Origin of the sequence: Virgisporangium ochraceum (assembly GCF_016863655.1) — a bacterium.
Lineage (GTDB): Bacteria > Actinomycetota > Actinomycetes > Mycobacteriales > Micromonosporaceae > Virgisporangium > Virgisporangium ochraceum.
Window position 1 is genome coordinate 1 of record NZ_BOPH01000115.1, and the last position, 45,910, is coordinate 45,910.

At 73.4% G+C, this 45,910-nt stretch carries 50 protein-coding genes; 21 read left to right on the forward strand and 29 right to left on the reverse strand.

The window, feature by feature from the left end; all coding sequences use genetic code 11:
- Positions 1-39: 39 nt before the first annotated feature.
- The 3 genes from Voc01_RS41735 to Voc01_RS41745 are packed head-to-tail and all read right to left on the reverse strand — an operon-like array spanning position 40 to position 3,843.
- The gene (locus tag Voc01_RS41735) at positions 40-1,230 is read right to left on the reverse strand and encodes an amidohydrolase family protein (RefSeq protein WP_203933258.1); all 1,191 of its coding nucleotides are present in this window, start codon (positions 1,228-1,230) and stop codon (positions 40-42) included.
- Between the two features lie 19 nt (positions 1,231-1,249).
- A complete protein-coding gene (locus Voc01_RS41740) occupies positions 1,250-1,888 on the reverse strand; it encodes a response regulator (RefSeq protein ID WP_203933259.1) in 639 nt (212 codons plus the stop codon).
- Positions 1,876-3,843, reverse strand: a complete 1,968-nt coding sequence (locus Voc01_RS41745) for a sensor histidine kinase (RefSeq protein ID WP_203933260.1) — start codon at positions 3,841-3,843, stop codon at positions 1,876-1,878. Before Voc01_RS41745 ends, Voc01_RS41740 begins: the two co-directional genes overlap by 13 nt.
- Positions 3,844-3,978: 135 nt before the next feature.
- On the opposite strand from Voc01_RS41745, the gene Voc01_RS41750 reads away from it, so the two are divergent.
- A complete protein-coding gene (locus tag Voc01_RS41750; protein ID WP_203933261.1) occupies positions 3,979-4,629 on the forward strand; it encodes a hypothetical protein in 651 nt (216 codons plus the stop codon).
- Positions 4,630-4,677: 48 nt separating this feature from the next.
- Here the strand turns inward: Voc01_RS41750 and Voc01_RS41755 are convergent, their stop codons facing one another.
- The 9 genes from Voc01_RS41755 to Voc01_RS41795 form a co-directional block, all read right to left on the reverse strand.
- Positions 4,678-7,089, reverse strand: coding sequence for a phosphoketolase family protein (locus Voc01_RS41755; RefSeq protein ID WP_203933262.1), 2,412 nt, complete (start codon positions 7,087-7,089; stop codon positions 4,678-4,680).
- Between the two features lie 115 nt (positions 7,090-7,204).
- Positions 7,205-7,870: a response regulator gene (locus tag Voc01_RS41760; protein ID WP_203933263.1), complete on the reverse strand. Its 666-nt coding sequence runs from the start codon at positions 7,868-7,870 to the stop codon at positions 7,205-7,207.
- Positions 7,870-9,900 carry a GAF domain-containing sensor histidine kinase gene (locus Voc01_RS41765; RefSeq protein ID WP_239160886.1) on the reverse strand — a complete coding sequence of 677 codons (2,031 nt, stop codon included), beginning with the start codon at positions 9,898-9,900 and terminating at the stop codon, positions 7,870-7,872. The genes Voc01_RS41760 and Voc01_RS41765 overlap by 1 nt, the downstream gene beginning before the upstream one ends.
- An 89-nt stretch (positions 9,901-9,989) precedes the next feature.
- Complete coding sequence (locus tag Voc01_RS41770) at positions 9,990-10,562, reverse strand: hypothetical protein (RefSeq protein ID WP_203933265.1); 573 nt, start codon at positions 10,560-10,562, stop codon at positions 9,990-9,992.
- A 176-nt stretch (positions 10,563-10,738) separates the two neighbouring features.
- Complete coding sequence (locus Voc01_RS41775; RefSeq protein WP_203933266.1) at positions 10,739-10,987, reverse strand: hypothetical protein; 249 nt, start codon at positions 10,985-10,987, stop codon at positions 10,739-10,741.
- Between the two features lie 138 nt (positions 10,988-11,125).
- Entirely contained in the window at positions 11,126-12,379 is a 1,254-nt protein-coding gene (gene efeB / locus Voc01_RS41780; RefSeq protein WP_203933267.1) for an iron uptake transporter deferrochelatase/peroxidase subunit, read from the reverse strand.
- Positions 12,379-13,494 (reverse strand): iron uptake system protein EfeO, encoded by a 1,116-nt coding sequence (gene efeO, locus Voc01_RS41785; RefSeq protein WP_203933268.1) that lies wholly within the window; start codon positions 13,492-13,494, stop codon positions 12,379-12,381. The genes efeB and efeO overlap by 1 nt, the downstream gene beginning before the upstream one ends.
- 7 nt (positions 13,495-13,501) lie before the next feature.
- The gene (gene efeU / locus Voc01_RS41790; RefSeq protein ID WP_203933269.1) at positions 13,502-14,362 is read right to left on the reverse strand and encodes an iron uptake transporter permease EfeU; all 861 of its coding nucleotides are present in this window, start codon (positions 14,360-14,362) and stop codon (positions 13,502-13,504) included.
- Between the two features lie 97 nt (positions 14,363-14,459).
- On the reverse strand, positions 14,460-15,356 hold the full coding sequence (locus tag Voc01_RS41795; RefSeq protein WP_203933270.1) for a M48 family metalloprotease: 897 nt from the start codon (positions 15,354-15,356) through the stop codon (positions 14,460-14,462).
- A gap of 29 nt (positions 15,357-15,385) precedes the next feature.
- On the opposite strand from Voc01_RS41795, the gene Voc01_RS41800 reads away from it, so the two are divergent.
- On the forward strand, positions 15,386-15,781 hold the full coding sequence (locus Voc01_RS41800) for a BlaI/MecI/CopY family transcriptional regulator (RefSeq protein WP_203933271.1): 396 nt from the start codon (positions 15,386-15,388) through the stop codon (positions 15,779-15,781).
- A gap of 94 nt (positions 15,782-15,875) precedes the next feature.
- Here Voc01_RS41800 and Voc01_RS41805 read toward each other — a convergent pair whose 3' ends face one another.
- Together Voc01_RS41805 and Voc01_RS41810 are read right to left on the reverse strand one after the other, a co-directional pair.
- Entirely contained in the window at positions 15,876-16,292 is a 417-nt protein-coding gene (locus Voc01_RS41805; protein WP_203933272.1) for a hypothetical protein, read from the reverse strand.
- A gap of 4 nt (positions 16,293-16,296) precedes the next feature.
- On the reverse strand, positions 16,297-17,646 hold the full coding sequence (locus Voc01_RS41810; RefSeq protein WP_203933273.1) for a carbohydrate-binding protein: 1,350 nt from the start codon (positions 17,644-17,646) through the stop codon (positions 16,297-16,299).
- Positions 17,647-17,734: 88 nt separating this feature from the next.
- Between Voc01_RS41810 and Voc01_RS41815 the strand changes: the two genes are divergently transcribed.
- Positions 17,735-18,049: a hypothetical protein gene (locus Voc01_RS41815; RefSeq protein ID WP_203933274.1), complete on the forward strand. Its 315-nt coding sequence runs from the start codon at positions 17,735-17,737 to the stop codon at positions 18,047-18,049.
- Positions 18,049-18,603, forward strand: coding sequence for a histidine phosphatase family protein (locus Voc01_RS41820; RefSeq protein ID WP_203933275.1), 555 nt, complete (start codon positions 18,049-18,051; stop codon positions 18,601-18,603). Before Voc01_RS41815 ends, Voc01_RS41820 begins: the two co-directional genes overlap by 1 nt.
- Here Voc01_RS41820 and Voc01_RS41825 read toward each other — a convergent pair.
- From Voc01_RS41825 to Voc01_RS41840, 4 genes are all read right to left on the reverse strand, one after another.
- Positions 18,591-19,184, reverse strand: coding sequence for a dihydrofolate reductase family protein (locus Voc01_RS41825; protein WP_203933276.1), 594 nt, complete (start codon positions 19,182-19,184; stop codon positions 18,591-18,593). The genes Voc01_RS41820 and Voc01_RS41825 overlap by 13 nt on opposite strands.
- 93 nt (positions 19,185-19,277) lie before the next feature.
- Positions 19,278-19,847, reverse strand: a complete 570-nt coding sequence (locus tag Voc01_RS41830) for a dihydrofolate reductase family protein (RefSeq protein WP_203933277.1) — start codon at positions 19,845-19,847, stop codon at positions 19,278-19,280.
- A gap of 66 nt (positions 19,848-19,913) precedes the next feature.
- Positions 19,914-20,720, reverse strand: coding sequence for a nucleotidyltransferase domain-containing protein (locus Voc01_RS41835; protein WP_203933278.1), 807 nt, complete (start codon positions 20,718-20,720; stop codon positions 19,914-19,916).
- Between the two features lie 29 nt (positions 20,721-20,749).
- Positions 20,750-21,208 carry a nitroreductase family deazaflavin-dependent oxidoreductase gene (locus Voc01_RS41840; RefSeq protein WP_239160881.1) on the reverse strand — a complete coding sequence of 153 codons (459 nt, stop codon included), beginning with the start codon at positions 21,206-21,208 and terminating at the stop codon, positions 20,750-20,752.
- Between the two features lie 101 nt (positions 21,209-21,309).
- Between Voc01_RS41840 and Voc01_RS41845 the strand changes: the two genes are divergently transcribed.
- The gene (locus Voc01_RS41845; RefSeq protein ID WP_275423810.1) at positions 21,310-22,176 is read left to right on the forward strand and encodes an NAD(P)-binding domain-containing protein; all 867 of its coding nucleotides are present in this window, start codon (positions 21,310-21,312) and stop codon (positions 22,174-22,176) included.
- An 83-nt stretch (positions 22,177-22,259) separates the two neighbouring features.
- Here the strand turns inward: Voc01_RS41845 and Voc01_RS41850 are convergent, their stop codons facing one another.
- A complete protein-coding gene (locus Voc01_RS41850) occupies positions 22,260-22,664 on the reverse strand; it encodes an alpha-L-rhamnosidase C-terminal domain-containing protein (RefSeq protein WP_203933280.1) in 405 nt (134 codons plus the stop codon).
- A complete protein-coding gene (locus Voc01_RS53640) occupies positions 22,630-23,820 on the reverse strand; it encodes a family 78 glycoside hydrolase catalytic domain (RefSeq protein WP_239160882.1) in 1,191 nt (396 codons plus the stop codon). The genes Voc01_RS41850 and Voc01_RS53640 overlap by 35 nt, the downstream gene beginning before the upstream one ends.
- A 63-nt stretch (positions 23,821-23,883) precedes the next feature.
- Here Voc01_RS53640 and Voc01_RS53645 point away from each other — a divergent pair, with 63 nt between their 5' ends.
- Entirely contained in the window at positions 23,884-24,030 is a 147-nt protein-coding gene (locus Voc01_RS53645; protein ID WP_239160883.1) for a substrate-binding domain-containing protein, read from the forward strand.
- A 123-nt stretch (positions 24,031-24,153) separates the two neighbouring features.
- Here Voc01_RS53645 and Voc01_RS41860 read toward each other — a convergent pair whose 3' ends face one another.
- On the reverse strand, positions 24,154-25,176 hold the full coding sequence (locus Voc01_RS41860) for a zinc-dependent alcohol dehydrogenase family protein (protein WP_203933281.1): 1,023 nt from the start codon (positions 25,174-25,176) through the stop codon (positions 24,154-24,156).
- Between the two features lie 209 nt (positions 25,177-25,385).
- On the opposite strand from Voc01_RS41860, the gene Voc01_RS41865 reads away from it, so the two are divergent.
- Positions 25,386-27,326, forward strand: coding sequence for a glycoside hydrolase family 99 protein (locus Voc01_RS41865; protein ID WP_203933282.1), 1,941 nt, complete (start codon positions 25,386-25,388; stop codon positions 27,324-27,326).
- 9 nt (positions 27,327-27,335) lie between these two features.
- Positions 27,336-28,271 carry a GIY-YIG nuclease family protein gene (locus Voc01_RS41870; protein ID WP_203933283.1) on the forward strand — a complete coding sequence of 312 codons (936 nt, stop codon included), beginning with the start codon at positions 27,336-27,338 and terminating at the stop codon, positions 28,269-28,271.
- Between the two features lie 144 nt (positions 28,272-28,415).
- Here the strand turns inward: Voc01_RS41870 and Voc01_RS41875 are convergent, their stop codons facing one another.
- Together Voc01_RS41875 and Voc01_RS41880 are read right to left on the reverse strand one after the other, a co-directional pair.
- The gene (locus Voc01_RS41875; RefSeq protein WP_203933284.1) at positions 28,416-28,712 is read right to left on the reverse strand and encodes a hypothetical protein; all 297 of its coding nucleotides are present in this window, start codon (positions 28,710-28,712) and stop codon (positions 28,416-28,418) included.
- A gap of 137 nt (positions 28,713-28,849) precedes the next feature.
- Positions 28,850-29,482 (reverse strand): DUF6928 family protein, encoded by a 633-nt coding sequence (locus tag Voc01_RS41880; RefSeq protein ID WP_203933285.1) that lies wholly within the window; start codon positions 29,480-29,482, stop codon positions 28,850-28,852.
- A 42-nt stretch (positions 29,483-29,524) separates the two neighbouring features.
- On the opposite strand from Voc01_RS41880, the gene Voc01_RS41885 reads away from it, so the two are divergent.
- Both Voc01_RS41885 and Voc01_RS41890 read left to right on the forward strand, forming a co-directional pair.
- Positions 29,525-29,938 carry a hypothetical protein gene (locus Voc01_RS41885; protein WP_203933286.1) on the forward strand — a complete coding sequence of 138 codons (414 nt, stop codon included), beginning with the start codon at positions 29,525-29,527 and terminating at the stop codon, positions 29,936-29,938.
- Between the two features lie 7 nt (positions 29,939-29,945).
- The gene (locus Voc01_RS41890) at positions 29,946-30,464 is read left to right on the forward strand and encodes a hypothetical protein (protein WP_203933287.1); all 519 of its coding nucleotides are present in this window, start codon (positions 29,946-29,948) and stop codon (positions 30,462-30,464) included.
- On the opposite strand, the gene Voc01_RS41895 is transcribed toward Voc01_RS41890, so the two are convergent.
- A complete protein-coding gene (locus Voc01_RS41895; RefSeq protein WP_203933288.1) occupies positions 30,461-30,841 on the reverse strand; it encodes a DUF1877 family protein in 381 nt (126 codons plus the stop codon). The genes Voc01_RS41890 and Voc01_RS41895 overlap by 4 nt on opposite strands.
- Before the next feature lie 36 nt (positions 30,842-30,877).
- Here Voc01_RS41895 and Voc01_RS41900 point away from each other — a divergent pair, with 36 nt between their 5' ends.
- The gene (locus Voc01_RS41900; RefSeq protein WP_203933289.1) at positions 30,878-31,981 is read left to right on the forward strand and encodes a DNA glycosylase AlkZ-like family protein; all 1,104 of its coding nucleotides are present in this window, start codon (positions 30,878-30,880) and stop codon (positions 31,979-31,981) included.
- Here Voc01_RS41900 and Voc01_RS41905 read toward each other — a convergent pair.
- Positions 31,968-34,433, reverse strand: a complete 2,466-nt coding sequence (locus Voc01_RS41905) for an ABC transporter permease (RefSeq protein ID WP_203933290.1) — start codon at positions 34,431-34,433, stop codon at positions 31,968-31,970. The two genes, Voc01_RS41900 and Voc01_RS41905, sit on opposite strands and share 14 nt — an antisense overlap.
- 131 nt (positions 34,434-34,564) lie before the next feature.
- Here Voc01_RS41905 and Voc01_RS41910 point away from each other — a divergent pair, with 131 nt between their 5' ends.
- The 4 genes from Voc01_RS41910 to Voc01_RS41925 are packed head-to-tail and all read left to right on the forward strand — an operon-like array spanning position 34,565 to position 36,952.
- The gene (locus Voc01_RS41910) at positions 34,565-34,981 is read left to right on the forward strand and encodes a MarR family winged helix-turn-helix transcriptional regulator (protein ID WP_203933291.1); all 417 of its coding nucleotides are present in this window, start codon (positions 34,565-34,567) and stop codon (positions 34,979-34,981) included.
- Complete coding sequence (locus Voc01_RS41915) at positions 34,978-35,391, forward strand: hypothetical protein (protein WP_239160884.1); 414 nt, start codon at positions 34,978-34,980, stop codon at positions 35,389-35,391. The genes Voc01_RS41910 and Voc01_RS41915 overlap by 4 nt, the downstream gene beginning before the upstream one ends.
- Positions 35,392-35,411: 20 nt before the next feature.
- A complete protein-coding gene (locus Voc01_RS41920) occupies positions 35,412-36,221 on the forward strand; it encodes a metallophosphoesterase family protein (protein WP_203933292.1) in 810 nt (269 codons plus the stop codon).
- Complete coding sequence (locus Voc01_RS41925) at positions 36,218-36,952, forward strand: hypothetical protein (protein WP_239160885.1); 735 nt, start codon at positions 36,218-36,220, stop codon at positions 36,950-36,952. Before Voc01_RS41920 ends, Voc01_RS41925 begins: the two co-directional genes overlap by 4 nt.
- Here the strand turns inward: Voc01_RS41925 and Voc01_RS41930 are convergent.
- Together Voc01_RS41930 and Voc01_RS41935 are read right to left on the reverse strand one after the other, a co-directional pair.
- Positions 36,949-37,941 carry an ABC-2 membrane transporter-related protein gene (locus Voc01_RS41930; protein ID WP_203933293.1) on the reverse strand — a complete coding sequence of 331 codons (993 nt, stop codon included), beginning with the start codon at positions 37,939-37,941 and terminating at the stop codon, positions 36,949-36,951. The genes Voc01_RS41925 and Voc01_RS41930 overlap by 4 nt on opposite strands.
- Positions 37,938-38,810 carry an ABC transporter ATP-binding protein gene (locus tag Voc01_RS41935; protein WP_203933294.1) on the reverse strand — a complete coding sequence of 291 codons (873 nt, stop codon included), beginning with the start codon at positions 38,808-38,810 and terminating at the stop codon, positions 37,938-37,940. The genes Voc01_RS41930 and Voc01_RS41935 overlap by 4 nt, the downstream gene beginning before the upstream one ends.
- 107 nt (positions 38,811-38,917) lie before the next feature.
- Here Voc01_RS41935 and Voc01_RS41940 point away from each other — a divergent pair, with 107 nt between their 5' ends.
- Complete coding sequence (locus Voc01_RS41940) at positions 38,918-39,571, forward strand: response regulator transcription factor (protein WP_203933295.1); 654 nt, start codon at positions 38,918-38,920, stop codon at positions 39,569-39,571.
- A 1-nt stretch (position 39,572) separates the two neighbouring features.
- Complete coding sequence (locus Voc01_RS41945; protein ID WP_203933296.1) at positions 39,573-40,721, forward strand: sensor histidine kinase; 1,149 nt, start codon at positions 39,573-39,575, stop codon at positions 40,719-40,721.
- A gap of 84 nt (positions 40,722-40,805) precedes the next feature.
- Here the strand turns inward: Voc01_RS41945 and Voc01_RS41950 are convergent, their stop codons facing one another.
- A complete protein-coding gene (locus tag Voc01_RS41950; RefSeq protein ID WP_203933297.1) occupies positions 40,806-41,255 on the reverse strand; it encodes a MarR family transcriptional regulator in 450 nt (149 codons plus the stop codon).
- 58 nt (positions 41,256-41,313) lie between these two features.
- On the opposite strand from Voc01_RS41950, the gene Voc01_RS41955 reads away from it, so the two are divergent.
- Together Voc01_RS41955 and Voc01_RS41960 are read left to right on the forward strand one after the other, a co-directional pair.
- On the forward strand, positions 41,314-42,825 hold the full coding sequence (locus Voc01_RS41955; RefSeq protein WP_203933298.1) for a DHA2 family efflux MFS transporter permease subunit: 1,512 nt from the start codon (positions 41,314-41,316) through the stop codon (positions 42,823-42,825).
- Positions 42,812-43,507, forward strand: coding sequence for a TspO-related membrane protein (locus Voc01_RS41960; protein WP_203933299.1), 696 nt, complete (start codon positions 42,812-42,814; stop codon positions 43,505-43,507). The genes Voc01_RS41955 and Voc01_RS41960 overlap by 14 nt, the downstream gene beginning before the upstream one ends.
- Here the strand turns inward: Voc01_RS41960 and Voc01_RS41965 are convergent.
- The gene (locus tag Voc01_RS41965) at positions 43,494-44,042 is read right to left on the reverse strand and encodes a tetratricopeptide repeat protein (RefSeq protein ID WP_203933300.1); all 549 of its coding nucleotides are present in this window, start codon (positions 44,040-44,042) and stop codon (positions 43,494-43,496) included. The two genes, Voc01_RS41960 and Voc01_RS41965, sit on opposite strands and share 14 nt — an antisense overlap.
- 196 nt (positions 44,043-44,238) lie before the next feature.
- Here Voc01_RS41965 and Voc01_RS41970 point away from each other — a divergent pair, with 196 nt between their 5' ends.
- On the forward strand, positions 44,239-44,832 hold the full coding sequence (locus Voc01_RS41970) for a GrpB family protein (protein ID WP_203933301.1): 594 nt from the start codon (positions 44,239-44,241) through the stop codon (positions 44,830-44,832).
- Positions 44,833-44,851: 19 nt separating this feature from the next.
- Complete coding sequence (locus Voc01_RS41975) at positions 44,852-45,793, forward strand: hypothetical protein (protein ID WP_203933302.1); 942 nt, start codon at positions 44,852-44,854, stop codon at positions 45,791-45,793.
- Positions 45,794-45,910: the final 117 nt, after the last annotated feature.

Below are 45,910 nucleotides of genomic sequence, written 5' to 3' on the forward strand. Positions count from 1 at the left end.
CCGCCAATCGATGCACTACCGTCCAAGATCGCCGCGCGCCTACCGGGGTAGGGGCACCCGGACACCGGCCCGGAACACCGCGGTCACGGCGGTCAGCGCCGCCGGGTCCGCCAGCGGGTCGCCGTCGACGGCGACCACGTCGGCGTCGAACCCGGCGGCGAGGCGGCCCTTGCGGTCGCCGAGCCCGCAGGCGTCCGCGGCCAGCGAGGTGACCGCCCGCAGCGCGTCGGCCGGCGCGTCGCCGAGGAACGTCACCAGCTGGGTCGGGCCGTACGGCAGGCAGTCCGGTTCCTTCAGCGGCCCGATGCCGAAGTCGCTGCTGCACACGATCGGGATCCCGGCCGCGCGGAACTCGCGGAACAGCCCGACGATCAGCGGCAGCAGCTTGAGGATGCGCGGCGGCGGCGTGACCCCGGGCTTCGGCTTCTGCGCCACGGTCGCGCCGATCGGGATGCCGGCCTCGGCGATCGCCGCGATCAGCGCCGGGTCGGGCTCGATGCTGTCGGCGGTCATGAACGTGCCGTGCTCGATCATGTCGACGCCGGCGGCGACCGCGTTGGCGATGCCGGTCGCGCCGTGGGCGTGCGCGGTGGTCGGCAGGCCCAGCCGGTGCGCCTCGTCGACCGCGGCCGCCAGCTCGTCGACGGCGAACTGGGCCAGGTGCGACGACGTGCCCGGGGTCAGCTCGCCGCCGGTCGCCATCAGCTTGACCACGTCGACGCCGCGCGCGGCGCGCTCGCGCACCGCGGCCCGGACCGCGTCGGGTCCGCCGGTGGTCTCGCCGCCGAGGAACCAGCAGTGCCCCCGGCCGGTGGTGATCGGCGGGCCGGCGGCGAGCACCTGCGGGCCGGCGGTCGGGTCGGCGGCCAGCTCGTCGCGCAGGCGCAGGCTCAGGTACCCGCGGTCGCCGAGGTCGCGGACCGTGGTGATGCCGGCCGCCAACGCCTGGCGGGCCCGCGCCCGCATCTCGTCGAGCAGCAGGTCGTCGTCGAGGTCGGAGAGCCTGCTGACGGGGTCCGTCGACGCGTCGAAGACCAGGTGGACGTGCGAGTCGACGAAGCCGGGCACCAGGGTGGCCGCGCCGAGGTCGACCACCTCCGCCTCCGCCGGTGGCTCGGTACCGGACCCGACGGCGACGATGCGTCCACCGTCGACCAGCACGACAGGGTGCTCGACCGGCTCGGCGGCGACGCCGTCGAAGAGCCGACCGGCCCGGATTGCCAGCTTCATGCGGACCCCTTTCGGAGAGTCATCGCGGACCCAGATACGCCAGCACCGCCAGCACGCGGCGGTTGTCCTCGTCACTGTCAACGAGGCCGAGCTTGGTCATGATGCTGCCGACGTGGGTCTCCACCGTGCGGTCGGTCAGCCACAGCCGCCGCGCGATCGCCCGGTTGGTGCGGCCCTCCGCGATCAGTGCGAGCACCTCGCGTTCGCGGGCCGTCAGCGCCGCGAGCGGGTCGTCGCGGCGCGGACGCAGCAGGCCGGTGACCACCTCCGGATCGAGCGCCGAGCCGCCGGCGGCCACGCGCCGCAGCGCGTCGAGGAAGTCGTCGACGTCGAACACGCGGTCCTTGAGCAGGTAGCCGAAGTGGCCGTGGGTGGCGAGGTCGACCGAGTACCGCGTCTCCAGGTGCTGCGACAGCAGCACGATGCCCAGGCGCGCGTCGTGCGCGCGCAGGTGCCGGGCGGCGCGGGCGCCGTCGTCGGTACGGTCGGGCGGCATGCGGATGTCGATGATGGCCAGGTCCGGGCGGTGTTCGAGAACGGACGCGACGAGCGACGGCGCGTCGTCGGCCCTGGCGACGATCTCGTGACCGGCGTCGGTGAGCAGCTTCGCGAGCCCTTCCCGGAACAGCGCCGAGTCCTCGCCGATCACGATGCGCACGGCAGCTCCGCCTCCACGGTGGTCCCCCGGCCGTGCGGGCTGTGGACCCGCAGCGTTCCCCCGAGCGCCGCCACCCGGTCGGCGATGGTCGAGCGGGTCGACAGGCTCGCGCCGCCGCACCCGTCGTCGCTGACGCTCACCAGCAGCCGGCCGTCGTCGCGGCTGACCCGCAGCCCGATCCGGCCGGCGTCGGCGTGCTTGACCGCGTTGGTCACCGCCTCGCTCACCACGTAGTAGGCGGTGGTGGCGATGTCGTCGGGTAGCGCATCCCCTCTGGAGAACGCGCACACGTCGAGGTCGATCGCGAGGGGAACCGTGCGTACCAGTTCGGCGAGCGCGGCGTCGAGGCCGTCGTCGAGGCGTCCGGGACGCAGGCCGTAGGCGATCCGGCGCAGCTCGGCCAGCGCCGTACCCAGCTCGGCGACGCCCTGGTCGAGGAGGCCGTTCACGTCGACGGTGCCGTCGTCGAGGTGCCGCTGCGCGAGCCGGAACGCCATGCCGAGCGACACCAGCCGCTGCTGCGCGCCGTCGTGCAGGTCCCGTTCCAGCTTGCGCCGTTCGGCGTCCCCCGCCTGCACCAACCGCGCGCGGCTCGACTCGACCTCGCGCAGCGCCCGCGCGACCTCCAGCCGCAGCCGGACCACCTCGACCAGCGTCGCCGCCGACCCGGCCAGCTGGCGCAGCAGCTCGGGACGCACGTGCGCCGACGCCCGGAGCACCCCGATCGGCTCGCCGCCAAGCTCGACGCCGACGGCCCCGTGGGCGGGAACCGGCGCGCCGTCGATGTCGACGTACCCGGTGTCGCCCGGCACCCGGTAGCCGACCCGCAGGTCCGGGTCGCGCACCGCGTCGCGCAGCACGGCCTCCAGCCGTTCCGGCCGCGACCGGCCGGCGCGGGTGTCGCGGCCGAGCGCCTCGACGGCGGCCAACGCGGCCAGCCGCACCGGGTACAGCCGCCGGTCGACGGCGCGCTGCAGCCGGGTACGCAACGGGGTCAACGCGACCGCGCACACCGCGGTGGCCACGGCCGCGGCGACGGCCGAGTCGCGGCCGAGCACGACCCCGCCGACCACCGAGCTCACCGCGTAGATCAGGACGAGCGTCGTGGACACCAGCCCGTAGGTCACGGTCGCGGCGAGCGCCCGGTCGACGTCGTACAGGTCGTGCCGCAGCATCGCGACGGCGGTCGCCACCGGGATACCGACCAGGCCGGCGAACCCGATCGCGGCGCTCATCCACAGTGGACGGCCCCACAGCAGGATCTCCAGCAGGCATCCCACCGGGTAGAGCGGGATCGCCATGCCGGCCAGCGCCAGCCACTTGATCTGCGCGCGGCGCACCGCGTCGGACCGCCGGAACCGCACCACCAGCGACGCCGCGCACGCCAGGACCAGCACCAGCTGGAGCACGAACACGGCCAGCGCCGGCACCTGGAGCGCCAGCGGCAGTGGCGGCCACGGACGCGGCACGTCCTCCATCGGTGCCCGGAACGGGAACGTGTCGAACGCCGTGGCGACCTGGTCGAGCACCGCGCACGCGACGAGCGTCGGCGGGATCCACCGCCACCGCGGACCGGGCAGCCGCCCGTCCGGGAAGTACAGCAGCAGGAGCCCGACGGCGATGAAGATCCAGACGGCGCTCTGGTCGACCGCGGCGGCGAGCCAATCGAGCGACGGCAGCGTGTCCGGCCGGGTCTCGGCGACGTACCACCACGCCACGTCCCGGCCGCCGTTGAGCGCGACCGTGAGTCCGACGAGCGTCAGCAGGAGGCCGACCACGTTGCCGGGCCGGCGCCGCGCGATGACCACGCCGAGCACCGCCGAGGCGGGCGCGACGGCCACCACGAGGCCGAGGTAGATCCAGACCGCCGGTACCGGCGCACGGGCGGCGAGCACGCCGGTCACGCCGAGCACGGCACCCGTGAGCAGCGCGGTCGCGAGGGCGACGCGTCTCATGACGGCACTGTAAGGCCGCGCCGCCCGGAAAGGATCCGTACTGGTACGGAGCCGACCTCCCGGGTCGGCACCGATGGCCGGCCGCCGCCGCGTCCCTACGGTTCGGACATCCGCACCCATCCGCAGGAGGAACCGATGTCCACCGAGACCCTCACCCCCGTCACCACCGGCCGCGGCCGTGTGGCCCTACTGTCGGCGCTGCTCGCGCTGGGCGCGGTCGTGGTGGCCGCCATGGTGCTCTGGCAGCCGTGGGGTGAACGCGACGCGTTCTCGTACTCCGACCTGGCGCCGAACCGCGACGCCGGCTGGCTCGGCAGCGTCCTCGACGGCCTGGCGCTCGGCGTCGTCGGTGTGACGGCCGGTCTCGTGGTGTGCCTGCTCGTTCCGGCCCGCGGGGCGGCGTGGGCGACCGTCGGCGCGCTCCTCACCGGGCTGGGCGGCGTGGCGTTCGCGGCCGGCATCGTCGCGGCCGGCACGGTCTTCTGGTACGCCACCGAGCCGGCGGCGATCCCGGCCGACGCCGGCACCGCGCTGCTCTCGTTCGCCGAGGACAACCCCGGCCACCTGATGGGCCTGCAGATGGCCGGGTTCCTGCTCTTCACGATCGGGTCGCTGGTGCTGATGGCCGCGCTGTGGCGGGCCCGGTCGGTGCCGCGCTGGCTGCCGGTGGCGTTCCTCGTGCTGACCGTCGGCGTGTTCGCGCTGGGCGGCGTCGCGCTCGACGTGGTGCAGGCGGCGCAGATGCTCGTGCTGGCGGCGCCGGCCTGGTACCTGCTCAAGGCATGACGCGGACGTGGTCGACCACCCGCGAACGGGTGGTCGACCCACCTCCGTTCAGCCGCGCTCGGCCCAGTCGCCGAGCGACCAGTCGCGGACCTCGGGCATGTCCTCCAGATGCTCGACGACGTACTCCTGGTGCCGGGTCAGCTGGGCCTCGCACCACTCCTTGAGCGCGGTCGCGCCGCGGGGCAGCCGCTTGGCGTTGTTGATCGCGTCCATCACCAGGTGGTAGCGCGAGGCGCGGTTGCGCACGGTCATGTCGAAGGGCGTCGTGGTGGTGCCTTCCTCGATGAAGCCGCGCACGCGGAACCGGTCGGCGTCGGGCCGGCCGTGCACGAGCTGGTGGATCGCGCCCGGGTAGCCGTGGAACGCGAACACCACGTCGACGGTGTCGGTGAACAGCTCGGTGAACTGGGTTTCGCTCATGCCGTGCGGGTGGTCCTTGGGCCGGGTGAGCGTCATGAGGTTCACGACGTTGACCACGCGCACCTTGAACCCGGGCAGCTTCTCCTTGAGGATCTGCGCCGCGGCGACGGTCTCCATCGTCACCACGTCACCGGCGCAGGCGAGCACGATGTCAGGATCGCTGTCGCCGGCGTCGGTGCCGGCCCAGTCCCAGATGCCGGCGCCGCGCGCGGTGTGCTCGATCGCCTCGTCCATCGTGAGCCACTGCAGCTGCGGCTGCTTGTCGATGACGATCAGGTTGACGTACGACCGCGACCGGAAGCAGTGGTTGGCCACCGACAGCAGGGTGTTGGCGTCCGGCGGCAGGTAGACCCGCGACACGGTGCCGCGCTGGTTGAGCACCACCTGGATGAGCCCGGGACCCTGGTGCGAGAAGCCGTTGTGGTCGTTGCGCCACGCGGTCGACGTGAGCAGGATGTTCAGGCTCGGCACCTTGGCGCGCCAGGGCAGGTGCGCGGCCTCCTGCAGCCACTTGCCGTGCTGAACGGTCTGCGACGCCGACACCATCGCGAACGCCTCGTAGGTGGCGAACATGCCGTGCCGGCCGGTGAGGTTGTACCCCTCCAGCCACCCGTGGCAGTTGTGCTCCGAGAGCACCTCCATCACCCGGCCGTCGCGGCCGATGGCCGTGTCGTCCGCGGTCACGTGCTCCATGAACCCCCGGTCGGAGACCTCGAACACGGCGCCGAGCCGGTTGCTGTTGGTCTCGTCGGGGCAGAACAGGCGGAACCGGTCGGGGTTGCGGGTGTAGATGTCGCGCATCAGCTCGCCGAGCTTGCGCGTCGACTCGGCGCGTACGGTCGCCGGCGTGGGCACGTCGATGGCGTAGTCGCGGTAGTCGGGAAGGTCCAGATCCCTGGTCAGGCGTCCGCCGTTGGCGTGCGGGCTCGCGCTCATGCGCAGGTCGCCGTCGGGCGCGAACTCTCTGATGGACCGGGACGGAGCGCCCGACTCGTCGAACAGCTCCTCGGGCCTGTACGACCGCAGCCATTCTTCGAGGACGCGCAGGTGGTCGGGGTTCTCCCGCACGCCCGACAGCGGTACCTGGTGCGAGCGCCACGTGCCGCTGACGGTGATCCCGTCGACCTTCTCCGGCCCGGTCCAGCCCTTCGGCGACCGCAGGACGATCAGGGGCCAGGTCGGTCGCGTGCCGTCCCAGTCACCGTCGCGCGCGCTCCGCTGAATGGCGCGGATGCGCCCGTACGCCTCGGCCAGGGCGGCGGCGAACCGGTGGTGCATGCCGGGCAGGTCGGAGCCCTCGACCTCGATGACGTCGTAGCCGTGCCCGGCCAGCAGCGAGCGGACCTCGTCGCGGCTCTTGCGGCCGAGCACCGTCGGTCCCGCGATCTTCGCGTCGTTGAGGTGCAGGATCGGCAGCACGGCGCCGTCGCGCGCCGGGTTGATGAACGAGACGCCCTTCCAGGACCCTTCGAGGGGACCGGTCTCCGCCTCGCCGTCACCGACGACGGCCACCGCCAGCAGGTCGGGGTTGTCCATCACGGCGCCGTAGGCGTGCACCAGCACGTAGCCGAGCTCGCCGCCCTCGTGGATCGACCCGGGCGTCGTCACCGACACGTGGCTCGGGATGCCGCCGGGGCTGGAGAACTGGCGGAACAGCCGCAGCAGGCCCGGCTCGTCGAGCGTCACGTCGGGGTAGATCTCGCTGTAGGTGCCTTCCAGGTACCCGGCGGCGACCAGCGCCGGCCCGCCGTGGCCCGGCCCGGCCAGGTAGATCGCCTCCTGCCCGGTGAGCCGGATGAGCCGCGAGACGTGCGCGTAGATCAGCGACAGGCCGGGGCTGGTGCCCCAGTGCCCGAGGAGGCGCGGCTTGATGTGCTCCGCTGTCAGCGGCTCCTTCAGCAGCGGGTTGCCCCGCAGGTAGATCTGGCCGACCGTGAGGTAGTTGTTGGCACGCCACCACGCGTCGAGCTGGGCGACCTCCTCGTCACCGGGTGCGGCGAGCGCTTTCAGCGTCGGGTGCTGGTGCGTAACAGCGGTCATGCGTCTCGTCTCCTCCTGAAGGATCTTCGCGAGCCCTCCCCAGTTCTACCGGACCGCGCGCGGCGCGGCACCCATCCTCGGCGGGTTAGAGCACCCCTACCCCCGGGATCGGGACCTAAGGCCCGTCGTCGCGGTGGAGGGCCGCCCGGCGGCCGCGGATCACGGCCTGCGCCCGATCGGCGATCTGCAGCTTGCGGAAGATGCTGGTGATGTGGTTGCCGACGGTGCGTTCGCTGATGAACAGGCGGGTGGCGATGTCGTGGTTGCGCAGCCCGGCGGCGATGAGGCCGAGGACCTCCTGCTCCCGCGGCGTCAACCGGTCGATGTCCGGATCGACGGCGGCCGACGGCGGACCGGCCGCGAGCTGGTCGAGGACGCGCTTGGCCACCGCCTCGCCGAGCAGCGCCTCGCCGCGCGCGACCGCTCGCACCGCCCGCAGCAGCGAACCCCGTTCCGCGCCCTTCAGCACGTAGCCGCGGGCGCCGGCGCGGATCGCGGCGAGCACGGACCCGTCGTCGTCGAGCATCGTGAGCACGATGACCTTCGTGTCGGGGTGGGCCGCGGTGATCGACCGCGTGGCGGCGATGCCGTCGAGGTCGGGCATGTGCAGGTCCATGAGCACGATGTCGGGGGCGAGGTCGCGCACGAGCCGCACCGCGTCGTGACCGGTGGCGCCCTGCCCGACGAGCACGAGGTCGTCGGTGCGGGCGACGAGGCTCTCCACCCCTTCGCGGAAGAGCGGGTGGTCGTCGACGACGACGAGCCGCACGGACGCGTCCATCACGGCTCCGCGGCGTTCGGGACCGTGAGCGTCAGCCGGGTGCCGCCGCCCGGCCGGCGGTCCAGGGTCAGGGTTCCGCCGACGGACGCGGCGCGGTCACGCATGCCGCCGAGGCCGGCGCCGCCGCCGGCGCCCGGGCGCAGCCCGGCTCCGTCGTCGTCGACGCGCAGGTGCAGGTGGCTGTCGTGGTGCCAGAGGGCGACGTCGACCGAGGCCGCGCCGGAGTGCTTGGCCACGTTGGTCAGCGCCTCCTGGGTCACCCGGTAGACGGTGATCCCGACGGCCGCCGGGGTGTCGCCGACGGCCTCGCCGGTGAACCGGGTGGTCATGCCGGTGTCGCGGCCGAACTGGGTCACCTGCCGGTCGAGCGCGGCCACCAGGCCGAGCTGGTCGAGCGTCGGCGGGTGCAGCCCGTGCACGAGCCGCCGCACGTCGGAGCCGGCCTGCCCGACGAGCTCGTCTATGCGCTCGAGCTCGCGGCGCAGCCACTCGGGTGCGGCGGTGCCGGCGTCGAGGCACGTCTCCACGTGCAGCCGGATCGCGGCGAGGGTCGGGCCGAGTCCGTCGTGGAGGTCGCGCTGGATGCGCCGTCGCTCCCCGTCCCGCGAGCGGGTGAGGTCACCGAGGCTGCGCCGCAGGGCGGCGGTGAGCCGGTCTGCGTGCACGACGGCGCCGGCGTGGCGGGCCAGTTGCGTGAGGGCGCGCCGGTCCGGGTCCGACCAGTCCTCGCCGCGCCGGCGGGGTGCGGCGCAGAGCACGCCGACGAGGTCGCCGGCGTGCCGGAGCGGGAGGACCAGCGTCACGCCGGCCGCGTCCAGCGCGGCGCCGAGGTCGCCGCCGATCCGCGGCAGGGGTTCCGTCGCGGCCCGGATGAGGTCGGCGGCGGCCGCGTCGACGACCCCGGTCTCCGGTCCCGCGGTGCCGCCGGTGGTGGCGGCCGGCCGCAGGACGTCGCCGTCGACCTGCCAGATCGACACGTGCGGCAGGCGCAGCGCCTGCGCGGTCGTGTCGACGACGGTCGGGAGCATCGCCGCCGGCTCCGGGGTGGTGGCGAGGCGGTCCGCGAGCCGGGCGACGACCTCGTGGGGCTCGTCGCGGTCGCCGTACAGCAGCCGGTTCACGGCGCGCTGCAGCCGTTCCCGGGCCGGCTGGAACGCCACGGCCACGAGGCCGGTCGCCACCACCGCGACCGGCCACCGCGCGCGTCCCTGCAGCAGTGCCGACAGCGTGCCGACCACCGTGACGTACCCGGCGACGACCGCGGCGGTCAGCAGCCCGTAGACCACCGTGCGCCGGATGATGACGTCGATGTCGTACAGCCGGTGACGCAGCACCGCGACGGCCACCGCGGCGCAGGTCGCGAGCATCGGCACGGCCAGCAGCAGCGCGCCCCAGACGCCGGGGACGGCCACGTTCGCCAGCCCCAGGACGGCGAAGGGCACCCCCAGCGACAGCGCCGCGAACGCCACCCACGTGATCTGCAGGCGCACCGGCGTCGACCCGGACCGGTACCGCACCACCAGCGAGGCGATCGCGGCGAGGACGGCCACCAGCAGCACCAGCACCGAGGCGAACAGCAGCGGTTCACCGACCGGGCCGAGCCGGCCACCCAACACGGTCCACCGGTCGACCGGCCCGGTGCCCGCCGGTCCCGGCGTCATGAGCGTCCCGACGCAGGCCGCCGCGCCGGCGGCCAGCACCACCGGCGGCAGCACCCGCCAGCGCGGGGCGGGCACCCGGCCGTCCGGGAACAGCAGCAACAGGAACGGCGTCGACGTCACCGCGACGCACCACCCGAGGTCGCCGAGCGTGCCCAGCAGCGGCAGGGCCGGCCCCGCGCCGGCGACCATCACCACGGACCAGCCCAGCGCCGCCGTGCTCCACGGGACGGCGTAGCGCGGGTCGGCCCGGCGGGCGGTGAGCAGCACGGCCATGGCGGGGAAGCCGGCGAACCCGAGTGCCTGGACCAGCTCCGCCGCGGGTACCGGCCCGGGCCGGCGCAGCGCGGTGAGCGCGAGGGCCGCGACCATCAGGGTCACGGCGCCCGCGCACAGCACACCGCTCGTTCGACGCCATCCGCAACGGTCCATGTCGCCGTCCCGCGTGTCCAGGGCTTCCGTCAATGTACCCGCGGCTCGACGCGTCGCCGCGCGGTCCGCAGCCGCTCGACCGCGAGCAGCCCGGTTCCGAGGTACACCGGGATCTCCGCGAGCGCCGCGTGCACGGGGAACCAGCCGAGGGCGTCCAGCGCCACGACCACCAGGATCATCGGGGACCCGGCGCCCAGCAGGGCGGCGCCCACGCGGTCACATCGGGTCTTCCGCCACAACGCGACGGCGGCCCACGTCCCCGTGCCGAACATGCCGAGAAAACACAGCCCCGCCACGGGTTCCAGGACGTCCAACCGGTCGGCGAGGCCGGGTACCGACAGCACCGCGAACACCGCGAGCAGCGTCGTGAACGTCGTCAGCGCCACCCGTCCCGACCGGCTCGACGCGGCCCGGTACCGGCCGAGCACGGCCAGGGCGCCCACCGCCATGAGCGCGAAGCCGACCGCGTGCGCCGCGTCGGCCAGGGTCCCGTGGTGCGCCACCAGGTCGCCGCCTGTCGCGTAGTCGACACCGGCCACCACCGACACCAGCACGCCGCCGACGGCTCCGGCCACCGCCGCGGCGGAACTGTCCACCGTCATCGCAGCACTCCTCCCGTACGGGCCGGGTCCACCCCGGAACCGACGGAAGCCAGTGGGCCACGACGACCGGTCGTGCGTCATGAGTGCACGCACGCATCTGCGCCCCTACCTCGACCCGTGCGTCGCCACCCGACGACGAAGCCACCGCCGGGACCGGCGGTGGCTTCGCACGTCAATCAGTAGGTGAACGTCCAGAGGAAGTAGAAGCCCGGGTTGTTCGGGTTGTACACGCGGTACTCGCAGTAGTACCAGCTCCACTGGCCGGTCTGTACCCCTTCACTGCCGTAGCTGTTGCAGAACTGGCCGTCGTAGTAGACGCCGCGCAGGGTGCCGCCCGGCGGGTCGGCCGCGGCCGGGGTCGCGGTGGTTCCGAGCAGCCCGACCACGGCCAGGGCGACCGCCGCCGCCCATCTGCGTGCGCGCATGAGAGCTCCCTCCGTTCACCGTCCACAGTGCACGGACTCCCCGTCGAGCCGGGACACCGGAACGCGAAAGACATCGAAGAACGTGGAAGAATGGTCACATCGATCCGGCGGCCGGGGATCGACTGAACGGCCCACCGTTCACTCGAAAAGTTTCCGGCCCCAGTAGTCGTCGGCGGCGGTCACGCCGGGTGGCACGGCGAACAGCCCGCTCGAGACGTGCCGGATGTACTCGTTCATCACGTCCTGGCGGGCCAGCGCCTGCTGCACGGGCACGAACTGGCGGCGCGGGTCGCGCTGGTAGGAGATGAAGAACAGGCCCGCGTTGAGCCGGCCGAAGCCGTCGGACCCGTCGACGAAGTTGTACCCGCGCCGCAGCATCCGCGCGCCGTTGTGGTTGGTGTGGTGGGCCAGCCGCGCGTGCGCCACCTCGGGGATCATCGGCTCACCGTCGTCGCCGCGGATGGTGAAGTCGGGTTCGTCGTGCTCGTTCGGCAATCCGAGCGGCGCGCCGACGCCCTTCGACCGGCCGACGATCGCCTCCTGCTCGGCCAGCGGCGTGCGGTCCCAGGTCTCGATCAGCATCCGGATCTTCCGCGACACCAGGTAGCTGCCGCCGGCCATCCACTCGGGACCGTCGCCGGGAGCCACCCACAGCTGCTCGTCGAGCAGCGGGCCGTCCTCCTCCTTGAGGTTGGCCGTGCCGTCCTTGAACCCGAACAGGTTGCGTGGCGTGGTCTGCGTCGTCGAGGTCACCGACGTGCGTCCGAACCCCAGCTGTGACCAGCGGACGCTGACCACCCCCATGCCCAGGCGGGCCAGGTTGCGCACGGCGTGCACGGCCACCTGCGGGTCGTTGGCGCACGCCTGCACGCACAGGTCGCCACCCGAGATCGCCGGGTCGAGCTGGTCACCGGGGAACTTCGGAAGCTCGGCCAGCGCCGCGGGCGTGCGTCCCGCGAGCCCGAACCGGTCGCGGCCCTGCGCGTCACGGAACAGGCCCGCGCCGAACCCGACGGTGACCGTCAACCCGGCCGCCGGCAGGTCGAGCGCCTCGCCGGTGTCCTCCGGCGGCGCCCACGCCGGGCCGCGGACCGCGCCGAGCGCACCGGCTTCGAGGCCGGCGGTCATGCGCGCGGTCGCGGCGGTCCAGTTCTGCAGCAGCTCGACGAGCTTCGCCCGGTCGGTCGTGACCACGTCGAACGCCACGAAGTGCAGGTGGTCCTGCATCGCGGTGGTGATGCCGGCCTGGTGCGGGCCGTAGAACGCGACCGGGTCGGCCGGGCCGGCGGACGCGGCGGGCCGGTCGTCGTCGCGGGACAGGGCGACGGCGCCGAGGGCGGCCGCACCCAGTGCGCCCGCCCCGGCGAGGCCGATGGCCTTCCGACGGTCCATTACTTTTGCGCCACCACCGCGGCGACCTTGCTGATCGGCTCGCTCAACGCGTTGATCGTGTCGGTCAGCTCCTTGAGGTCGGCCTCGGTCAGCTCGGTGTAGAGCTTCCAACCCTCGCCCTTGCGGTGCTTGTCGAGCGCGGCCTCGGCGGCGGCGAACTTCTCGTCGAGCGTCTTCGCGAGGGCCGGGTCGCGGTCGTCGAGCACCGGGCGCAGCGCCGCGACGGCGGCCTTGGAGCCTTCCAGGTTGGCGCGGAAGTCCCACAGGTCGGTGTGCGAGAAGATGTCCTCCTCGCCGGTGATCTTCCCGCTGGCGACCTCGTCGAGCAGCTCCTTGGCGCCGTTGGCCAGCTGCAGCGGGGAGAGCTTCTCGCTGTTGGCGAGGTCGACGATCTTCTGCACGTCGGCGAGGAGCTTGTCGGCGACCGGGCCGCTCTGCGACACGTCGTTGGTGACCCAGAGGTCCTTCTCCAGCTTGTGGAAGCCGGTGAACTCGGTGCCCGGCTCCAGGTCGGCCTCGCGTCCGTCGATCAGCGGGTCGAGGTCACCGAAGATCTCGGCGACCGGCTCGATCCGCTCCCAGTACGTGCGGGCGACCGGGAACAGCGCCTTGGCCTTCTCCTTGTCGCCGGCCTTGACCGCGTCGACGAACTCCTTCGTCTTGACGATCAGCGTCGCGGTCTGGCTCTTGACGTACCGCTGGTAGTTCTCGGCGGCGGCGGCCAGCTTGGCGTCGTCGGTGAGCGGCTTCGCCTCGCCGGTGACCGTGAACGCGCCCCGGATGCCCTTGCCGCTCATGCCCGGCTTGCACGCGGTCTCGTAGGTGCCGGCCGGCAGTTCGACGATCAGGTCGCGGCTGAGGCCGGGCACGATGTTCTCGACCTCGCTCATCACCCGGTCGCCGGCGGCGTACACGTAGAACTCGGTGACCTTCGAGCCCTTGTTGCTGACGGCGAACGTCACCGTGCCTGCGGCCGCCTCGGTGCGGCCGACCTTGCACTCGGTGTCGGTGGCGGTCACCTCGATCTTGCCGCCGGCCTCGGGTTCGTCGTCGCCGCCGCAGGCGACGAGGCCCGCCGCCAGCACCACGACCGCGCCGATGGTCAGTGTTCGCATGATGCTCCTATTCCGGGGTCGGCGCGGCGGGCGCCGGGGTCGCTGTGGTCGCTGTTGTCGGCGCGGCGGCGGGCCGTTGCGGCAGAAGGAAAAGCACCAGGACCGGGACCGCGTACGCCACCCAGGCGACGACCTCGAGCACGCTGGCGGAGGGTGTGATGTTGAACATGCCGGTGAGCAGCGCCGAGTACCACGCGTCGGGGGCCCAGACGCCTCTGAAGTCGTAGGCGAGGTCGTTGAGACCGGGCAGCGCGCCGGCCTCCTGGAAGTCGTGCACGCCGTACTTGAGGATGCCGGCGGCCACCAGGACGAGCAGCACCCCGGTCCACGTGAAGAACTTCCCGAGGTTGACGCGCACCGCCCCCGCGTACATCACCACGCCGATGACCACGGCGGTGGCGATGCCACCGATGATCGCCAGCAGCGGTCCCGCCGACGAGGTGGCGCCCTGCACCGCCGAGAAGAACAGCAGCGCCGTCTCCAGGCCCTCGCGCGCGACGGACAGGAACGCCATCACCACCACGGCGACCGGGCCCATCCTGATCGCTTCGGCGAGCTTTCCGCGCAGGTCACCGGCGATGCGGCGGGCCATGCGGCGCATCCAGAAGATCATCCAGGTGACGAAGCACACGGCGGCCACGGAGGCGACCGCCTCGAACAGTTCGCCCTGTTCGAAGGTCAGGTGCGCGCTGGTGTAGGTGAGCAGGGCGCCGAAGCCGACCGACAGCGCGACCGCCGCCGCGACCCCGGCCCACACGTACCGGAGGTAGCCGCGCTGCCCGCTCTTGACGAGGAACGCCACCAGGATGCTGACCACGAGGGTGGCCTCGAGGCCCTCCCGCAGCCCGATGAGGTAGCTGGCTGTCACCGCTGTCGATCCATCTTCTATCGACGAATAAAACTTAGGTCAGCCATACCTTAGCTGCGGGCTCGCGGACGTCAAGTTCCCGGGCCGGCGGGCCGGGTCAGCGGGCCGCGAGGGTCAGCAGCTCGACCAGGTCGTAGACGGCCTCGCCGGTCCATGCCAGGGTGAACGCCGCCACGCCGGCCGGCAGCACGGCGAGCGCCCACAGGTTCGTCCGGGCGCCCGGGCGCAGCAGCGCCGCGACCCGGCGGGGCACGACCCCACCGGGCGTCGCGGCGTTCAGGCCGTGCGCGTTCCCCGTGGACGCGAGCGCGGCCGCCCCGATCGCCTCCGCGACCGTGCGCCGGCTCCCGGTCTGCCGCGCCGCCGCCTCGTCGGCGGCCCGCTCGACCAGGTAGTCGACCTGGCGGGCCACCCACCGCAGGGCGGGGTGGGCCGCCGCGGCGAGGTCGGCGAGGAGCACGAGGCGGTGGTGCCGGCCGGTCAGGTGGGCGCGCTCGTGGGCGAGGAGCGCGTCGAGGTGACGGTCGGAGAGCAGGTCGCGCATGCCGGTGGTCACCACGACGTGACCCGGGCGGCCCGGCACGGCGAACGCCTGCGGCACCCCGTCGGCGACGACCAGCACGCCGTCGGTGCTCGGGAACTCGACCCGGGCGCGGGCGAGGGTCCGCCGGTGCACCGTCCAGCGCCGGCCGACCGACACTCCCGCGGCCACCAGCAGCACGACGCTCAGCCAGACCACCCACGGCACCCGGGCGGTGTCGGCCGCGACGATCCGCGTCGACCAGCCGAACGCGCGTCCCACCGCCGGGATCTCGGCGGCCGCGACCACCGCGAACACCGCGAGGTTCACCACGCTGGACGCGGCCGCCGCCGCGGCCGACCAGGCCAGCACGACCGCCGACTGCGCCGGTGCGATGCGCCCGGCGACCAGCCACACCAGGGCCACGAACAGAGGCGGTGCCACCACCACCGACACGAGGAAGTGATCGAACATGCCTCTCCGTTCCCGATACAGTCGGCGCGATGAGCGCGACGAACGGTCCCGCCGCCCCGGGCTTCCCCGGTCGGCGACGGCCGGGTGAGCTGGAGGCCCGGATCGTCACGATCCTCGCCGAGGCCGCGGTGCCGCTGACGCCCGCCGAGGTCCGCGACCGGCTGGGCCCCTCCGGGGCGCGCTCGTACAGCACCGTCGTGACCACGCTGACCCGACTGTATGAGAGGGGTGCCGCCACCCGCCATCGCGACGGGCGTGCGTTCCGTTACGGCGCGGTGAGCAACGCCGCGGGCCTGGTGGCCGACCGGATGGGCCGCCTCCTCGACGGCGAGCCCGACCGCGCCTCGGTGCTCCGCCGTTTCGTCACCCACCTCGACGACCGCGACGAGCGGCTCCTGCGCGACCTCCTCCGCGAGGACCCCTGACCGCATCACGGGCCACTGCCGGTGTACGACTTCCGGGCACGGAAGTACCTCTCGGTCGGTCCTCGAGGTTCATCCGTGCCCGGAAGTCGGGCCGTCAGCCGGACCCCGGTGGGCCGGCGGTGCCGGTCGGGGGCTGGCCCGGGAAGGGTGCCGGGACCGGAAAATGCTGTTCCGGGTACGGCGTGCCCGCCGGCGGTGGGCCGGCGTACGGCGGGTACTGCGGGTACTGCGGCACCCGGCGCACCGCGGCGCCGGCCGTCACGGCCATGATCGCGGCGACCAGCAACAGGCCGACACCGACGGTGGCGACCGTCTGCAGGCGCACCTCGTCGTCGAGGGAGCCGACCTGGCCCGAGCAGTTCATCAGGGTGCCGTTGGAGGAGCAGGACATGGTGATGCTGTGCGTGCCGAACCCACCGGAGTCGAAGAGCACGTCGGCGCCCGCACCACCGACGAAGAGCAGGCCGACGATCGTGAAGAGCCACTGCATGCCCCGGGCGAAGTCCGCCATGGGATCAGTCCCTGCCTTCCGGGTCGTTGATCCACGGCCGTGTGAAGGCGATCCAGTTGACGTTGACGAAGTCGCCCGGCCGGTCGCTCTCGAACGTCAGGAAGATGCGGTGCAGGCCCGTCGGGGACGGTGACAGGCGCGTGGTCAGCGTCTGCCAGGCCTGCCAACCGCCGGTGCCGCCCACGCGCACCGTCGCGATCGCGGGTGCGGCGGGGCCGCCGAGGCGCACCGAGATCGTCCCGGTCTGGTCGCCGGCGCCCGAGGCGACCCGCAGCCGCATCCCGGTGGTGCGGGGGCCGAACTGGCGGGCGTCGAACGCGACGAAGTCACCGTTGCCGATCCGGCTGAGGTTGCGGCCGCCGCCGACGTCGGTGGTGTCCTCGATGTCGACGCCGCTGCGCCAGTTCGCGTCCTCGGCCTCGACCCGCGAGCTCAGCGAGGTCGCCGGCACGACCGACACCCAGTCGACGAGCACCCGTACGGCGCCGGCCGCGATGCGGTCCACTGTGGACTGTGGCAGCCCGAAGTACGGCGACGTCGTCTTGTTGTCGCTGTTCGGCCACACGCCGCCGAGGGCGAGGTTCAGCAGCAGGTACTCCGGCTGGTCGAACACCCAGGTGCCCATGGACTCCACCTGTGCCCGGCTGATCCGCCGGAACTCCCGGTCGTCGACGAAGAACGCGATGCCCTCCGCCGACCGGTCGACGCGGTACACGTGCCACCCGGTCGCGTTGGCGAACGTCTGCTGACCGCCCAGGCCCGAGACGCCCGGCGCGTGCACCCCGGCCGACGTCCACTCCGGACGACCGATGTTCTCCATGATGTCGATCTCGCCGCAGTCGGGCCACCCGACCTGACCGTGGTTGATGCCGAGCGCCCAGAACGCCGGCCACAGCCCGGATCCGGCCGGCAGCTTCATCCGCGCCGAGTAGGAGCCGTAGCCGTACTCGCCGACGTGCCTGGTCGTGATGCGGGAGCTGATGAAGTCGTAGGTCTCCCCCGCCGGTGTCCGGAAGCCGGGCCGGTACCGGGGGTGGATCGCCAGCGCGCCGTTCACCGCGCCGGTGGCCGCGTCGTCATGGTCGATGTAGAGCGTCTCCGGCGAGTCGACGTAGGCCTGTTGCTCGCGGTTCGTGGTGGCGAAGTTGCCGCCAGTCACCTCGAAGCTCCACAGTGAACGGTCGAGCTCGGTGCCGGAGAAGTCGTCCCAGAGTGCGGGACCTGTGGACTGGATACTGGTGCCCCGGGTTCCGGCGCCGCCGACGTCGGCGAGCGCGGGAACCAGGGACAGCGCGCTGACCGTGAGCGCCACCGCGCCCACCACCGACCAGCGGACCCCCGTGTTGATTCGCATGGGGGAATGTATAGCGCCTGCCCGCCATCCGCGGGGAGCGTTGTGCATCAATGTGCAACCGCGACCCCGGTACCGGTATGAATGACGGGTGAGTCCACCCGACCCGCACATCCACGTCGACGTCAAGCTCCACGCCGACGTGGCGGTCCGCGAGATGACGGCCGCCACGTTCGGTCTGGCGGGTGACCTGCCCAGCCGGGCCACCACCGGATGCGGCCTCGATGTGCCCTACGCGATGACCTCGACCGAGCCGCGCACGGTCACCTGCCTGCCGTGCCGCGAGTACGCGCACCGCCGGTACCTCGAGCTGGCCGAGTCCGCCGAGCGGTTCGACCTGCCCGGCCTCGACCTCGGCGCGCGGGCCGCGGCCGGGTACCGCGACCTCGCCCGCGGGTTCGGCTGATGGCGCGGACCCGGCTGTTCCTCGTCCGCCACGGACAGGCGACCGCCGAGAACGCCGGCCTGTCCCCGCTGGGTCGGGAGCAGGCCGACCGGCTGGGCCGACGGCTGCGCGCCGTGCCGTTCGCGGCGGTCCACCACAGCCCGCTCGCCCGCGCCGCCGAGACGGCGGCCATCGTGGGCGGCCACCTCCCCGGGGTGCCGGCACACGTGTGCGACCACGTAGCCGACCGCACGCCGGTCCCCTCGAACCCTGACACTTACCCGCAGCGCTGGCACCCCTGGCTCGACGGCGTACCCGCCGACGAGCGCGACGTCGACGCCGTGGCGCTGCGGGCGGCGGTCGCGCACTTCGGCGTCGCCGGCCCGACGGACCGCGACGAGCTCCTCGTCACCCACGCGTTCGTGATCGGCTGGTTCGTGCGTCACGTGCTCGACGCACCGGAGTGGCGCTGGATGGGCCTGAACCACGACAACTGCGGGCTGACCGTCGTCCAGTGGGAGACCGGACGGCCGGCCACCCTGGTGTCCTACAACGACACCGGTCACCTGGTGTGAACCGCGTACCGCAGATGCGTCACCCGGTCACCCGCCACGATCTCCGGGTCACCGAGCAGCGCGGGCGGGCCGGCGAACGCGCCGAACAGCCGCACGCCCCGCCCGAACACGACCGGCACGAGGTCGACGCGTAGCTCGTCGACGAGGCCGGCGGACAGGGCCTGGCCGAGCAGGTCGCCGCCGGTCAGCGACACGTCGCGGCCGCCGGCGGCGCCCTTCGCCCGCGCGATCGCGCTCTCCAGCCCGTCGGTGACGAACGTGAACGGCGCGTCGGGGAACGGCCAGTCGGTCGGTGCGCGGTGGGTCACCACGAACACGTGGTCACCCACCGCGGGCCGGCCGTTCCAGCCGTTGGTGAGGTCGAACAGGCGCCGCCCGATCACCGCCACCCCGATCCGCGACCAGGTGTCGCGAAGGTGGGCGGCGCTGGCGGCCGACACGTGGAACACGCGCTGCGGGTCGCCGCCGTTGAAGGGGACGTCGCCGTTGCCGTACCAGTCGAACAGCGGTCCGACCGCGTCGGTGTCGTCGGCGATGAACCCGTCCAGTGAGACCGTCGCGCTCGCGGTCACCGTCGTCATGGTCTTCTCCCTCGCAGAGGTGGTGTGTCCGTGACGTCGGAACCGGCGCCGGCATCAGGACACGGTGGAGCCGCGGCCCGTTACCGCGCAGCCCTACCGATCTGAGTCCCTGACGGGCCGGTACCGGACGTTCACGGCGGCCGTCGGTTCGCCGGCGCCGACCCGGTTGAGCCGGACCGGGTCGCCGCCCGGGTCGTCGAAGAGCCGGATGCCGTCGCCGAGCAGCACCGGCGCGATGTGCAGGTCGATCTCGTCGATGAGCCCGAGCCGCAGGAGCTGGGCGCCGATCGAGGCCGACAGCACCTCCAGGTTCTTCCCGCCGGCCGCCGCCAGCGCGATCCGCACCGCCTCGGCGGGGTCGCAGCTGAGGAACGTGACCCGCTCGGCCGGCACGGCGTCACCGGGGTGGTGCGTGAGCACGAACACCGGCCCGGTCCACGCGCCGCCGTACAGGTTGTCGGCGTTCGGGAAGTGGTCCCACGCGTCACGTCCGCCGAGGACCGCCCCGGTCGTCTCGATGTACTCGTCGGTCAGTCCGGGCCGGTGCGTGGTGCCGGCCATCCAGTCCATGCCGTGGCCGGGACCCGCCACGAACCCGTCCAGTGACATCGTGAAGTGCCAGAGCACCTTGCCACCGGCGGTCTGCCGGTCGAACTCGTCCATGGTGTCGCTCCTTCCGGTTGCTTCCTCCCGGTAGGCGCGAGACGGCCGCTAGACCGGATCTCGCGGTCACCGCCCGGTCACCGCCCGCTGCGCGTCGTCGTACAGCATGTCCCAGAACGCGAGGAGGTCGCGGCGCCGCTGGAACGGGCTGCCGTACAGGGACCGCCGGTGCGACCGGACCCGGATCCGCAGGCTCTCCTGGAGGATGCGCTCCCACCGTGACGGGAACGTGCGCAGCGCGTGCCGGACGCCGCCCTCCTTGCCGGTGACCTCGCCGGTGACGACCGTGTAGTGGATACGGCTCAGCCCGGGAACGCACCACTCCACCGCGTAGTCGGACAGTGACACGAGCCCGTGCGCCGTCGGCAGCCGGCCGCCGCGGCGGCGCAGCCGTCCCCAGTAGTCGTCGAGGTTGCGCAGCACCCACCGCCGCAGCACGTCGGGGTCGGTCCACACGTCGAGGTCGGCCACGGCCGGTCCGCGGCAGACCACGCCGCACCGCGCGAGCGTGTGCCACGCCACCGGGTCCACTGTGGACGGTGCTGCCTTCAGCCGGCCCTCGTGCGAGGTCGGCCGGTGCGGCGCGAGCGCCGGATCGGCGCGGAGGTCGGCCCAGGTCACGTAGTGGCCGTCGAAGGTCGGGCGCCGCCGGTGCCGGCGCAGTCGGCGGTGGGCGCGGTCGAGGGCGCTCACGGTGGTCGGCGCCAACGGTTCCGCGGTGACCGCGACGAAGTCGACGTCGCTGGTGTGCGCGCGGAACTCGCCGAGCGCCACCGATCCGACCAGGTACAGCCCCTCGACGACCCCCGGCGCCTCCTCGTCGACGAGCCGCAGGTACGTGTCGACGACGTCGGATACCTCGATGGAGTCCATCGACGCACGCTACCGTCCCGCGGCGCCGCTCACCGCGGGGTGAGGCGGATGACCGGGTACTCGCGGTCGGACCTGCTCTGGTACTTCGCGATCCGGGGCTGGGCCGCGGAGATGCGGCTCCAGGCACGCTCACGGTCGGCACCGGCGAGGCGGTGCGGGGTCACCGGACGGGGCCCGGCGCCGGCCAGCTCGATCGACGCTCGCTCCGGGTGGGCCATCAGGTTGGCGTGCCAGTCGGGGTGCTGACCGCCCCCGCCGGAGGCGACGACCAGCCAGGCGTCGGGGCCGTCGGGGAACCAGGCGAGCGGGGTCTCGCGGGTCCGGCCGCTGCGGCGTCCCACCGTGGTGAGGACCAGGACGTCCATGCCCATCATCGAGCCGCGTCCACGGCGGACCTTGCGGACCATGCGGGCGTTCATCTTCTGCTGCATCCACCGCGAGAACGCACCGGGCGTACCGGGCCTGCGCTGTTCCTTCTGCCGGGCCATCACACACCTCCAGGTCGGGTACGGGAACCGTAGGCGCGGCGCGGCCGCCCGAGCTTCTCGATTCCTGACCGATCCCGGCTGGACCTCAAATGCGGTTGATGATGCAGGCTCGTCGCATGACTGTCGCTGTCATCGGGACGGGCGCCATCGGTGGTGCCGTCGCACGCAGGCTGCTCGCCACCGGTCACCGGGTCACGGTCTGGAACCGCACGCCCGGCCGGACCGCCGACCTGGTCGCCGCCGGGGCCGCGGCGGCCGGGTCCGTCGCCGACGCCGTCCGGGGAGCCACCGTCGCGCTGCTCTGCCTCACCGACTACCACGCCGTGCGGGCCTGCCTCACCGACGCGGCGACCGTCCTCCGTGGACGGACCGTCGTCGTCCTGTGCACCGGCACGCCCGACGACGCGCGCGACACCGCCCGGTACGTCACCGGTCTCGGCGGACGGTACCTCGACGCCGGCGTGCAGGCGACGCCCGACCTGCTGGGCACCGACGCGGCGACGATCCTGTACAGCGGCGACCCCGACGCGTTCGAGCTGCACCGCGACACGCTCGCCGCGGTGGGCCCGCCCCGTTTCGTCGGCACGGCACCGGACGCGGCCGCGACGTGGGACCTGGCCCTCTTCGGTGTCTGGTACGACGCCCAGCTCGGCGTGCTACGCGCCCTCGACGTCGTCCGGCGGGCCGGCATCGACGTCGCCGGGTTCGCCGCCACCGTGGGTCCGCAGGTCGGCCACGTGGTGGCGGCGGTGCCCGGCACCGTCACCGAGGTCGTGGAACGGACCTACCCCGCGGGCCCGGCGACGCTCGCCGAGCACCTGACCGTGCTCCGCCACCTGGCCGGGCAGCGGTCGGGGAGCCCGCTCGGCGACGGCGGTGTGTCCACCGTGGCCGCCCGCGTCGAGGCGCTCGTCGCGGCGGGCCGGTCGCGGGAGGGCCTCACCGCGACCGTCCACGATGGACCGTGACCGCCCGGCGATGCCGCCCCGCGGCCTGACGGGGCCGTGGCTATGGTGCCCCGCGGCCTCCCAGGGCCGCGGGGCACCGCCGGTCAGCGGGTCGAGGTGCTGAAGGTGTACATACCCGACGGCACGCGGTAGACCGCGTAGCCGCCGTCGACGCCGGTGAACGTGGCCCGGTCGGGGGTCGGGCCGGGCCGTCCGCCGAGGGTCGGCACGCGGACCTCGGCGGTGGTGTTCGTCGGAACGGTGACGGTCAGCCGGAAGCGGCCGTCGCCGCGGGTCCACTCGGTCCTCGCCATGCCCTGCGGCGTGCGGTAGCTGCCCTTCACGTGGGTGAGGTCCCCGACCACCTTCGGCTGCACCACTAGCGACCGGTAGGCCACGGAACCGGCGCGGATGCCGGCGAGTCCACTGTGGAACCACTCCTCGATCTGGGCGAGGATCATGTGGTTCTTCGAGTCACCGCGGTTCCACCGCTCCCCCATGGTGGTCATGCCCCCCCGGGTTCGCGACGGTCGGAGCCATGAAGAAGCCGTAGCTCGGCTGGTCGTCGGGCTGCAGCAGGTCCCAGAGGACGTCGTCGCGGCCGCCGTCGGCCAGCGCCCGCACGGTCGGCGCCATGCCGATGGTGCCGCCGCTGAAATGCGGGCCCGTGCCGTTCGGATGGAACGCGTAGACCAGTTCCACGAGCGCGTCGAGCACCGCGCCGCGTTCACCGTCGGGCACGAGGCCCGCGTCGAGGGCGAGCGCCTGCGCGGCCTGGGTGGCGCCGGTGGTTCCGGCGTTCCCGTCGGCGGTGTAGCGGCGCAGCGTGGTGTTGTAGAAGGCCGCGTTGAACGCCGCTCTGATGTCGTCCGCGAGCGTCGTGTACGTCGCGGCGTCGGCGTCGTGACCGGTCAGCTTCGCCATCATGGCCAGCTTCGTGACCGTCACGTACCAGCCCCACGTGCCGGTGATCCGGCCGGACGTCTGCTCCGCCGACACCCAGTCGGCGAGCGCGGCGTCGACGATGTTCCCGACGGCCTTCTGCCGCTGGATGTAGTCGACGAAGTCGACCATCCGGTCGTAGTAGCGGGTCATCACGTCGGTGTCGCCGTACAGCTCGTAGAGCATCGCCGGCACCAGGACGATCGCGTTGCCCCAGTTGATCTCGTCGCCGAAGCGGCCGCTGTAGCCCCAGTCGTAGACCGGCGTCTTCAGCGCGACGTTGCCGGCCATCGGGGTGTCCGCGATGGACTGTCCCTCGACGAGGTGGCGCATCGTGGTGCGCAGGTACGCGTCCAGGTCGTCGTTGCGGTGGATGGCGCCCATCGGCATGGTGTAGTCGGCCGGGTACGACAGCTTCTCCCGGCCGGGACAGTCGGTGAACACCGACATCACGTTGCCGGCGAAGGAGTACCGGGCCATCGTGTGGATCCGGTTCACCCGCGCGTTCGACGTCGTCACCTCACCGGCGACCGGGGTCGACGCCTGCACCCGCAGCCCGGTGACGGTGTCCTTCGTGGGCACGTAGCCCTCCGGAAGCCCGGCCACCTGCACCCACTGCATGCCGAAGTAGGTGAAGTCCGGGGCCCACGACTCGTCACCCGGTGTGCCGGCCGTCGTGTACGTGTTGAACAGGTCGCGGCCGCGGTTGCCGCCGCCGCCCATGAGCGACGCCTGGTCGACGGTTCCGTTGGCCGCGCGGCGTTCGATCCGATCTCACTGACCACAGTGGACCAGGCGGGCCGCCAGATCGGCGCGCATGCCGCGCAGCTGCTGGTGTCCCGGATCAGCGACCGGGAGCGCCGCTCGACCCAGGTGACGCTGTCGCCGACGCTGGTGGTCCGGAGGACGACCGCTCCCCCACGGCAAGCGTGACCGCCCGCGATCGTGGACACTTGTGCATCGATTTCGATGTAGGAGTGTCCAAGATCGCGGGGGTGGGTCAGCTGGCTGCCTTCGGGAGTGGGCGTCCAGCACATCGTCGGCGCGCTGTGAGCGTCACGGGCGCAGCAGCGCCTTGATGGAGCGGCGTTCGTCCATGGCCCGGTAGGCCTCCGCCGCCCGGTCGAGCGGCAGGTCCAGGTCGAAGACCCGGCCGGGGTCGATCTCGCGGCGCAGGACCAGGTCGATCAGCTCCGGCAGGAAGCGGCGGACCGGCGCCGGTCCCCCATGCAGGTGGACGTGCGAGAAGAACAGCTCCATGCCGGGCAGCTCGACGTCGTGCGTGACCCCGACGTAGCCGACGTGGCCGCCGGGCCGGGTGGCGCGGATCGCCTGCATCATCGACTCCTGCGTACCCACCGCCTCGATCGCCGAGTGGGCGCCGAGCCCGTCGGTCAGGTCCCTGATGCGGGCCACGCCCTCGTCGCCGCGCTCGGTGACGATGTCGGTCGCGCCGTACTCCAGAGCCAGCTTCTGCCGCGGTTCGTGCCGGCTCATCGCGATGATGCGCTCCGCGCCGAGCTGCCGGGCCGAGAGGACTCCGAGCAGCCCGACGGCGCCGTCACCCACCACGGCGACGGTCTTTCCGGGACCGGCGTGCGCCGCGACGGCGGCGAACCAGCCCGTGCCGAGGACGTCCGACGCGGTCAGCAGCCCCGGCACGAGGTCGTCCGGCGGGATCTCGGGCGTGGCGACCAGCGTGCCGTCGGCCAGCGGGACCCGCAGGAACTCCGCCTGCGACCCGAGCCCGCCCATGCCCACCCGGTGCACGCACGAGCTCTGGTACCCGGCCCGGCAGATCTCGCAGGTGTTGTCGGAGGCGAAGAACGAGCCGACCACGAACTGACCCGGCCGCACGGTGCGGACGTCGGCACCAACCTCCTCGACGACGCCGACGTACTCGTGGCCCATCGGCGACGGGCCCTCGACCTTGTCGATCCCGCGGTACGGCCACAGATCGGAGCCGCAGACGCAGGCCGCGGACAGCCGGATGACCGCGTCGGTCGGCTCGACGATCCGCGGATCCTCCCGCTCCTCCACCCGGACGTCACCGGGGGCGTGCAGAACGACACCACGCATGATGGTTTCCTTCCTTCGATCGGAACATGTCCAGCAAACCTCGTCCGGTGCGCGCCGGGGAGTCTCTCCGGAGAGGTGTACCCGCAGTACACCCCTCGCAGCCTGTCGAGATTTTGCGTTGATGACATCGACGTCTTGCAATCAGATGCCGGCAGCTGGCAGTATTCGGGTCCGCGGGTCCGCCTACCCGCCACCCCCGAGGAGTCCACATGGGAGTCTCTCGTCGCTCCGTCATGTCCACCGCCGCCACCGCCGCGACCGGCGCCGTCGTCGCCGCCCTGCCGCAGTCCGCCGCACGAGCCGTCAGCCCGCCCGGCGACGTCGTCGGCAAGGTCACCGTCGGATACCAGGGCTGGTTCGCCTGCGTGGGCGACGGCGCGCCGATCAACGGCTGGTGGCACTACAGCCCCGACTGGTCACGTCCGCCGGCGCCGGGCGCGTGCTCGATCACCTGCTGGCCGGACATGCGCGACTTCACCAGCGGGTACCGCAGCGGCTTCGCCAACCTCGGCAACGGCCAGCCGGCGACACTGTTCTCGTCCCACGACCAGCAGACCGTCGACACGCACTTCCGGTGGATGCAGCAGAACGGCTGCGACACCGCGGCGCTGCAACGCTTCAACCCCAACGGTTCCGAGGGCCCGACCCGCGACGCGGTCACCGCGATGGTCCGGCGGGCCGCGGAGGCGACGGGCCGGAAGTTCTACATCATGTACGACGTCACCAACTGGACGAACATGCAGTCGGAGACGAAGGCCGACTGGACCTCGAAGATGTCGGCGTACACGTCGTCACCGGCGTACGCGCGGCAGAACGGGATGCCGGTGGTGTGCGTCTGGGGCTTCGGCTTCGACGATCCGGGACGCCCGTTCGCGCCGGCCGCGTGCCTCGACGTCGTCACCTGGTTCAGGCAGCAGGGCTGCTACGTGATCGGCGGCGTGCCCACCCACTGGCGGCTGGGCACCGACGACTCCCGTCCCGGGTTCCTCGACGTGTACCACGCGTTCCACATGGTCTCGCCGTGGATGGTCGGCCGCATCGTCGACATCGGCGGCGCCGACTGGTTCCACCAGAACCGGGTGCTGCCCGACCTCGCCGACCTCACCCCGCGCGGCATCGACTACCAGCCGTGCGTCATCCCCGGCGACCTCGCGCTCGGCCACCGCCGGCACGGCGACCTCATGTGGCGCCAGTTCTACAACCACACCCGGGCCGGCGTGCAGAGCGTCTACATCTCGATGTTCGACGAGTTCAACGAGGGCAACCAGATCGCGAAGACCGCGGAGAGCGCGGCGTTCCAGCCCACCAACTCCGGCATGCGCGCCCTCGACGAGGACGGCACACCCTGCTCGGCCGACTACTACCTGCGGCTGACCGACGACGGCGGCCGCATGCTCAAGGGCCGGGTGGCGTTGACCGCCACCCGGTTCACGCCCACGTTCCCCGGCGACTCCGTGCCGCCGACCGTACCGGGGAACCTGCGCGTCACCGGCACCACCGACACGACCGTCACCCTCGCCTGGAACGGGTCGACCGACGACACCGCCGTCGCCGGCTACCGGGTATCCCGCGTCACCGGCACGACGAGCACCGCGGTCGGCACCACGCAGACGCTCGCGTTCACGGTCACCGGGCTGGCGTCCGGGACCGCGCACACGTTCAGCGTGGCCGCGTTCGACGCGGCCGGCAACGCGTCGGCCGGCTCGAACCAGGTGACGGCGACGACCGTCGCCGGCAACCTCGCGCAGGGACGCCCGACCGCGGAGAGCAGCCACACCCAGCACTACGGCAGCGGCAACGCCGTCGACGGCAACAGCGGCACGTACTGGGAGAGCGCCAACCACGCCTTCCCGCAGTGGCTCCAGGTGGACCTCGGGTCTACAGTGGACACCCGCCGGATCGTGCTGACCCTGCCGCCGCTGCCGGCGTGGGCGACCCGGACGCAGACGCTGTCGGTGGGCGGCAGCACCAACGGCTCGTCATTCGCCACCGTGCTCGGACCGGCGGGGTACACGTTCGACCCGGCGACCGGCAACACCGTCACGATCACGTTCCCCGCGACCGCCGCGCGGTACCTGCGGCTGACGTTCACCGGCAACACCGGCTGGCCGGCGGGACAGGTGTCGGAGCTGCGCGTGTACACGGCCTAGGATCGCGGCATGGGGTCGGTGCCGCGGTCGGTCGTCGGCCGGCTGCCGGCCGGCCCCGGGGTGTACCGGTTCCGCGACGCGCGGGGACGGGTGCTCTACATCGGACGCGCGACCGCGCTGCGCCACCGCGTCGGCTCGTACTGGGGCGACCTCGCCGGCCGGCGGCACCTGCGCCGGATGGTCCCGCAGATCGCGCGGATCGAGGCCGTCGCCTGCGACTCGGTGCACGAGGCCGCGTGGCTCGAACGCAACCTCCTGGAACGGTCGAAGCCGCGCTGGAACCGCGTCGCCGGCGGCGCGGAGGAGCTGATGTGCATCCGGCTGGAGCACCGGGCGGGCGTCCCGCACCTGGGCGCCGTGCACTGGGACGGCGTCGTCCCCGCAGACGACGACGTCACGTTCGGGCCGTACCTCGGCGGCACGCGCACGCGGCTCGCCGTGTCGGCGCTCGACCGCGTGCTGCCGTTGTGGGCCACCGACGAGCGGCTCGGCGGCTTCCGCCGCGACCTCGCCCGCGTGCGCGGTGTCGAGGCCGCCGACCGCGACCGGTTCCTGTCGACCGCGGTCGCCGTCCTGCGCCGGCAGGTCGCGGCGGTCGAGGCCGTCCGCGGTCAGCTCGCGGAGCTGCGGGACCGCGCCGCGGCCGGCCTGGTGTTCGAGCTCGCCGGCCGCATCCAGTCCGAACTCGAGGCCGTCGACTGGGTCACGGCGGAGCAGAAGGTGACCCGGCTCGCCCCGCTCGACGACGGCGAGGTCCACGGCTGGGCCGACGGCCTGCTCGTCGGCTTCCGGGTCCACGGCGGCCGCCTCTGCGAGTGGACGCAGCGCGCCTGCCGCCTGCCCGCCGCCCGGCCGTACCTGGACCGCACCCCCGCCGCCTGGACCGCGTTCGCCACCCGAACCGCCGAACTCGGCCGCCACCTGGCCGAAGCCCACACCGCGTAGCGCCCCGCCCCGACCCGCCGTGGCGGCCCGCCGAGGCGGCGCGCCGATCTTGCAGTCGTGGCCGCACCTATGTGGCGACATGTCATGTTTTAGGGGAGGCCACGACTGCAAGATCGGCGGAGGGAGGACCGGCCGGTCGGAGGCCTAGGATCCGAACCGGACCGATCGGACCGGGTCGGCGCCGAGGTACGCGTCCACCCGCCACCGGCCCACCGTCGGCCACGCGGTGCGGTCGCCGGAGACGTGGACGACGGTCCAGGTGCTCATGTGCACGTCGACGGTCTGCGCCGCGGTGTCCGTCCACCCGAACGCGCGGACCAGGTCGGCCGCCGGCATCGGCGGCGCGAACCGCAGGCTGGAGCCGGACGCGGTGACGCCCAGCGCGGCCGGCACCCCGGCGACCGCCGCCGCCACCTCCGGTTCGGACGCGGCCGCCGCCACGCGTGCCGCCAGCGCCCCGACGGCCGCGACCCGGGCCGCCCCGGCGCCACGAGGAGCAGGGCGAGCGCGGGACGCATCGAAGCCAGTCGACCACGACGGCGGGACCGCCGACTCGGCGCGCGGGATGAACCCGACGTCTACCCGTGGGCCGACCTGACGGCGAACCCGGCGAGCACGATCTCCTCCGGCTCGGGGTCGTCGTCGAGCCAGGAGCCCTCGTACGTGAAGCCGAACAGGGCCCGCAGCGCGTCCTCGGCCAGCTCCAGCGGATGGAACGGCAACGGGTAGCCGGAGTCGGCCGGGTCGACCGCCCTCTCCCCCGCCCAGTACGGCGCCTCGAACGCCAGCGGCGCGCCGACGTTCTCCAGGATCCCCGACTCCGGCGACAGGCTCAGCGACCGGCGCAGCTCGCCGTCGGGCGCCCAGACCGCGTAGGCGAACCAGTCGACGACGCTGTGCATCGCGTGCAGGTACAGGGTGCGGCCGCGGGCCTCGGCGCGGAACCGTCTGTCCAGAGTGGACGGATGGTCGAGGCCGGCGTCCGGGGTGCACACGATGGTGAGGCCCGGGAAGCAGCCGGCGTACACCTCGCCGCCGGTCGGGTTGGCGTTGCCGCCCAGGTCGCCGTCGCCGAGGTCCACAATGGACGCGTCGGGGTACAGCCGGGCGACCAGCGCGCGCGTCGCGTCCCGGTCCAGTGTCGGTACGGCCCGGAGGATCGGACGGACCTCGCCCCCGGCGTAGACCAGCATCCAGTCCTTCGCGCCCACCGTGACCTCCCCGTTCGGTGCGGACACCCTATGGTTTCCGGTATGACATCGACAAACGTGCCTCGACCGCCGGCGTGGCAGGTGCTCGGCGGGCTGGGCGTGGCCGTGCTGTCGGCCGCGGCGTGGTTCGGCTGGATGGGCTGGGACACCGAGTACGACGTCGACCCGGTGACCCAGGTGTCCAGCGGGCCCTACGAGGTCTGGCAGGTCCTCGGCTGCGGCGCCACGCTGCTGCTCGTGCTCGTCGGCGCGCTGCTCACGGGCGTCCGGGCGGCGGTGGCCTGTGCGGCGATGACGCTGGCCTTCACCGCGGCCTGGACCGCGACGGCGGCCACGTCGGACGGCGGCGGCCTCTTCGTGGTCGGTGGGGTGCTGGTGCTGATCGGCCTCGCCACGGCCACCACAGTGGTCGCGGTGGTCACGGAGCAGTTGCGCCGGCGGCCCGCCGCCCGATGATGGGGGCATGAGCAGAGCGAAGTCGGTCGGGTGCTACGGGGGCCACCCACCCGACCGGGCCGACCCGCAGCGGGAGATCTGGGTCTACGACACCGCGCTCTCGCTCGTGCTGGCCCACGTGATCCGCGCGGTCGAGCGGCTCACCCCCGACCGGCGACCCGTGTGGTGGGCCGACCACGAACACGACCTGCGCGTGCAGGTGGTGGTGAGCGACCTGTTCCTCGACCTGACCGACGGCCTCGACGCCGCGCACCACGGGGAACTGGCCCGCCTGCTGGAGGACGCCGCCGCCGAGGTCCGGCGGCGCGGCACGTTCACCGCGGCGGACGCCGCCGCCTGGCCGGTCCTCGGCACCGACACCGTGCCCCACCGCGACGACGGCTCCGACGACACCGCGCCGGCCGCGGAGCTCGGCGAGGCGATGGCCGCGCTCCTGCGGGGCACGCTGCCACCGGCACCGGCGGGGTCGATGTGGTTCTACGGCCCACCGGGCGGCCGCACGACGATCGTCATGCAGCTGGGCTAGGTCGCCGTGAAGACGACGGCGCGCCCGGCCGCGGCCGCGCGGTCGTAGAAGGCGCGCAGGTCGGCCAGGTTGGTCCAGGTGTACTCGAAGTCCCCGTCGTCGCCGGCGCCGGCGTAGTCGGGATCGTCGATGGCGTCGAAGCGGGTGCGCAGCCAGGCGCGGTCGACGCCGCGCAGGGCCGCGGCCACGTCGCGCACCTCGGCGGCGGTGACGTACACGACGTAGTACTCCTCGTGCAGGTGACGCCCGCCCGCGACGGCGTGTGACAGCGGGTACTCCCCCGCGTCGGGGTCGAGCGTGCCGCCGGTGAGGCAGCGGTGAATCGCGTCCCACGCCTTCTCCTGCACCGCCGTGACGGCGAAGTGCACCCCCAGCATGCCGCCGATCCTACGGCCGGCGCCTACGCTCCGAGGATGCATCAGCTCAGCCGTCAGCAGGCGCGCCGGATCGCCGTCCGGGCCCAGTGGTTGCACAGCGACCGGCCGACCGACCTGCTCGACCTGGTACACCAGCTGACCCTGGTGCAGGTGGACCTCACCGCCGCGGTCGCACCCAGCGCCGACCTGGTCGCCTGGAGCCGCCTCGGCGCCGCGTACCGGCCCGCGGACCTGGAGGAGGCACTGGGCAACCAGCAGCTGGTCGAGTACCGGGGGCTGATCCGTCCCGCCGCCGACCTGGCCCTGTACCGGGCCGACATGGCCGCCTGGGACCGGACCTCCGACATGCTCGGCGGGTGGCGGCGGTCGAACCGCGACTGGGTCGAGGCGAACAGGGGCTGCCGGCTCGACATCCTGCACCTGCTGCGCGCCGAGGGTCCGCTGCCGGCCCGGGAGATCCCCGACACCTGCGAGGTGCCATGGAGGTCGACCGGCTGGACCAACAACCGCAACGTCCTGCGGCTGCTGGAGTTCATGGAGGTACGCGGCGAGGTGGCGGTCGCCGGCCGGCAGGAGGGCAAGGGCCGCGACCGGCTCTGGGACCTCGCCGAACGGGTGTGGCCCGACGACACCGTGGTGCCCGCGGCCGAGGCCGCGCGGATCCGGGCCGAGCGGCGGCTGCGGTCGCTGGGCCTCGCCCGCCAGCGCGCACCGGAGTCGCCGATCGAGCCGCAGGACGTCGGCGAGGTCGGCGAACCGGCGGTCGTCGACGGCGTCAAGGGTGTCTGGCGGGTGGACCCCGACCTGCTCGACCAGCCGTTCCGCGGGCGCACCGCGCTGCTGTCGCCGATCGACCGGCTGGTCTACGACCGCAAGCGGATGGCGGAGCTGTTCGAGTTCGACTACCAGCTGGAGATGTACAAGCCGGCCGCGAAGCGGAAGTGGGGCTACTACGCGCTGCCGGTGCTGCACGGCGACCGGCTGGTCGGCAAGGTCGACGCCACCGCCGACCGGCCGGCCGGGGTGCTGCGGGTCGACGCGATCCACGAGGACGCGCCGTTCCCGAAGGCCGTGAGCACGGCGGTGCACCGCGAGCTGCGCTCCCTCGCCGACCTCCTCGGGCTGGTCATTCGGCTCTGATCGCGTCGAGCACGTCGAGGCGGGCCGCCCGCCGCGCCGGCCAGATCGCGGCGACGACCCCGACCAGCGCGGCCGCCGCGAGGGTCAGGGCCAGCCGCGGCCACGGCAGCACGAGCGTCCACGTGGTGACCCCGATGACCGTGACCAGCTCGCCCACCGCCCAGCCGAGGAATACCCCGAGCCCCACACCGAGCACGCCCCCGAACAGCGAGACGAGCACGGCCTCCAGCCGCACCATCCGGCGGACGCCGGCCCGGTCGAGCCCGACCGCCCGCAGCAGCCCGAGCTCACCCGTGCGTTCGTGCACCGACATCGCCAGCGTGTTCACGACCCCGAGCACCGCCACGACGACGGCCAGCGCCAGCATCCCGTACAGCAGGGTGAGGACGACGCCGATCGCGCCGGTGATGCTGGCGACGAGGTCGGCCCGGTCCTGTACCAGGATCGCGGGGCTGTCGCCGAGCGCGCGCTCCAGGGCGCGCCGGTTCTCCGCGGTCGCGCCGCCCGCGGTCTTCACGAACACGGTGGTGTCGGCGACGCGGTCGAGGTGGGGGTCCATTGTGGACACGTCGACCTTCAGGCCGTCGTCGAAGGCGCTGTCGTAGAGGCCGGTGAGCTCCAGGCGGCTGGTGACGCCGTCGGGCCAGACCACCTCGACGCGGTCGCCCAGCCGCCAGCCCTTCGCCTCGGCGGTCGGCCGGTCGACGATCGCGGTCTCCCCCGTGGTGAACGTGCCGGCGATGAAGCCGAGGTCGAGCAGCTGGTCGACGTCGCTCGACGCGAACCCGACGACGGTCTGGCCGGTTCCGTCGACGCTGGCCCGCACCTCGCGCCGCGGCGACGACGCGAGCACCCCGGGCAGCGCGCTCACGGTCCGCTCGGTGCCGGCCGCGAGCGGACCGGCGTTGGCCATCACGATCTGGTAGTCCGCCCGCAGGTTCGCCTCGGCCAGCGCCGTGACGCTGCGGTGCGCGCTGGCGCCGATCACGGTGAGGCCGGTGATCAGCGTGAGCCCGATCGTGAGGGCCGAGGCGGTGGTCGCGGTCCGTCGCGGGTTGCGCGCCGCGTTCCCGCCGGCCAACTGCCCGGGGACCCCGAAGCGGCGCAGAACCGGGCCGGCGGCCGCGATGACCGGCCGGGACAGCATGGGGGTGAGCACGAACACGCCGACGAGCAGCAGCGCCGCCCCCAGCCCGAGCCACCCCTTGCCGTCGGCCGACGCCGACCCGGTCACCACCAGGCCGGCACCGGCGACGGCCAGCACCGCGCCGACCGCGTTGCGCACGACGAGGCCCCGGACGGTGTCCGGCGCGTGGACGCCGCTCATCGCCGCCACCGGCGCGACCCGCGACGCCCGGCGGGCCGGCACCCACGTGGCGAGCAGCGTGACGCCCACCCCCACGGCGTACGCGACGACGACCGTGGAACCGCTGACGACCAACGGGCCGTCGGGCACGGTGCCGCCGTCGAACAGCGCCCGGGCCGCGGCGGCGAGCCCGGTGCCGACCAGCAGCCCGCCCGTCGCCGCGACCACGCCGACGATCAGCGCCTCGGCCAGGACCGACAGCGTCACCTGGCGGCGGCTGGCACCGACCGCGCGCAGCAGCGCCAGCTCGCGGGCGCGCTGGGCGACCAGCATCGTGAACGTGTTGACGATGAGGAACGCGGCGACGAACACGGCGATCCCGGCGCAGGCGAGCAGCACCTGCGACAGCGTGCGGACGCTGCCGGAGTTCGCGGCCGCCTGCTCCCCGGTGAGCCGCGCGGCGGTGACGGCCTCGACGCCGTGCGGCAGCACCGCGTCCAGGTCCGCTCCCGCCGTTCCGCGGACGTCGATGTGCGTGTAGTGGCCCTCCCGGGCGAACAGCGCCTGCGCGGTGGCGGTGTCGAAGAGGGTCAGGGTGCCGCCGGCGGCGACGTTGCCGTCGTCGGTGGTGAAGATCCCGGTGACCGTCTGCGTGAGCACCGGTCCGCTGACGGACATCCGCACGGTGTCGCCGACGCGGTGACCGGTGCGCCCGGCGGTCCGGTGGTCGAGGGCCACCTCGCCACTTCTCTGCGGCGGCCGGCCCTCGGCGATCGGCTGGCCGCGGTAGTTGGTGCCCTGGGTCTGCCAGCCCTGCCCGACCAGCTCGTTGCCGGGTCCGGCCAGGGCGGCGAAGCCGCTGGCGACGCCGACGGCGCCGGTCACCCCGGGCAGAGCACGGACCCGGTCGAGCAGCGCCCGGTCGAGCAGCGCGCCGGAGCCGACCTCGCCGGACCCGACCACGGGCCGGATCCGCACGTCGAGGTCGTCGAAGCTCGCGCGGGAGCTCGCGGTGTAGGCGGCGGTGACGCTGCCGGCGAACACGAGCGTGCCGGCGACGAACGCGACCCCGAGCAGGACCGCGAGGACGGTCATCAGCAGTCGGGCCCGGTGGGCCAGCACGGTGCGCAGGGCGGCTCGGTACATGGTCCCATCGAAGCCTTCCGGCCCCCGGCGCCGCATTCGCCCGGGGTGCCCGGCGGATGTACACCCAGCACTACTCCGCCGCCCTCCTGAATGCGGTACCGCATTACTTCGGATCCGTATAGTCTGAATCCGTGATACACGAATCCGTAATACTCCAGCTGCAGCAGGCGACGCACGCCACCCTGCACCTGCTGGCCGCCGAGCTGGCCGGGCTCGGGCTCACCGCGTCGGACATCAACGCCCTGGGCAACCTCGCCGACGGCACGCCACGCACGGTGTCCGCGCTGGGCGCTGCCGTCGGCTCGCGCCCGGCCACGATGACCGGGATCCTGGACCGGCTGGAGCGGCGCGGTCTGGTGAGCCGCACCGCGCGCCCGGGCGACCGCCGCGCGATCCAGATCGAGCTGACCCCCGACGGCGCCGAGGCCGCCGCTACCATCCGCCGCACGCTGCGCGCCCTGGAGCGACGCGCGCTGGCCGACCTGCCCACGGAGGCCGTCGACGGTGCCCGGGCGGTGCTCCGCGCGTTGACGGAGGCGGCCCGGTGAGCTTCGACGCGCTGATGGAGGAGGTCATGGCGACCGCCGACCGGTTCGGCCACCGCCAGCACGTGCACCTGACCTGGCTGGCGGTGCGCCGGTACGGCACGGCCGCCGCCGTGGCCCTGGTGAGCGACGGCATCCGGAGCACCGCCCGCTACGCCGGCGCACCGCAGAAGTACCACGCGACGGTCAGCCGGGCCTGGGTCGAACTGGTCGGCCACCACGTCGCCACCGGGCCCGACCAGCCGTTCGACGCGTTCGTGCGTACCAACCCGGCCCTGCTCGACAAGCGGCTGCTGACCCGCTTCTACCGGTCGTCGACCCTGGCCACGCCCGCCGCGAAGGCCGGCTGGGTCGAACCCGACCTGGCGCCGTTACCCGGCGGCGCTCCTTTTACCGGCGGCGCTCCGGGGTGATCGCGGTTACGGTGTCGGATGTGCGGGTCACCGGCCGGAGCCTCGCGCCCGTCACCGGGGTCGCCTACCGACGGGCGCGGCGCGGCGGCGGCACCGAGACCGCGCGGCTCCCGGTCGACGCCCTGTCCGTCGACGCGGTGCCCGACGGCTACGACGCGGTCCTGGTGGCCGGCGACCTGCAGGGCGTGGCGCCCTCCCCGTTCGGCGGGCCACCGGTGCTGCTGGGGGTGGCGCTCGCCGACCACCTGTCGGTGTGGGCCGGGCAGGGGCTGCTCCCGCCGCCCGACCGCGTCGCCGTGGTGCTCGCCGGCGACCTGTACTCGGCCCCCGGCGCCGACGTGCGCGGAGCCTCCGGCGAGGTCGCCGACGTGTGGTGGGCGCTGGCCGCCGCGGGCTGCCGCCTCGTAGCCGGGGTCGCGGGCAACCACGACGTCGTCACCGAGGACGCGGTCGCCGAGATCGGACCGGGGATGACGCTGCTCGACGGCACGTTCGTCGACGTGGGTGGCCGGCGCCTGGCCGGCGTCGGCAACATCGTGGGTGACCCGCACCGGCAGGGCCGCCGCAGCGAGCCGGCCCAGCTCGCCCGCCTCGACGCCGCACTCGCGTCCCACCCGGACGTGCTCGTCCTGCACGAGGGCCCACCCGGCGACGCCCGGCCCGGCACCGACGCCCGGCCCGGCAACGCCGTCATCGGTGACCGCCTGCGGGCCCGGCCGCCGGCGCTGACGGTGTGCGGCCACGTCCGCTGGGAGCGGCCGCTGGCCCGGCTGGGCGACGGACAGGTCCTCAACGTCGACGGCCGGGTGGTCGTCCTGGTGGCCCCGTGACGCTCACGACCGAACCCATGCACGCCCGGCAGCGGCCGCCCGACCGGCTCGCGCGGCTCTTCGACGGCGGCTGGCCGGAGTTCATCCACCACGACGCGGAGACCGACCGGTACCTCGGCCGGGTCCGCGAGCTGTTCCGCGACCTGGAACTGGTCGTCCTCGACGACGACGTGCCGGTGGCCGCCGGCTGGGCGGTGCCGCTGCGCTGGGACGGCACGGTCGGCGACCTGCCGGCCGGCTACACCGACTCGCTGGCCCGCGCGCTGCGGGTCCACGACGCAGGTGAACCGGGCGACACGCTGGCGATGCTCGCCGTGCAGGTCCGGTCGGACGTGCGCGGCCGCGGCCTGGCCGGCGCGGCGCTGACCGCGCTGCGCGACCTCGCCGGACCCACCGGCTGCGCGCGGGTCATCTGCCCGGTGCGGCCCACGCTCAAGGCCCGCTACCCGCTGACCCCGATCGACCGCTTCGCCACCTGGACCCGCCCCGACGGCGAGCCGCTGGACCCGTGGATCCGCACCCACACCCGGCTCGGCGCCCGCATCCTCGCACCGGCGCCGCGGTCGCAGGTCATCACCGGCACCGTCGCCGAGTGGGAGACCTGGACCGGCATGGTGTTCCCCGACACCGGCGACTACGTGATCCCCGACGGGCTGACCACCCTGCGCGTCGACGTCGCCGCCGACACGGGCGTCTACGTCGAACCGAACGTGTGGCTACGGCACCTCTAGACCCTGCGCCGCAGCCAGAAGAAGCCGAACCCGGTCAGCAGCGCGGTCAGCACCAGGTACCCCGACAGCTCGATCCACTGGAACGTCCAGTAGCGGTTGCGCGGGTGGTAGGTCATCTCGAACGTCAGCTTCTGCGCGACCGTGCAGGCCTCGGTCTCCTCGCGGCTCCCCGCACCCATGCAGGAGCGCGCGTCCTTCTCCGTGTACGGGGTGCCGTCGGGTTTGAACAGCTGGTACTCCTCGTCGAGCATCCACGCGCCGGGAACGGTGTAGCCGCGGAGGAACGCGCCGCTGTCGTTCAGGTTGAGCCCGATCCGTTGGGCGAACACGGCCGCGTCGAGGGTGCCGGTGGCCGTCACGGGCGGCATCAGGTGCTGCCGCACCGCCACCGGCACCACGACCTGCAGCACGGCGAAGACCGCGAGCGTCACCGCCATCGCCGGCACGGTCCGCCGCACGAGCATGCCCACGACGGTGCCGAGCGCGAACGCGAACAGCCCGTACCCGACCGGCACGAGGTTGCGTGAGTCGAAGGTCATCGCCGCGAACCGCTCGCCGAACACCTGGTCGTACCGGCTCGCCGACCAGGTGAGCAGCAGGCTGAACAGGCCGGTGACCACCGCGGTCGCCGCACCGACGACGGCGAGCTTCACGGCCAGCCACCGGGTGCGGGTGACGCTCTGGTTCCACACCAGCCGGTCGGTGCGCTCCTCGAGCTCGCGGGCGACCAGCGGTGCGCCCCAGAAGATCCCGATGAGGCCCGGCAGCGCGATGAGCGCGAGGCCGAGGAGCATCACCACGTCGAGGTAGTCGTCGCGGAACGCGTCCAGCGCCAGCGTGCAGTCCTGCGGGGCGCAGTTCACGACCCGCGTGTCGTAGAAGTCGCGCATGTCGTTGCCCAGGTACACGAGGTACAGCGCGAGCAGGGCCAGCGCGCACACGGTCACCACGGTCTGCGCGCGGAACTGCCGCCAGGTCAGCCAGGTCATCGGTGTGCTCCCGTCATGAGCGTCGCGGCGGCGGCGCGGGTCAGGTACGCCATGGCGATGTCCTCGAGGTCGACCGGGTCGGCGCCGGGCACCGGCCGGTCGGTCCGCACGACCATCGACGAGTCGCCCCGGGTCTGCTCGGCGTGGATCACCTCGGCGCCGTCCGGCGGCCGGCGTCCGTCGGGGCCGGTGTCCGTCAGGCGGTGGTGGACCGCGAGCAGGTCGGCCACGTCGCCGGCGACCTGCACGCGACCGTCGGCGAGCACGATCAGGTGGTCGCAGACCTGCTCCAGGTCACCGAGAAGGTGGGACGAGAGCACGACGCTGACCCGCAGCTCGTCGACGAACTCGAGCAGGTCCCGCAGGAACGCGCGCCGGGCGAGCGGGTCGAGCGCGGCGACCGGCTCGTCGAGCACCAGCAGGTCGGCCCGCTTGGCCGCCGCGACGGTCAGCGCGAGCTGGGCCCGCTGGCCGCCGGACAGGGAGCCGGCCTTCTGCCCCGGGTCCAGTCCCCTGGCGCGGACCCGGCGCTCCGCCAACGCGGCGTCCCACCGGGGGTTGAGCCGGGCGCCGAGCCGCAGGTGCTCGGCGACCGTGAGCCGCGCGTAGACCGGCGCGTCCTGCGCGACGAAGCCGACGCGGGCGAGCTGCGCGGCGCTGTCGGCGGGCCGGTGGCCGAGCACTTCGATGCTGCCGCCGGTCGGCGTGAGCATGCCGCAGACCAGGCCGAGGAGCGTCGACTTGCCGGCGCCGTTCGGGCCGACCAGGCCGGCGATTCGGCCGGCCGGGACCGTCAGCGTGCAGTCGTCGAGCGCGAGGCGGCGCCGGTAGCGTTTGCTCAGGGCTTCGGTGCGGATGACCGCGGTCATCGTGTCCTCCTCCATGGGTAGGCGGACAGTTGTATGCGGCGGGCGGTCACAGCACGGTCCGCGCGGCTGTGACCGGCCTGTGACGACGGCCCGGCTAGCCTCAGGCGATGCGCGTACTGGTGGTCGAGGACCAACCCGACCTGGCCGACTCGGTCGCGCGGGTCCTACGCCGCGAGGGCATGGCCGTCGACGTCGCCTACGACGGCGGGTCGGCGCTGGAACGGGCCACGGTCGTCGACTACGACGTCGTGGTCCTCGACCGCGACCTGCCCGTGGTGCACGGCGACGACGTGTGCCGCACGCTCGTCGGCCGCGGCACGCTGACCCGCGTGCTGATGCTGACCGCGTCGGGCACCGTCGCCGAACGGGTCGAGGGGCTCGGCCTGGGCGCCGACGACTACCTCCCCAAGCCGTTCGCCTACGCCGAGCTGGTCGCCCGTGTCCGGGCGGTCGCGAGGCGCTCGCAGCCCGCGGCGCCGCCTGTGCTGGTCCACAAGGATCTTCGCCTCGATCCGGCCCAGCGCACCGCGACCCGGGCCGGCGCGCGCCTGCCGCTCAGCCCGAAGGAGTTCGCCGTGCTGGAGTACCTGCTGACCTGCGGCAGCCGGGTGGTGTCGGCCGAGGAGCTGCTCGACCGGGTGTGGGACGAGGCGGCCGACCCGTTCACCACCACCGTGAAGGCCACCGTGAACCGGCTGCGCGCCAAGCTCGGCGACCCGCCGGTCATCGAGACCGTGCCCCGCGCCGGATACCGGATCTGACATGGGCCGGCACCCGCTGCGCCTGCGGCTCACGCTGCTGTACTGCCTGGTCTCGGTCGTCTCCAGCGCCGTCCTGCTGGTGATCATGTATGCGCTGACCCAGAGCCTGAACCCCGACGTCGCGCGCCTGGAGGACCCGCCGCCCCCGGACGTGCCGCCGCTGTTCCCGGTGCCGGGCGGTCCGGTGGGCGAGCCCGTCCGCGGCGTGGAGGAGATCTCCGCGGGGACGATCGGGCCGCCGCTTCTCGCGCTGGCCATCATGGCCGCACTGTCGCTGGTGCTCGGCTGGCTGATCGCCGGACGCGTGCTGCGCCCGGTGCTCACGATGACCGAACGCCTGCACCGGATCTCCGACCGCAACGTGCACGAACGCCTGTCCCTGCCCGGCCCGCGCAACGAGCTGAAGGACCTGGCCGACACCGTCGACGGCCTCCTCGGCCGGCTCGAGACCGCGCTCGACGCCCACAAACGGTTCGTGGCCAACGCCGCGCACGAGCTGCGCACGCCGCTGACCGTGGAGCACGCGCTCCTCGAGGAGCCGCTGATCGACCCGTCGGCCGACCTGGAGACGTTCCGGTCGATCTTCGAGCGGTTGCTCGTCATCACCGACCGGCGCCGGCAGCTGCTGGAGTCGCTGCTCACGCTGGCGGGCAGCGAGCACGGCCGCGGACCCGACGAGACCGTCGACGTCGCCGCCCTGGTTCAGCAGGCCCTGCGCGACCGCGCGCCCGAGGCGCGGCGCCGCGGCATCCGGGTCGACAGCTCGGTGCGTCCGGCGCTCGTTCCCGGCGACGAGCTGCTGGTCGCCCGCATGGTGGCCAACCTCGTCGACAACGCGATCCACCACAACGTGCCCGGCGGCACCGTGGAGATCACCGTCCGACGCCGGGTCGGCCGCGTGGTCGTCTCGGTGGCGAACACCGGCCCGGTCGTCCCACCCGACCAGGTCGACCGCCTGTTCGAGCCGTTCCAGCGCCTGCACCGCACCGCCGACGACGGTCACCACGGGCTGGGCCTGTCGATCGTGCGGGCGATCGCGAGGGCCCACGACGCGACGGTCGTTGCCCTTCCCCGCCCGGAGGGCGGCCTGGAGATCGAGGTGGCGTTCCCGGTCCTGGCCGCCGACCCGGTCCCCGTCCCGCCGCGGTGACCGCAACGCCGCCGGGTTCACCCGCGTCGGAGGGCGTCCTGCAGGGTGCGGCGGTGCGGCCGCCGCCGGTGAGCTCGACCTCGGTCATCGGGTCGCGCCGGCGTCGCGGGGGCGGCTGAACGCCCGGTACAGCCCGGTCGCCTCGCGGAGGAACCGCTCGATCGTCGCGCGTTCGTCGCCGGTGAACCGGTCGGCGAGCCGGCGCAGCGCGTCGTCCAGTGGGCGCAGCTCCTCGGCCGCGGCGGCGAGCGCGGACTCCGTCGGCTCCAGGATGAGCCGGCGCCGGTCGTGCGGGTCGCGGTGGCGGCGGACGTGGCCGGCCCGCTCGAGCCGGTCGACCAGCCCGGTCGCCGACCCCGACGTCAGGCCGACCAGCGCGCCCAGCTCGACCGGGCCGAGGGCCTGCTCGCTGGTCATGAGGTGCTTCATCGCCAGGTAGTCCCCGGGGCTGAGGCGCAGCCGCCGGCCCAGCGCCACGTCGAGCTCGGCGGCCGCGACCACGAAGTTGTGCAGCGCCCAGGACAGATCAGCCATCCGTTGATGATAATATCGCTTGGTTTCCAAGCTACTTTGATACCGAGGAGCTGCCCGGATGGAGCGACGGTGGATCGGCCTCACCTTCCTCAGCGCCGCCGTCTCCCTGGTCATCATCGACGTCACCATCATCAACGTCGCGGTTCCCGCGATAGTCGTCACCCTTGACGCGTCCGCCGCCACCACCCAGTGGATCCAGGAGGCGTACACCCTCACGCTCGCCGCGCTCCTCATCGTCGCCGGGCGCACCGCCGACGCGATCGGGCGCAGGCGCGTCCTGGTCACCGGGCTTGTGATCTTCACGGCCGCGAGCGTTCTCGCGGCGACCGCCCCCAACGGACCCCTGCTCGTGGCCGCGCGGGTGCTGCAGGGCGTCGGCGGCGCCGCGATCCTGCCGTCGACGTTGTCGCTCATCAACGCAACGTTCCGCGGTCCGCAACGCGCCACCGCGTTCGCGGTGTGGGGCTCGACGATCGGCGCGATGGCCGCCGTCGGTCCGCTGCTGGGCGGCTGGCTCACCACCGAACTGTCGTGGCGGTGGGCGTTCTGGATCAACCTCGTGCTGGGTCCGGTCGCGATCGTCGGCTCGCTGCTGTTCGTCGCCGAGTCCCGGCAACGCGACGCGTCCCGGCGCCTCGACCTGCCCGGCGTGCTGCTGTCGGCGGTCGCGTGGCTCGGACTCGTCTTCGGCCTCATCGAGGGCCGCACCCTCGGCTGGTGGACCGCCCGCGACGGCGACGGCCTGTCGCCGGTGCCGGCGTCGTTCGCGGTCGCGCTGATCGCACTGGTCGCGTTCGTCGCGTGGCAGAACCACGTGTTACGCACGGGCCGGCAGCCGTTGCTGGACCTGCGCCTGTTCTCCGTCCCCGCCTTCGCGCGGGGAAACGCCATCGTGTTCATCGTCGCCCTCGGCCAGCTCGGCCTCCTGTTCGTCCTGCCCCTGTGGCTGCAGGGCACCCTGGGCTACACGGCCACGGGTACGGGCCTGCTCCTGGTCCCGATAGCGGTCGGCGCGTTCCTCGCCGCCGCCACCACGCCGCTGCTCGCGCAGGCCCGGGGCACCACCTGGGTGGTCCGGTTCGGGCTGGTCACCGAGATCGCCGGGCTGGCCTGGCTCGCCGCCGTCGCGTCACCCGACGTGGGCGGCTGGACGCTCGTGCCGGCCCTCGCGATCTACGGCTTCGGGGTCGGTACCGCCGACGCCCAGCTCCCCGGCCTGGTACTGCGGGACATCCCCGTCGACCGGAGCGGCCAGGGCTCCGGGGTGCAGAGCACCGTCCAGGAACTGGGCTCCGCCATGGGCATCGCCGTGATCGGCACCGTGCTGTTCACCAGTCTCGCGGCACAGTTGGAGCGCACGCTCGACCCGTCGACCGTCACCCTGGTGGTGGAGTCGGCCGGAACCGCCATCGCGGACCTCGACCCCGACGCCGCCGCGGCCGCCCGCGACGCGTTCTCCACGGCCACGACGCACGCCGCGCTGGCCGGTGCCGCCTTCCTCGCGGTCGGCCTGCTGGCCACCGCCTCCCTGCGCTCCCGACGAGAGGCCGACGAGTATGAACCCGCGTGACCGGCTGCGCTGCGCCGCCCTCGGCGCCTCGACCGCCGCGATGATCCTCGTGCCCACGCTCGGGCCGGTGCTCGCCGGCACCGAGGAGGGCGCCGAGGAGTGGGACACCGACATCACGCCGCCGAACTACGCGTTCGCGATCTGGGCCCCGATCTTCCTGTCGAACGCCGCCGCCACGGTGCAGCACCTGGCGAACCCGTCGGCGGAGGTGAACCGCCGCCACGGCTGGTGGCTGGCCGGCGCGCACGCGGCCAACGCCGGGTGGTCGCTGGTCGCGCAGTCGGGCCGGTTCCGGTACACGGCGGCGGTGCTGCCGGTCGCGGCCGTCCTGGCCGGACAGGCCCACCGTCGCCTCCAGCCCGGCGACGCCGGCATCGCCCCGCACAGCACGGGGCTGCTGCTCGGGTGGACCAGCGTGGCCTCGGTCGTCAACATCGTCGCCGTACGGGGGCGTCCACTGCCGGCGCGGGCGACGGCGTCCGTGGTGGTCGGTGCCGCCGCGCTGCTGTCGACCGTCGTCGCCACGAGCCGCCGCGGCTACGTCGCGGTCGCGGCCGCGGGCGGCTGGGCGCTGGTCACCAACGCCCTGAACCCGCGACGGACCCGCACCGCCCGCGCGGCGAACGCCCTCGGCGCGACGCTGCTGGCCGCGACGACGGTGCGCCGCCTCACAGCTCGCTGAGCAGCCGGCGGACCTTCTCCACCTGCTCCGGCCGGACCCGGTGGCTCCGGGTGTGGGTGCGCAGGTAGTCCTCGGCGAGCCCGCGTGCCTCGGCCCGGTGCCCGAGCCGGGCCAGCACGCGGGCCAGGTTCTCCATCGCGCGCGTGGCCTCCGGGTCGTCGTCGCCGGAGGCGTGATGGTGCATGCGCAACGCGGTCCGCAGGACCGGTTCGGCCTCCCGTACCCGGCCGAGGTGGTACAGCACGGTGCCGAGGTTGTTGTGCGCGGTTCCGTCGGCGTGCTCGCCCTGCGCGTCGACGATCCTGCGGTACATCGCCTCCGCCTCCTCGAGGCGCCCCTGCTTGAACAGCGTCGCCGCCAGATTGTTGCGGCTGGTGAGGGTCCGCTCGTCGCGGTCGCCGAAGGCCCGCTCACACCAGTCGCCGATCGCGGCGAACTCGGTTGCCGCCTCGTCGAGCATCCCCCGGCGGAGCAGACCGGCGGCCCGCTCGTTGCGCAGCATCATCTCCTGAACGGACGACGGCGTGACGTGCATGCGAATCCCCAAACACGGTGACGACAGGTCGACGACCCCATCACCCGATGCCATACACGCCCTACACACCCGGCGGCCCTGCCCTGCCGCCCCGCCGCATCACCGCGGCCCTCGGCGCATCGCCGGAAATGCCTGGAGCCCCGCCCGGGCCTGTCGTATCCTGGCGAACTTTGCTTCTATCGGGGAGGTCGATGTGGTGGAGTATCCGAAGAACGTGCGCGAGCGCTTCCACGGAACGCCGGAGCAGCTGGTCGCCGGCGTGGTGGGCGAGCCTCCGCGGCGGTGGCAGGCGATCGTCATCGAGGAGTACGACCCCGGCTGGGCCGACCGCTTCGCCGCCGCCGCGTCGCGGCTCGCGGCCCTTCTCGGCGACCGCGTGAGCGCGATCGAGCACGTCGGGTCGACCTCGGTGCCGGGCCTGGCGGCCAAGCCCATCATCGACATCGACCTGCTGCTCGCCGACACGGCCGACGAGTCGGCGTACCTGCCGGCCCTGGAGGGCATCGGGTACCGGCTCGTGCTGCGCGAGCCGTGGTGGTACGGGCACCGGATGCTGGTGAGCGGCGAGGCCGACGTCAACCTGCACGTCTGGCCGAAGGACGCGCCGGAACCCGTCCGCCACAGGCTCTTCCGCGACTGGCTCCGCACCCACCCGGACGACCGCGACCTGTACGCCGAGGCGAAGCGCCGCCTGGCCCGCGACACCGTCGACCGCCCCGGCGACTACAGCCTGGCGAAGAACGACGTCATCGACCAGATCTACGGCCGCATCTTCGCCGCGGCCGGATAGGCGGCGATACGCTGCGGCCATGAGCACGGTCGACTGGCTGATGGACGGCGATCCGGCGATCCGCTGGCAGGTCCTGCGCGACCTCCTCGACGCCCCACCGGCCGAGGTCGCCGCCGAGCGGGCGCGGGTCGAGCACGAGGGCTGGGGTGCCCGTCTCCTCGCCCTGCAAGGATCCGACGGGCTGTGGGACGGCGGAGCGCTCTTCCCCGCCGGCTACCGCGGTGGCGAGCCCGGCCAGCCGTGGACCACCACCATGCACACGCTGCAGACGCTGGTGGTCCTCGGCCTCGACCCCGCGTGCGCCTCGGCCCGCGACGCGGTCGCCCGCGTCGCGGAGAACGCGCGGTGGGAGCATGCCGGCCAGCGCTTCTTCGACGGGGAGGTGGAGCCGTGCATCAACGGCCGCACCGTCGAGATCGGGGCGTACTTCGGGGTCGACGTCGCACCGGTCGTCGATCGGCTGCTGGGTGAGCGGCTCGCCGACGGTGGGTGGAACTGCGAGGCGGAGAACGGCTCGGTCCGGTCGTCGTTCGACACGACGCTGTCCGTCCTCGACGGGCTGCTGGCCTACGAGCGGGCGGGCATGTCCGGACCCGAGGTGCGCACGGCCCGCCTCAGCGGCGAGGAGTACCTGCTCCAGCGGGCCCTGTTCCGCCGGAGGAGCACCGGCGGGGTCGTCGACGAGGCGTATCTCGACCTGGCGTTCCCGTACTACTGGCACTACGACGTCCTGCGCGCGCTCGACCACCTCCGGCGCACCGGCGCACCGCCCGACCCGCGCGCCAAGGAAGCCGTCGACCTGGTGCGCGCCAAACGGAAGCCCGACGGCCGGTGGCCGCTCGACCGCGTGCACCCGGGCCGGGTCCACTTCGCGTTCGACGGCGGCGTCGGCGAGCCGAGCCGGTGGAACACACTGCGGGCGCTGCGCGTGCTCCGCTGGTGGGACGGCGACCCGGCATAGACCAGCTCCCCGACCCGCACCGGGGTCGCGGCGCCGCTCGGACGGACCCCACCGCCACCGTCCGTCACCGCAAAACCTGCCCACCAGTCTGTGCCGGCCGCCTTGATCGTCGTCCGA

Coding starts and splice junctions, on each gene's coding strand:
- Voc01_RS41800 (WP_203933271.1), top strand. CDS start 15,386: ATGAGCGCGACGAACGGTCCCGCCGCCCCGGGCTTCCCCGGTCGGCGA.
- Voc01_RS41810 (WP_203933273.1), bottom strand. CDS start 17,646: ATGCGAATCAACACGGGGGTCCGCTGGTCGGTGGTGGGCGCGGTGGCG.
- Voc01_RS41750 (WP_203933261.1), top strand. CDS start 3,979: ATGTCCACCGAGACCCTCACCCCCGTCACCACCGGCCGCGGCCGTGTG.
- Voc01_RS41930 (WP_203933293.1), bottom strand. CDS start 37,941: ATGACCTGGCTGACCTGGCGGCAGTTCCGCGCGCAGACCGTGGTGACC.
- Voc01_RS41945 (WP_203933296.1), top strand. CDS start 39,573: ATGGGCCGGCACCCGCTGCGCCTGCGGCTCACGCTGCTGTACTGCCTG.
- Voc01_RS41775 (WP_203933266.1), bottom strand. CDS start 10,987: ATGCGCGCACGCAGATGGGCGGCGGCGGTCGCCCTGGCCGTGGTCGGG.
- Voc01_RS41975 (WP_203933302.1), top strand. CDS start 44,852: ATGAGCACGGTCGACTGGCTGATGGACGGCGATCCGGCGATCCGCTGG.
- Voc01_RS41860 (WP_203933281.1), bottom strand. CDS start 25,176: ATGCGTGGTGTCGTTCTGCACGCCCCCGGTGACGTCCGGGTGGAGGAG.
- Voc01_RS41955 (WP_203933298.1), top strand. CDS start 41,314: ATGGAGCGACGGTGGATCGGCCTCACCTTCCTCAGCGCCGCCGTCTCC.
- Voc01_RS41835 (WP_203933278.1), bottom strand. CDS start 20,720: ATGGACTCCATCGAGGTATCCGACGTCGTCGACACGTACCTGCGGCTC.
- Voc01_RS41895 (WP_203933288.1), bottom strand. CDS start 30,841: ATGCTGGGGGTGCACTTCGCCGTCACGGCGGTGCAGGAGAAGGCGTGG.
- Voc01_RS41890 (WP_203933287.1), top strand. CDS start 29,946: ATGAGCAGAGCGAAGTCGGTCGGGTGCTACGGGGGCCACCCACCCGAC.
- Voc01_RS41965 (WP_203933300.1), bottom strand. CDS start 44,042: ATGCACGTCACGCCGTCGTCCGTTCAGGAGATGATGCTGCGCAACGAG.
- Voc01_RS41885 (WP_203933286.1), top strand. CDS start 29,525: ATGACATCGACAAACGTGCCTCGACCGCCGGCGTGGCAGGTGCTCGGC.
- Voc01_RS41935 (WP_203933294.1), bottom strand. CDS start 38,810: ATGACCGCGGTCATCCGCACCGAAGCCCTGAGCAAACGCTACCGGCGC.
- Voc01_RS41805 (WP_203933272.1), bottom strand. CDS start 16,292: ATGGCGGACTTCGCCCGGGGCATGCAGTGGCTCTTCACGATCGTCGGC.
- Voc01_RS41820 (WP_203933275.1), top strand. CDS start 18,049: ATGGCGCGGACCCGGCTGTTCCTCGTCCGCCACGGACAGGCGACCGCC.
- Voc01_RS41745 (WP_203933260.1), bottom strand. CDS start 3,843: ATGAGACGCGTCGCCCTCGCGACCGCGCTGCTCACGGGTGCCGTGCTC.
- Voc01_RS41825 (WP_203933276.1), bottom strand. CDS start 19,184: ATGACGACGGTGACCGCGAGCGCGACGGTCTCACTGGACGGGTTCATC.
- Voc01_RS41900 (WP_203933289.1), top strand. CDS start 30,878: ATGCATCAGCTCAGCCGTCAGCAGGCGCGCCGGATCGCCGTCCGGGCC.
- Voc01_RS41735 (WP_203933258.1), bottom strand. CDS start 1,230: ATGAAGCTGGCAATCCGGGCCGGTCGGCTCTTCGACGGCGTCGCCGCC.
- Voc01_RS41940 (WP_203933295.1), top strand. CDS start 38,918: ATGCGCGTACTGGTGGTCGAGGACCAACCCGACCTGGCCGACTCGGTC.
- Voc01_RS41795 (WP_203933270.1), bottom strand. CDS start 15,356: ATGTTCGATCACTTCCTCGTGTCGGTGGTGGTGGCACCGCCTCTGTTC.
- Voc01_RS41770 (WP_203933265.1), bottom strand. CDS start 10,562: ATGACGGTGGACAGTTCCGCCGCGGCGGTGGCCGGAGCCGTCGGCGGC.
- Voc01_RS41850 (WP_203933280.1), bottom strand. CDS start 22,664: ATGACCACCATGGGGGAGCGGTGGAACCGCGGTGACTCGAAGAACCAC.
- Voc01_RS41845 (WP_275423810.1), top strand. CDS start 21,310: ATGCAGGCTCGTCGCATGACTGTCGCTGTCATCGGGACGGGCGCCATC.
- efeB (WP_203933267.1), bottom strand. CDS start 12,379: ATGGACCGTCGGAAGGCCATCGGCCTCGCCGGGGCGGGCGCACTGGGT.
- Voc01_RS53640 (WP_239160882.1), bottom strand. CDS start 23,820: ATGGGCGGCGGCGGCAACCGCGGCCGCGACCTGTTCAACACGTACACG.
- Voc01_RS41765 (WP_239160886.1), bottom strand. CDS start 9,900: ATGGTCGCGGCCCTCGCGCTCACCGCGCTGCGCCGGCCCGGGCCGGTA.
- Voc01_RS41960 (WP_203933299.1), top strand. CDS start 42,812: ATGAACCCGCGTGACCGGCTGCGCTGCGCCGCCCTCGGCGCCTCGACC.
- Voc01_RS41830 (WP_203933277.1), bottom strand. CDS start 19,847: ATGGACGAGTTCGACCGGCAGACCGCCGGTGGCAAGGTGCTCTGGCAC.
- Voc01_RS41905 (WP_203933290.1), bottom strand. CDS start 34,433: ATGTACCGAGCCGCCCTGCGCACCGTGCTGGCCCACCGGGCCCGACTG.
- Voc01_RS41755 (WP_203933262.1), bottom strand. CDS start 7,089: ATGACCGCTGTTACGCACCAGCACCCGACGCTGAAAGCGCTCGCCGCA.
- Voc01_RS41760 (WP_203933263.1), bottom strand. CDS start 7,870: ATGGACGCGTCCGTGCGGCTCGTCGTCGTCGACGACCACCCGCTCTTC.
- Voc01_RS41840 (WP_239160881.1), bottom strand. CDS start 21,208: ATGGCCCGGCAGAAGGAACAGCGCAGGCCCGGTACGCCCGGTGCGTTC.
- Voc01_RS41870 (WP_203933283.1), top strand. CDS start 27,336: ATGGGGTCGGTGCCGCGGTCGGTCGTCGGCCGGCTGCCGGCCGGCCCC.
- Voc01_RS41950 (WP_203933297.1), bottom strand. CDS start 41,255: ATGGCTGATCTGTCCTGGGCGCTGCACAACTTCGTGGTCGCGGCCGCC.
- efeO (WP_203933268.1), bottom strand. CDS start 13,494: ATGCGAACACTGACCATCGGCGCGGTCGTGGTGCTGGCGGCGGGCCTC.
- Voc01_RS41865 (WP_203933282.1), top strand. CDS start 25,386: ATGGGAGTCTCTCGTCGCTCCGTCATGTCCACCGCCGCCACCGCCGCG.